This is a genomic window from Pseudomonas sp. Marseille-Q5117 (genome assembly GCF_946901175.1).
Taxonomy (GTDB): Bacteria; Pseudomonadota; Gammaproteobacteria; order Pseudomonadales; family Pseudomonadaceae; genus Aquipseudomonas; species Aquipseudomonas iranensis.
In genome coordinates this window covers 1-56,247 of the sequence record NZ_CAMPPP010000019.1, presented here as the reverse complement: position 1 = coordinate 56,247, position 56,247 = coordinate 1, and the positions used below count along the sequence as shown (strand labels likewise).

The 56,247-nt window shown below is 61.0% G+C and carries 53 protein-coding genes (1 of these 53 only partly in view); 28 read left to right on the top strand and 25 right to left on the bottom strand.

All coding sequences use genetic code 11. From position 1 onward, the window contains the following. Positions 1-516, top strand: partial view of a SulP family inorganic anion transporter gene (locus OC605_RS24315; protein ID WP_071173969.1) — the final stretch only. 1,011 nt of this gene lie to the left of the window's left edge; only the last 516 of its 1,527 coding nucleotides appear in the window; its start codon lies off the left edge, out of view; its stop codon occupies positions 514-516. Positions 517-652: 136 nt separating this feature from the next. Here the strand turns inward: OC605_RS24315 and OC605_RS24310 are convergent, their stop codons facing one another. Then, on the bottom strand, positions 653-1,303 hold the full coding sequence (locus tag OC605_RS24310) for a hypothetical protein (protein ID WP_024015006.1): 651 nt from the start codon (positions 1,301-1,303) through the stop codon (positions 653-655). 370 nt (positions 1,304-1,673) lie between these two features. Here OC605_RS24310 and coxB point away from each other — a divergent pair, with 370 nt between their 5' ends. The 4 genes from coxB (at position 1,674) to OC605_RS24290 (ending at position 6,061) form a co-directional block, all read left to right on the top strand. After that, positions 1,674-2,801, top strand: coding sequence for a cytochrome c oxidase subunit II (gene coxB, locus OC605_RS24305; protein ID WP_016772326.1), 1,128 nt, complete (start codon positions 1,674-1,676; stop codon positions 2,799-2,801). 82 nt (positions 2,802-2,883) lie between these two features. Then, on the top strand, positions 2,884-4,470 hold the full coding sequence (gene ctaD, locus OC605_RS24300) for a cytochrome c oxidase subunit I (RefSeq protein WP_016772327.1): 1,587 nt from the start codon (positions 2,884-2,886) through the stop codon (positions 4,468-4,470). Between the two features lie 126 nt (positions 4,471-4,596). Further along, positions 4,597-5,148: a cytochrome c oxidase assembly protein gene (locus OC605_RS24295; RefSeq protein WP_133335402.1), complete on the top strand. Its 552-nt coding sequence runs from the start codon at positions 4,597-4,599 to the stop codon at positions 5,146-5,148. A 25-nt stretch (positions 5,149-5,173) separates the two neighbouring features. Then, positions 5,174-6,061: a cytochrome c oxidase subunit 3 gene (locus OC605_RS24290; protein WP_133335404.1), complete on the top strand. Its 888-nt coding sequence runs from the start codon at positions 5,174-5,176 to the stop codon at positions 6,059-6,061. 9 nt (positions 6,062-6,070) lie between these two features. On the opposite strand, the gene OC605_RS24285 is transcribed toward OC605_RS24290, so the two are convergent. Then, positions 6,071-6,274 carry a twin transmembrane helix small protein gene (locus tag OC605_RS24285; RefSeq protein WP_016772330.1) on the bottom strand — a complete coding sequence of 68 codons (204 nt, stop codon included), beginning with the start codon at positions 6,272-6,274 and terminating at the stop codon, positions 6,071-6,073. Between the two features lie 70 nt (positions 6,275-6,344). Here OC605_RS24285 and OC605_RS24280 point away from each other — a divergent pair, with 70 nt between their 5' ends. The 5 genes from OC605_RS24280 to OC605_RS24260 are packed head-to-tail and all read left to right on the top strand — an operon-like array spanning position 6,345 to position 10,253. After that, positions 6,345-7,085: an SURF1 family protein gene (locus OC605_RS24280; RefSeq protein ID WP_262139995.1), complete on the top strand. Its 741-nt coding sequence runs from the start codon at positions 6,345-6,347 to the stop codon at positions 7,083-7,085. After that, entirely contained in the window at positions 7,051-7,644 is a 594-nt protein-coding gene (locus OC605_RS24275; protein WP_262139993.1) for a hypothetical protein, read from the top strand. The genes OC605_RS24280 and OC605_RS24275 overlap by 35 nt, the downstream gene beginning before the upstream one ends. A 10-nt stretch (positions 7,645-7,654) precedes the next feature. Continuing rightward, positions 7,655-8,734, top strand: coding sequence for a COX15/CtaA family protein (locus tag OC605_RS24270; RefSeq protein WP_262139991.1), 1,080 nt, complete (start codon positions 7,655-7,657; stop codon positions 8,732-8,734). Then, positions 8,722-9,621 carry a heme o synthase gene (gene cyoE, locus OC605_RS24265; protein WP_262139990.1) on the top strand — a complete coding sequence of 300 codons (900 nt, stop codon included), beginning with the start codon at positions 8,722-8,724 and terminating at the stop codon, positions 9,619-9,621. Before OC605_RS24270 ends, cyoE begins: the two co-directional genes overlap by 13 nt. After that, the gene (locus OC605_RS24260) at positions 9,618-10,253 is read left to right on the top strand and encodes an SCO family protein (RefSeq protein WP_130928310.1); all 636 of its coding nucleotides are present in this window, start codon (positions 9,618-9,620) and stop codon (positions 10,251-10,253) included. The genes cyoE and OC605_RS24260 overlap by 4 nt, the downstream gene beginning before the upstream one ends. A 174-nt stretch (positions 10,254-10,427) precedes the next feature. On the opposite strand, the gene OC605_RS24255 is transcribed toward OC605_RS24260, so the two are convergent. From OC605_RS24255 to OC605_RS24245, 3 genes are all read right to left on the bottom strand, one after another. Next, entirely contained in the window at positions 10,428-11,198 is a 771-nt protein-coding gene (locus OC605_RS24255) for a MetQ/NlpA family ABC transporter substrate-binding protein (RefSeq protein ID WP_262139987.1), read from the bottom strand. A 64-nt stretch (positions 11,199-11,262) separates the two neighbouring features. Next, positions 11,263-11,937, bottom strand: a complete 675-nt coding sequence (locus OC605_RS24250) for a methionine ABC transporter permease (protein WP_016772337.1) — start codon at positions 11,935-11,937, stop codon at positions 11,263-11,265. After that, entirely contained in the window at positions 11,937-12,944 is a 1,008-nt protein-coding gene (locus tag OC605_RS24245; protein WP_262139985.1) for a methionine ABC transporter ATP-binding protein, read from the bottom strand. Before OC605_RS24245 ends, OC605_RS24250 begins: the two co-directional genes overlap by 1 nt. 262 nt (positions 12,945-13,206) lie before the next feature. Between OC605_RS24245 and katE the strand changes: the two genes are divergently transcribed. Then, positions 13,207-15,348 carry a catalase HPII gene (gene katE / locus OC605_RS24240; RefSeq protein WP_262139983.1) on the top strand — a complete coding sequence of 714 codons (2,142 nt, stop codon included), beginning with the start codon at positions 13,207-13,209 and terminating at the stop codon, positions 15,346-15,348. A gap of 108 nt (positions 15,349-15,456) precedes the next feature. On the opposite strand, the gene OC605_RS24235 is transcribed toward katE, so the two are convergent. From OC605_RS24235 to OC605_RS24220, 4 genes are read right to left on the bottom strand one after another with little or no spacing between them, the layout of a single operon-like run. Next, positions 15,457-16,170 (bottom strand): PA5502 family lipoprotein, encoded by a 714-nt coding sequence (locus OC605_RS24235; RefSeq protein ID WP_262139981.1) that lies wholly within the window; start codon positions 16,168-16,170, stop codon positions 15,457-15,459. A gap of 37 nt (positions 16,171-16,207) precedes the next feature. Continuing rightward, positions 16,208-16,996 carry a zinc ABC transporter permease subunit ZnuB gene (gene znuB, locus OC605_RS24230; protein WP_016772340.1) on the bottom strand — a complete coding sequence of 263 codons (789 nt, stop codon included), beginning with the start codon at positions 16,994-16,996 and terminating at the stop codon, positions 16,208-16,210. Beyond that, complete coding sequence (gene znuC / locus OC605_RS24225; protein WP_262139979.1) at positions 16,989-17,774, bottom strand: zinc ABC transporter ATP-binding protein ZnuC; 786 nt, start codon at positions 17,772-17,774, stop codon at positions 16,989-16,991. Before znuC ends, znuB begins: the two co-directional genes overlap by 8 nt. Then, positions 17,774-18,256, bottom strand: coding sequence for a Fur family transcriptional regulator (locus OC605_RS24220; RefSeq protein WP_024014990.1), 483 nt, complete (start codon positions 18,254-18,256; stop codon positions 17,774-17,776). The genes znuC and OC605_RS24220 overlap by 1 nt, the downstream gene beginning before the upstream one ends. 66 nt (positions 18,257-18,322) lie before the next feature. Between OC605_RS24220 and OC605_RS24215 the strand changes: the two genes are divergently transcribed. Further along, complete coding sequence (locus OC605_RS24215; RefSeq protein ID WP_262139976.1) at positions 18,323-19,243, top strand: zinc ABC transporter substrate-binding protein; 921 nt, start codon at positions 18,323-18,325, stop codon at positions 19,241-19,243. Between the two features lie 128 nt (positions 19,244-19,371). Here the strand turns inward: OC605_RS24215 and OC605_RS24210 are convergent, their stop codons facing one another. Both OC605_RS24210 and OC605_RS24205 read right to left on the bottom strand, forming a co-directional pair. Further along, positions 19,372-20,325, bottom strand: a complete 954-nt coding sequence (locus tag OC605_RS24210; RefSeq protein WP_262139975.1) for a homoserine kinase — start codon at positions 20,323-20,325, stop codon at positions 19,372-19,374. Between the two features lie 53 nt (positions 20,326-20,378). Then, positions 20,379-20,669, bottom strand: coding sequence for a DUF2782 domain-containing protein (locus tag OC605_RS24205; RefSeq protein ID WP_262139974.1), 291 nt, complete (start codon positions 20,667-20,669; stop codon positions 20,379-20,381). A gap of 74 nt (positions 20,670-20,743) precedes the next feature. Here OC605_RS24205 and polA point away from each other — a divergent pair, with 74 nt between their 5' ends. Beyond that, the gene (polA, locus tag OC605_RS24200; protein WP_262139972.1) at positions 20,744-23,548 is read left to right on the top strand and encodes a DNA polymerase I; all 2,805 of its coding nucleotides are present in this window, start codon (positions 20,744-20,746) and stop codon (positions 23,546-23,548) included. A gap of 422 nt (positions 23,549-23,970) precedes the next feature. Here the strand turns inward: polA and yihA are convergent, their stop codons facing one another. Next, complete coding sequence (gene yihA, locus OC605_RS24195; RefSeq protein WP_150637305.1) at positions 23,971-24,615, bottom strand: ribosome biogenesis GTP-binding protein YihA/YsxC; 645 nt, start codon at positions 24,613-24,615, stop codon at positions 23,971-23,973. A 191-nt stretch (positions 24,616-24,806) separates the two neighbouring features. Here yihA and OC605_RS24190 point away from each other — a divergent pair, with 191 nt between their 5' ends. The 7 genes from OC605_RS24190 to OC605_RS24160 all read left to right on the top strand — a co-directional run bounded on the left by OC605_RS24190 (position 24,807) and on the right by OC605_RS24160 (position 32,073). Then, positions 24,807-25,112: a c-type cytochrome gene (locus OC605_RS24190; protein WP_016772347.1), complete on the top strand. Its 306-nt coding sequence runs from the start codon at positions 24,807-24,809 to the stop codon at positions 25,110-25,112. A gap of 30 nt (positions 25,113-25,142) precedes the next feature. Then, positions 25,143-25,754: a c-type cytochrome gene (locus OC605_RS24185; RefSeq protein WP_186568659.1), complete on the top strand. Its 612-nt coding sequence runs from the start codon at positions 25,143-25,145 to the stop codon at positions 25,752-25,754. A 199-nt stretch (positions 25,755-25,953) separates the two neighbouring features. Further along, positions 25,954-26,595: a thiol:disulfide interchange protein DsbA/DsbL gene (locus OC605_RS24180; RefSeq protein ID WP_262139967.1), complete on the top strand. Its 642-nt coding sequence runs from the start codon at positions 25,954-25,956 to the stop codon at positions 26,593-26,595. A 14-nt stretch (positions 26,596-26,609) separates the two neighbouring features. Further along, positions 26,610-27,488 (top strand): endonuclease/exonuclease/phosphatase family protein, encoded by an 879-nt coding sequence (locus tag OC605_RS24175; RefSeq protein WP_024014985.1) that lies wholly within the window; start codon positions 26,610-26,612, stop codon positions 27,486-27,488. Continuing rightward, entirely contained in the window at positions 27,485-29,500 is a 2,016-nt protein-coding gene (locus OC605_RS24170; RefSeq protein WP_262139965.1) for a GGDEF domain-containing protein, read from the top strand. Before OC605_RS24175 ends, OC605_RS24170 begins: the two co-directional genes overlap by 4 nt. 101 nt (positions 29,501-29,601) lie before the next feature. Continuing rightward, on the top strand, positions 29,602-30,384 hold the full coding sequence (locus tag OC605_RS24165) for an N-acetylmuramoyl-L-alanine amidase (RefSeq protein WP_262139963.1): 783 nt from the start codon (positions 29,602-29,604) through the stop codon (positions 30,382-30,384). A gap of 75 nt (positions 30,385-30,459) precedes the next feature. Then, positions 30,460-32,073: an EAL domain-containing protein gene (locus OC605_RS24160; protein ID WP_076564816.1), complete on the top strand. Its 1,614-nt coding sequence runs from the start codon at positions 30,460-30,462 to the stop codon at positions 32,071-32,073. Here OC605_RS24160 and OC605_RS24155 read toward each other — a convergent pair. Both OC605_RS24155 and algB read right to left on the bottom strand, forming a co-directional pair. Then, complete coding sequence (locus OC605_RS24155) at positions 32,070-33,860, bottom strand: ATP-binding protein (RefSeq protein ID WP_262139960.1); 1,791 nt, start codon at positions 33,858-33,860, stop codon at positions 32,070-32,072. The genes OC605_RS24160 and OC605_RS24155 overlap by 4 nt on opposite strands. Positions 33,861-33,870: 10 nt before the next feature. After that, positions 33,871-35,217: a sigma-54-dependent response regulator transcription factor AlgB gene (algB, locus tag OC605_RS24150; RefSeq protein WP_024014980.1), complete on the bottom strand. Its 1,347-nt coding sequence runs from the start codon at positions 35,215-35,217 to the stop codon at positions 33,871-33,873. Between the two features lie 428 nt (positions 35,218-35,645). Here algB and OC605_RS24145 point away from each other — a divergent pair, with 428 nt between their 5' ends. The 5 genes from OC605_RS24145 (at position 35,646) to OC605_RS24125 (ending at position 40,131) form a co-directional block, all read left to right on the top strand. After that, on the top strand, positions 35,646-35,930 hold the full coding sequence (locus OC605_RS24145; protein ID WP_024014979.1) for a hypothetical protein: 285 nt from the start codon (positions 35,646-35,648) through the stop codon (positions 35,928-35,930). A 74-nt stretch (positions 35,931-36,004) separates the two neighbouring features. Next, a complete protein-coding gene (locus OC605_RS24140; protein WP_003177151.1) occupies positions 36,005-36,169 on the top strand; it encodes a DUF1328 domain-containing protein in 165 nt (54 codons plus the stop codon). A gap of 2 nt (positions 36,170-36,171) precedes the next feature. Beyond that, on the top strand, positions 36,172-36,636 hold the full coding sequence (locus OC605_RS24135) for an inhibitor of vertebrate lysozyme family protein (protein ID WP_016772356.1): 465 nt from the start codon (positions 36,172-36,174) through the stop codon (positions 36,634-36,636). A gap of 716 nt (positions 36,637-37,352) precedes the next feature. Continuing rightward, positions 37,353-38,684 (top strand): glutamate/aspartate:proton symporter GltP, encoded by a 1,332-nt coding sequence (gene gltP, locus OC605_RS24130; protein ID WP_024014978.1) that lies wholly within the window; start codon positions 37,353-37,355, stop codon positions 38,682-38,684. A 217-nt stretch (positions 38,685-38,901) separates the two neighbouring features. Further along, positions 38,902-40,131: a nucleoside recognition domain-containing protein gene (locus OC605_RS24125; protein ID WP_262139956.1), complete on the top strand. Its 1,230-nt coding sequence runs from the start codon at positions 38,902-38,904 to the stop codon at positions 40,129-40,131. Positions 40,132-40,247: 116 nt separating this feature from the next. On the opposite strand, the gene OC605_RS24120 is transcribed toward OC605_RS24125, so the two are convergent. From OC605_RS24120 to OC605_RS24075, 10 genes are all read right to left on the bottom strand, one after another. Further along, complete coding sequence (locus OC605_RS24120; protein WP_262139954.1) at positions 40,248-40,874, bottom strand: ABC-type transport auxiliary lipoprotein family protein; 627 nt, start codon at positions 40,872-40,874, stop codon at positions 40,248-40,250. Next, positions 40,871-41,809, bottom strand: a complete 939-nt coding sequence (locus OC605_RS24115) for an MlaD family protein (RefSeq protein WP_016772359.1) — start codon at positions 41,807-41,809, stop codon at positions 40,871-40,873. Before OC605_RS24115 ends, OC605_RS24120 begins: the two co-directional genes overlap by 4 nt. Position 41,810: 1 nt before the next feature. Further along, positions 41,811-42,614: an ABC transporter ATP-binding protein gene (locus tag OC605_RS24110; protein WP_262139952.1), complete on the bottom strand. Its 804-nt coding sequence runs from the start codon at positions 42,612-42,614 to the stop codon at positions 41,811-41,813. After that, positions 42,611-43,759 carry an ABC transporter permease gene (locus tag OC605_RS24105; RefSeq protein WP_071173944.1) on the bottom strand — a complete coding sequence of 383 codons (1,149 nt, stop codon included), beginning with the start codon at positions 43,757-43,759 and terminating at the stop codon, positions 42,611-42,613. Before OC605_RS24105 ends, OC605_RS24110 begins: the two co-directional genes overlap by 4 nt. Before the next feature lie 54 nt (positions 43,760-43,813). Next, the gene (locus tag OC605_RS24100) at positions 43,814-44,842 is read right to left on the bottom strand and encodes a DUF2914 domain-containing protein (protein WP_262139950.1); all 1,029 of its coding nucleotides are present in this window, start codon (positions 44,840-44,842) and stop codon (positions 43,814-43,816) included. Between the two features lie 211 nt (positions 44,843-45,053). Then, entirely contained in the window at positions 45,054-46,448 is a 1,395-nt protein-coding gene (locus OC605_RS24095) for a M16 family metallopeptidase (protein WP_262139948.1), read from the bottom strand. 176 nt (positions 46,449-46,624) lie between these two features. Then, positions 46,625-48,283, bottom strand: a complete 1,659-nt coding sequence (locus OC605_RS24090; RefSeq protein WP_133335438.1) for a Na/Pi cotransporter family protein — start codon at positions 48,281-48,283, stop codon at positions 46,625-46,627. A 369-nt stretch (positions 48,284-48,652) separates the two neighbouring features. Next, on the bottom strand, positions 48,653-49,420 hold the full coding sequence (locus OC605_RS24085) for a TerC family protein (protein ID WP_122698793.1): 768 nt from the start codon (positions 49,418-49,420) through the stop codon (positions 48,653-48,655). Positions 49,421-49,504: 84 nt separating this feature from the next. Then, positions 49,505-50,812, bottom strand: a complete 1,308-nt coding sequence (locus tag OC605_RS24080; RefSeq protein ID WP_016772365.1) for a CitMHS family transporter — start codon at positions 50,810-50,812, stop codon at positions 49,505-49,507. Positions 50,813-51,215: 403 nt separating this feature from the next. Next, positions 51,216-51,542 (bottom strand): DOPA 4,5-dioxygenase family protein, encoded by a 327-nt coding sequence (locus OC605_RS24075; protein WP_217879091.1) that lies wholly within the window; start codon positions 51,540-51,542, stop codon positions 51,216-51,218. A gap of 81 nt (positions 51,543-51,623) precedes the next feature. On the opposite strand from OC605_RS24075, the gene OC605_RS24070 reads away from it, so the two are divergent. Continuing rightward, positions 51,624-52,289, top strand: coding sequence for an NAD(P)-dependent oxidoreductase (locus OC605_RS24070; RefSeq protein ID WP_041476500.1), 666 nt, complete (start codon positions 51,624-51,626; stop codon positions 52,287-52,289). 45 nt (positions 52,290-52,334) lie between these two features. Here OC605_RS24070 and OC605_RS24065 read toward each other — a convergent pair whose 3' ends face one another. Continuing rightward, positions 52,335-53,285, bottom strand: coding sequence for a choline sulfate utilization transcriptional regulator (locus OC605_RS24065; RefSeq protein ID WP_016772368.1), 951 nt, complete (start codon positions 53,283-53,285; stop codon positions 52,335-52,337). A 114-nt stretch (positions 53,286-53,399) separates the two neighbouring features. Between OC605_RS24065 and betC the strand changes: the two genes are divergently transcribed. After that, positions 53,400-54,914: a choline-sulfatase gene (betC, locus tag OC605_RS24060; protein ID WP_262139942.1), complete on the top strand. Its 1,515-nt coding sequence runs from the start codon at positions 53,400-53,402 to the stop codon at positions 54,912-54,914. 16 nt (positions 54,915-54,930) lie between these two features. Continuing rightward, positions 54,931-55,851 (top strand): choline ABC transporter substrate-binding protein, encoded by a 921-nt coding sequence (choX, locus tag OC605_RS24055; protein WP_262139940.1) that lies wholly within the window; start codon positions 54,931-54,933, stop codon positions 55,849-55,851. Positions 55,852-56,247 lie beyond the last annotated feature (396 nt).

Below are 56,247 nucleotides of genomic sequence, written 5' to 3'. Positions count from 1 at the left end.
AGCATCCCGGTGGCAAGCCTGGCGGGAGTGCTGGTGTACACCGGTTTCAAACTGGTCGACCTGAAAGCTTTCCGTGGTCTGGGTCGGTACGGGCGGATGCCGATGTTCACCTACGCCGCGACGGCGCTGGCGATCATCTTCACTGACCTGCTCACCGGTGTGCTGATCGGTTTCGGCCTGACCATGTTGAAACTGGCATTCAAGGCTTCGCGCCTGAAAATCAGCCTGATCGACCTGCCGCAGGACGGCGAAATGGAATTGCGTCTGGTCGGCGCGGCGACGTTCCTCAAAGTGCCGGCGCTGACCCAGGTGCTGGGCAGCATTCCCCACGGCACGACGGTGCATGTGCCGCTGAACAACCTGAGCTACATCGACCATTCGTGTCTCGAGTTGCTTGAGGAATGGGGCCGGGCGAATGCGGCGAAGGGGTCGAAGCTGTTGATCGAATCGCGCGGGTTGAAGCGACGGCTTGAGGGGCGGGTGCGGACCAATACCGGGATTGGTGCGGCGGGTTAGAAGTCGACCTCAAAACGCAAACCCTGTGGGAGCGAGCCTGCTCGCGAAAGCGGTGTATCAGCCAACAGAGATGTTGAATGATCGACCGCATTCGCGAGCAGGCTCGCTCCCACACTGGATTTATGACACAAGAAAATCAGGCAGCAGGCTGATCGAGCTCAAGCCCCACACCCAACCGGCGGCTCATGCACGGCCAGCGTTTCCACGCCGCGCCAGTGTCCGGACTGCTGAGTTTTTCGCGATAGGCTTCGACCGACTCCAAAGCAAAACTCTCTTCGTTGAGCATCTCGTCGATCGCGTGATGCACCGCTTCATCCAGTTGGTTGGCGAATTCCTCACCGATCAATTGGTGAGCAATCAGGTTGGCGACCGTCATGTCCAAGGGGATCAATGGCTGGCCGAAATGCTTGATGTACAGGTCGTTGACCTCTTCGACAAAGCGGTGTGCCAGATAGGCTTCGTCGAGCAGGCTGTCCAGGCCGACGTGTCCGGCCATGATCGCCGGCGGCTGGAGGAAATACTGCTCGGCGATTTTCAGCACAGGTTTGATCTGCGATTCGATTCCCGCTTCCCTGGCGACTTCATTGGCTGCATCCAGCAGGTCCGGTACTTCATCGATGTAGGCGGCGACGAAACGCGTCAGCACGCCCTGGGCGTCGGCTTCCGGCAACTGGATCGCCGGGTGCAGGTGAGGCAGCTTGCTTTCCAGCTGACGGGTCAGCAGGCCGGTGTCTTTTTCGTGCTGTTGGGCTTTTTGGATCTGCTCGCGCAATGCGGCGGTGTTCATGAAAACTCCAGGAAACAAGGCAATGAAATAGGGAAGACATAACTTAGCTGGCTTACGAAAAACGCTAAGACGCATTTGTCATAATTATTTCATCCTTGATGCAGCTGCGTTATATCCATTCGCCACCACTCGTCTGCATCCTTCTCCATTCGGGCACTTGAACGCAAGCGCCGGGTGTTTCAGCTCATTTACGTGCCCGGGTTGCAATTCCCGGGCGCTGTCTATACTCGCCAATGAATGGAGTTAGCTGATGACGCCCGACTGCACCCGCAGCAAGGCCCGGCGATTCAAGTTCGTAGTCTGATGCAGCCGCTCCCTTGCCGCAGGCGATACGCCGGCGGGATAACAAGAACGATAAGGGGAACCCGCAATGATGCGACATCCACATGTCTGGATGGGCCTCCTGTTGTGGTCGATTTTCAGCCCGGCCAACGCGGCATGGACTGTGAATATGGCGCCTGGAGCGACTGAAATCAGTCACGCAGTATTCGACCTGCACATGACCATTTTCTGGATCTGTGTGGTGATCGGGATCATCGTCTTCGGCGCCATGTTCTGGTCGATGATGGTGCACCGCCGCTCTACCGGCCAGGTCGCGGCCAAATTCCACGAAAGCACCGGCGTCGAGATCATGTGGACCATCGTGCCGCTGCTGATCCTGGTAGCCATGGCCGTCCCCGCCACCGCGACGCTGATAAAGATGTACGACACCAGCGAGCCGGACATCGATATCCAGATCACCGGCTATCAGTGGAAGTGGCACTACAAATACCTGGGCCAGGACGTCGAGTTCTTCAGCAACCTGGCCACCCCCGCCGAGCAGATCCACAACAAGGAAGCCAAGGGCGAGCACTACCTGCTCGAAGTCGACAAGCCACTGGTGCTGCCGATCGGCGCCAAGGTGCGCTTTCTGGTGACCTCGGCTGACGTCATTCACTCATGGTGGGTGCCGGCGTTTGCGGTCAAGCGCGATGCGATTCCCGGGTTCGTCAATGAGGCCTGGACACGCATCGACAAGCCTGGCCTCTACCGTGGCCAGTGCGCCGAATTGTGCGGCAAGGATCACGGCTTCATGCCGATCGTGGTCGAGGTCAAGGAACAGGCCGACTACGAAAAATGGCTCGCCGAGCGCAAGGCCGAGGCCGCGCAGCTCAAAGAACTGACCAGCAAGGAATGGACCCTCGACGAGCTCAAGGAGCGCGGCGACAAGGTTTACCACACCACTTGCGTGGCCTGTCACCAGGCCGAAGGCCAGGGCCTGCCGCCGATGTTCCCGGCACTCAAGGGCTCGAAAATAGCCACCGGGCCGATCAAGGATCACCTGAGCATCGTCTACCACGGCAAACCCGGCACCGCCATGGCGGCGTTCGGCAAACAGCTGTCGGAAGTCGATATCGCAGCGGTCGTGACTTACGAACGTAACGCCTGGGGCAACAACAAGGGCGACATGGTCACGCCAAAAGAAGTGCTGGAGCTGAAACAGGCGGAAAGCAAATGAGCCGGTCAATTGCGTATTCAGTGAACCGGTCGGGGCAGCGCGCCCCGGCCTGCCCCGTCCACTTTCGTGAAGGAGACCGGCCATGAGCGCTGTCATCGATGACCACGGTCACGCCGACCACGCCCACGGCCCCGCCAAAGGCCTGATGCGCTGGGTGCTGACCACCAACCACAAGGACATCGGCACGCTGTACCTGTGGTTTGCCTTCTGCATGTTCCTGCTCGGCGGCTCGTTCGCCATGGTCATTCGCGCCGAGCTGTTCCAGCCCGGCCTGCAGATCGTCCAGCCGGAATTCTTCAACCAGATGACCACCATGCACGGTCTGGTCATGGTGTTCGGCGCGGTGATGCCGGCCTTCGTCGGCCTCGCCAACTGGATGATTCCGCTGATGGTCGGGGCGCCGGACATGGCGCTGCCACGGATGAACAACTTCAGCTTCTGGCTGTTGCCGGCGGCGTTTTTGCTGTTGGTGTCGACACTGTTCACCCCGGGTGGCGGACCGAATTTCGGCTGGACCTTTTATGCGCCGCTATCGACGACCTACGCGCCGGAAAGCGTGACGTTCTTCATCTTCGCCATCCACTTGATGGGCATCAGTTCGATCATGGGCGCGATCAACGTGGTCGCGACCATCCTCAACCTGCGCGCGCCCGGCATGACCCTGATGAAAATGCCGCTGTTCGTCTGGACCTGGCTGATCACCGCGTTTCTGCTGATCGCAGTAATGCCGGTGCTGGCCGGCTGCGTGACGATGATGCTCATGGATATTCACTTCGGCACCAGTTTCTTCAGCGCTGCCGGCGGTGGTGACCCGGTGCTGTTCCAGCATGTGTTCTGGTTCTTCGGCCACCCCGAGGTGTACATCATGATCCTGCCGGCGTTCGGCGCGGTCAGCCAGATCATCCCGACCTTCGCGCGCAAGCCGCTGTTCGGCTACACCTCGATGGTCTACGCCACGGCGAGCATCGCGTTCCTGTCGTTCATTGTCTGGGCGCACCACATGTTTGTGGTCGGCATTCCGCTGGTAGGCGAGTTGTTCTTCATGTACGCGACCATGCTGATCGCCGTGCCGACGGGTGTGAAAGTGTTCAACTGGGCGAGCACCATGTGGCAAGGCTCGATGACCTTCGAGACGCCAATGCTGTTTGCCGTGGCGTTCGTCATCCTGTTCTCGATCGGTGGTTTTTCCGGGCTGATGCTGGCGATCGCCCCGGCGGACTTCCAGTATCAGGACACCTACTTTGTGGTTGCGCATTTTCACTACGTGCTGGTACCGGGGGCGATCTTCGGCATCTTCGCCTCGGCCTATTACTGGCTGCCGAAGTGGACCGGGCACATGTACGACGAGACCCTCGGCAAGCTGCATTTCTGGCTGTCGTTCGTCGGCATGAACCTGACCTTCTTCCCGATGCACTTCGTCGGTCTTGCGGGGATGCCGCGACGGATCCCGGACTACAACCTGCAGTTCGCCGATTTCAACATGGTCTCGTCGATCGGCGCATTCATGTTCGGCGCCACGCAGATCTTCTTCCTGTTCATCGTCATCAAGACCATTCGAGGCGGCGCACCGGCCCCGGCCAAACCATGGGACGGCGCCGAAGGGCTGGAGTGGAGCGTGCCGTCGCCAGCGCCGTACCACACCTTCACCACGCCGCCGGAAGTGAAATGAACATGGAGTCCTTTGTGGGAGCGAGCCTGCTCGCGAAGAACGCTGACGCGGTGTGTCTGAAGCACCGCGGCGTCTGCTTCGCGAGCAGGCTCGCTCCCACAGGGGTTCATGTCGAGGCTGAAAATCATGGCTGACTCGATCTCGCTGAAGAAACTCGTCACTCGTCTGCTGCTGGTGGTGGTGGCGATGTTCGTCTTCGGTTTTGCCCTGGTGCCGATCTATGACGTGATGTGCAAAGCCTTCGGCATCAACGGCAAGACCGGCGGCCAGTATGCGGGCGAGCAAGTGGTCGACACCTCGCGCCAAGTGCGCGTGCAGTTTCTCTCGACCAACACCGCGGACATGCCATGGGACTTTTATCCCAAGCACGACGAGCTGACTGCCAACCCCGGCGCGGTCAACGAGATGGTCTTCATCGCGCGCAATCCCACCGACAAGCCGATGAGTGCGCAAGCGGTGCCGAGCATCGCGCCGAGCAACGCCGCAGCGTTTTTCCACAAGACCGAATGCTTTTGTTTTACCCAGCAGGTGCTGCAACCCGGTCAGCAGATCGAAATGCCGGTGCGTTTCATCGTTGACCGCGACATGCCCAAGGAAGTGAAGCATCTGACGCTGTCCTACACGCTGTTCGATATCACCGCCCGACATCCGCCGGTGGCTGTTAACACTGGCGGCTGAGCGTGGCCGATAAGGAGAACAATAAATGGCAACTCATGAGCACTATTACGTCCCGGCCCAGAGCAAATGGCCGATCATCGCCACGCTCGGGATGCTCGTCACCGTGTATGGCCTCGCCACCTGGTTCAACGATCTGAAGGCGGCACGCCCGGATTCCCACGGCCCGCTGATCTTTTTCGTCGGCGGCCTGCTGCTGGCGTACATGCTGTTCGGCTGGTTCGGTGCGGTGATCAAGGAGAGTCGCGCGGGGCTGTACAGCCCGCAGCTGGACCGCTCGTTCCGCTGGGGCATGAGCTGGTTCATCTTTTCCGAGGTGATGTTCTTCGTCGCCTTCTTCGGCGCGCTGTTCTATATCCGCGTCGTGTCGGCACCGGGGCTGGCCGGCGAAGGCAGCAAGGGCTTGTCGGAAATGCTCTGGCCGAACTTCGAATATGTCTGGCCGTTGCTGAACAACCCCGACCCGAAACTGTTCCCACCGCCCAAGGATGTCATCAGCCCTTGGGGCCTGCCGCTGCTCAACACGATCCTGCTGGTCAGCTCCAGCGTGACCATCACCATCGCCCACCATGCGCTGAAGAAAGGCCATCGCGGCGCGCTGAAACTGTGGCTGGCGATCACCGTACTGCTGGGCATCGCGTTCCTCGGTTTCCAGGCCGAAGAGTATATCCACGCCTACCAAGAGCTGGGCCTGACCCTCGGTTCGGGCATCTACGGCGCGACGTTCTTCATGCTCACCGGGTTCCACGGCGCCCACGTGACCATCGGCACCATCATTCTGTTCGTGATGCTGATGCGCATCATGAAAGGCCACTTCGACAACGAGCACCAGTTCGGTTTCGAAGCGGCGAGCTGGTACTGGCACTTCGTCGACGTGGTGTGGATCGGCTTGTTCTTCTTCGTTTACGTCCTCTGACTGCTGGCGCTACCAGGGCGCATGGGACACCAACTGGCCGCTGTAGAAACCCCAGGCCATCAGGCCGACGGTGACCACGGCCAGTGCCACCCGAACACTCAAGGCGATGACCAGCCGATTGGAGCTGCTGTCGTCCTTGACCAGGAAAAACAGGCCGCTGAACAGGCTGACGACCGTGGCAATCAGCATCAGGACGATCGCTGCTTTGAACATGGCAAGACTCCGGGGGACAGGCGATGCACTTGAGTATAGCGATCGCGATGACTGACTTTATGGCGCGCCCATGAAGTGCTTTCGCCCGGGCGTGATTCCCACTGTCGTGGTGGCGCTGTTGCTGCCGCTGATGGTTGCACTGGGCTTCTGGCAACTGGGCCGGGGTGCGGAGAAAACCGCGCTGCTGGCCAGTTATGGCGAACGTCGCGTGGCCGAACCGCTGGCCAGCAGTGAACTGCTCGCCAGCGCCGACCCGGCTTACCGCCGCGTGCGCGTGCACGGCCAGTTCGACCCCGCCCACACCCTGTTGCTGGACAACCGCCAACGTGGCGGCAAGGTCGGCGTCGAATTGCTGCAACCGTTCCAGGACCAACGCAGCGGCCTCTGGCTGCTGGTCAATCGCGGCTGGCTGCCATGGCCCGATCGGCGCGTGCCGCCGCAATTCACGACACCGGCCGAGGCGCTGACGCTCGACGCCTGGGTCTATGTCGCCCCCGGCGCAACGTTCCAGTTGCACGCCGATCCGGTCAACCATGTCTGGCCGCAAACCATTACCGCCGTCGAGCCGGGCAAATTGTGGCAAACCCTGGAGCGCGACGGCTTCGCCTATGAATTACGCGCCGAACCCGGGCCGGCGAGCTACCAGACCGATTGGCCGGTAGTCGCGATGGGCCCGGAAAAACACCTCGGCTACGCCGTGCAATGGTTCGCCATGGCCACGGCCCTGCTCGGTCTTTACCTCTATTTCGGCTGGCACCACGCAAAGGAGAAACGCCATGGGAAGCGCCATGAATCCGCCCAGCATGTCTGAGGCCAAACCCGTTCCCAGCCGCCGGCGCGGGCGCATTCAGTTGTTGCTGATTGTCCTTGGCGTGGTCGGGCCGATGCTGCTCGCCACTGGCATGTACAAATTGCAGTTCTGGGTGCCGGAAGGACGCAGCTATCACGGCGAGCTGATCGGCAACGGCCAGACCCGCGCCGACCTCGGCGTGCAGGCCGACGAGCAGCGCTGGCAGATTCTGGTCACGGCGCCAAAGGACTGCGCAGTCGATTGCCAGCAACTGGTTTATCTGGCGCGGCAGATCCAGATCAGCCTCGGCCGCGAAGCCGGGCGCGCCAGCCACGCCCTCGCCGCCGCGCAACCACTGAGCGCTGATTACGCCGCCAAACTCGACCGCGAATATCCGCAGTTGCAGCGCTATCGGCTGGATCCCGGGGTGTTCGCCAGGACCACCGGCGATAAAGCCGTGCCGCAGCTGTGGATCGTCGACCCGCACGGCAATCTGGTGCTGCGTTACGAGCCGAATGTGAAGGGCAAGGATCTGCTTAACGACCTGCGGCATCTGCTGAAACTGTCGAACATCGGATGAGGGCATCGTCATGGCCAAACCTGGATTTCGCCTCGCGCTGTTTGCCACCCTGCTGGCACTGATTGTCGTGCTGCTCGGCGCCTATACGCGCCTGACCCACGCCGGCCTCGGCTGCCCGGACTGGCCAGGCTGCTACGGCTTTATCAGCGTGCCAAAAAGCGAGGCGCAACTGGCCCATGCCGAACTGCATTTCCCTGACGCGCCAGTGGAGGCGCACAAGGGCTGGAACGAGATGATTCACCGCTACTTCGCCGGCACCCTCGGCTTGCTGATTTCAGTGCTGGCGGGGCGCGCCTGGGCCAACCGGCGCCATCCGGGCCAGCCGGTGAAACTGCCGCTGTTTCTGCTGGCGGTGGTCATCGCCCAAGCGGCGTTCGGTATGTGGACGGTGACGCTCAAGCTCTGGCCGCAAGTGGTCACCGGGCATTTGCTCGGCGGCTTTGCCACGTTGAGTCTGCTGTTCCTGCTGACGCTGAGGTTGTCCGGCGTGCTGCCGGCGCTAACCGTACCCAAGCGCCTGCAATACTGGGCGACGGCGGGCCTGCTGCTGGTGATCGGCCAGATCGCCTTGGGCGGCTGGGTCAGTTCCAACTACGCAGCGGTGGCCTGCATCGACTTCCCCACCTGCCACGGCCAATGGCTGCCGCCGGCGGACTTCGCCAACGGTTTCCACCTGACCCAGCACATCGGCCCGAATTATCTCGGCGGACAACTCGATAGCGACGCGCGCACGGCGATTCACCTGACTCACCGCATCGGCGCTTTGCTGGTGACGGTCGTACTGCTCGGTCTGGCCTGGCAGTTGAAAGCGGTAGGCATGACCCGATTGGCCGGATTGCTGCTGATCGCCCTCGCCGCGCAGATCACCCTCGGCATCAGCAACGTGCTGTTTCATCTGCCGCTGCCGGTGGCCGTCGCCCATAACGCTGGCGGTGCGGCGCTGTTGCTGACTCTGGTGCTGGTCAATTATCACGCGCGCACCAGCCTGCTGCGGGTGAGCCAACCGGTGCTGGCGCGCTGGCGCTTGAGTGCGCACAAACCTGTCGTCGCGCCCATTGCATTGAAAGGAGAGACGCCATGGCGAGTCTGATCGGCGAGCGTGCGGCGCAAGCGCTGTGGCGCGATTACCTGGAGCTGACCAAACCGAAAGTCGTGGTGCTGATGCTGATCACCTCGCTGGTCGGCATGTTCCTCGCTACCCGCGCGGGCGTGCCGTGGACAGTGCTGGTGTTTGGCAATCTGGGCATTGCCTTGTGCGCCGGCGGTGCGGCGGCGGTCAATCATGTGGTCGATCGGCGCATCGATGCGGTGATGGCGCGCACGCACAAAAGGCCTCTGGCCGAAGGCCGGGTTTCACCTGCGGCGGCGCTGACCTTCGCCCTCGTGCTGGCATTGCTCGGCCAGACGCTGCTGCTGACCTTCACCAATCAGCTGACCGCGTGGCTGACTCTCGCCTCGCTGCTCGGTTACGCGGTGGTCTACACCGGCTTTCTCAAGCGTGCGACGCCGCAGAACATCGTCATCGGTGGCCTCGCCGGTGCCGCGCCACCGCTGCTGGGCTGGACCGCCGCCACCGACCATGTCAGCGCCGAACCGCTGTTGCTGGTGCTGATCATCTTCGCCTGGACCCCGCCGCACTTCTGGGCGCTGGCGATTCATCGCAAGGAGGAATACGCCAAGGCCGACATTCCGATGCTGCCGGTGACGCATGGCGAGCACTACACCAAAGTGCACATTCTGCTGTACACCTTCGCGCTGCTGGCGGTGAGTCTGTTGCCGTACGTGATTCACATGAGCGGCATGCTTTACCTTATCTGCGCCCTCGGCCTCGGCGCGAGGTTTCTGCAATGGGCCGTGGTGCTGTACCGTGGCAGTCGGCCGCACGCGGCGATCAGCACCTTCAAGTACTCTATTTATTACTTGTTCCTGTTGTTCATTGCCCTGCTCGTAGACCACTACTTACTGTTGAACCTATGACCCGAACCCAGAAAACCGTCTTCATCCTTGTCGCCGTGATCGCGCTGATCCTTGGGCTTACCGTGAATAAAGTGCTGAACGGCAAAGGCCAGGGCGATCCGACTGCGCTGATCGACGCCGGGATCATCCTGCTTCCGCAGAGCCGCAACCTGCCGGACGTGACCATGACCGATCAGGACGGCAAACCAGTTGCCATCGACGAGTTGAAAGGCAAGTGGAGTCTGTTGTTCTTCGGCTATACCTTCTGCCCGGACATCTGCCCGACTACCCTGGCGCAACTGCGGCAGATCAAGAGTGAATTGCCGAAAGAGGCTGTGGACAAGTTGCAGATCGTACTGGTCAGCGTTGACCCCAACCGCGACACGCCGAAGCAGTTGAAGCAGTACCTGGGCTACTTCGATCCGCAGTTCATTGGCCTGACGCCGACATCGATCGAGGAGCTGCAAAAGGTCGCGAACGCGGTGAGCATTCCGTTCATTCCCGCTGATACCAGCAAGCCGAATTACACCGTGGATCACAGCGGCAATCTGGCCGTGATCGGCCCGGACGGCACACAGCGTGGGTTTATTCGCGCGCCGTTGAACAATGCCAAGCTGGTGGCGCAGTTGCCGGCGATGCTTGAGCGAAAATAGGATCAACACCATTCCAATGTGGGAGCGAGCCTGCTCGCGAAGAGGCCAGCACATTCAACATCTGTTTTGACTGACACACCGTATTCGCGAGCAGGCTCGCTCCCACACAGATCATATTCCAGGCAAAAAAAGGGGCGCATCAGATGCGCCCCTTTTTCATTGCAGCAACCTGAATCAGAACGCCGGCAACACCGCGCCTTTGTACTTCTCGGTAATGAACTGCTTCACTTCCGGGCTGTGCAGCGCAGCCGCCAGTTTCTTCATCGCATCGCTGTCCTTGTTGTCCGGGCGGGACACGAGGATGTTCACGTACGGCGAGTCGTTGCCTTCGATCACCAGCGCATCCTTGGACGGATCAAGCTTGGCTTCCAGCGCGTAGTTGGTGTTGATCAGCGCCAGATCGACCTGGGTCAGCACGCGCGGGATGGTCGCGGCTTCCAGTTCACGGAATTTCAGGTCTTTCGGGTTTTGCTCGATGTCTTTGAGGGTCGACAGAATGTTGCTCGGATCCTTCAAAGTGATCACGCCAGCCTTGTCCAGCAGCAACAGCGCACGGCCGCCGTTGGTGGCGTCGTTCGGGATCACCACGTTGGCACCACCGGGCAGGTCTTTCAGATCCTTGAGCTTGCTCGAATAAGCGCCCAGTGGCTCCAGATGCACACCGGTCACGGCTACAAGATCAGTGCCCTTGGCCTTGTTGAATTCATCAAGATACGGCTGGTGCTGGAAGAAATTCGCGTCCAGACGCTTTTCCGCGACCTGTACGTTCGGCTGAATGTAGTCGGTGAAGACCTTGACCTTCAGATCCACGCCTTCCTTGGCCAGGGCCGGTTTGACGAACTCGAGGATTTCCGCGTGCGGCACCGGGGTGGCGGCAACGGTCAGGGTCTCGGCGTGGGCCGAAAACGCCGCAACAGCGGCGAAAGCAGCGATCAGTTTTTTCATTCAGCTAACTCCTTGTGAGGGCGCCCGCCAGCGAATGGCCCGCGCCTCTTGATTAAAAAACCGCTTATTTGCGCGAGAAATGCACGACCAGGCGATCGCCAACCATTTGCAGCACTTGCACCAGAATCAACAGCAGCACCACGGTGACGATCATCACGTCGGTCTGGAAACGCTGGTAGCCGAAACGGATCGCCAGGTCGCCCAGACCACCGGCGCCGACCACACCGGCCATCGCCGTGTAGGACACCAGTGTAATCGCTGTCACCGTAATCGCTGCGAAGATGCCCGGACGGGCTTCCGGCAGCAAGGCGTTCATGATGATCTGCCGCGTGGTCGCGCCCATCGACTGGGTCGCTTCGATGATGCCGCGATCGACTTCGCGCAGCGCGGTTTCCACCAGACGCGCGAAGAACGGCGTGGCGCCCACCACCAGCGGCGGGATCGCCCCGGCCACGCCCAGCGAGGTGCCGGTGATCAGCACGGTGAACGGGATCATCACGATCAGCAGAATGATGAACGGCAGCGAACGCAAGATGTTCACCACCAGCGACAGCACCGCGTAGAGGCCACGGTTTTCCAGCAATTGGCGCGGGCTGCAGAGAAACAGCAGCACGCCTAGCGGCAGGCCGAGCAGCACGGTGAACAACAGCGAACCGCCAAGCATCAGCATGGTGTCGCCAGTCGCCAGCCAGATTTCGTACCAGTCGATATTGGCGAAGAAACTCATCAGGTCAGCCATTAGCGCAACACCTCCATGTGAACGTCAGCGGCGGTGAAGCGGGCGAACGCCGCCTCCATGTCGCCACCGGTGACAGCGAGGGTCAGTTGCCCGTACGGAATGTCTTTGATGCGGTCGATGCGACCGGCGAGGATGCTGTAGTCGACGCCGGTTTCCCGGGCGACGGTACCGAGCAACGGCGCGTAGGTCGCTTCGCCCTGGAAGGTCAGACGCACGATACGCCCCGGCACGTGGGCGAAGTCGTCACGCTGCTCGCTCTCGTCGATCTGCTCGCTTTCCTGCACGAAACGCTTGGTGGTCGGATGCTGGGGATGCAGAAACACATCGGCCACCGGACCCTGCTCGACGATCACGCCGGCGTCCATCACCGCGACCTGATCGCAGACGCGACGGATCACGTCCATCTCGTGGGTGATCAGGACAATGGTCAGTTTCAGCTCGCGATTGATTTCTGCCAGCAGTTGCAGGACCGATGCCGTGGTCTGCGGGTCGAGGGCGCTGGTAGCCTCGTCGCACAGCAGAATCTTCGGCTTGGTCGCCAGCGCACGGGCGATGCCGACGCGCTGCTTCTGGCCGCCGGACAATTGCGCCGGGTACTTTTTCGCGTGGTCGGACAAACCGACCCGCGCCAGCAACTCGGCTACCCGTTGGTTGATTTCACTGCTCGACAGCTCACCGGCCAGGGTCAGTGGCAAGGCCACGTTATCGGCGACAGTCTTGGAGGCGAGCAGGTTGAAGTGCTGGAAGATCATCCCGACCTGCTGGCGGAAACGGCGCAGGCCGTTGGCGTCCAGTGCGGGGACTTCTTCGCCGTCGACGATGATCTTGCCGCCACTGGAATCTTCCAGGCGATTGATCAGCCGCAGCAGGGTACTTTTGCCCGCACCGGAATGGCCAATCAGGCCGAACACCTGGCCGTTCTCGATGGCGAGACTGGTCGGGTGCAGCGCGGGAATATCCTTACCGGCGACGCGGTAAGTCTTGTGGACGTTTTGAAACTCGATCACGTAGCGAACCTTGTGGGGCGCGTTGGAAAAGGATCAGCGGTTAGCCGGGCGCGCATTTTAGCCTGTCCGTATAGAGGTTCTTAGCATTTATTTCGCAATTAACCTTCAATTTGGCAATAACGCGATCAAAGGTCAGATAAACGGAACGGCTGAAACGCTCATCAGTCACTAAGTAAGCGACTTGAAACCCTGGGTGCCGTGCCCGGGAATCACTCAAGGGTCTGCGGAAGGCATCCGGGGCCAAACGAGGAGTTTACGTCTGATGAGCATCAAAAAGCCTGCACCCGATAAAAGCGAGATGGCCGGAACCGACACCCCGGATCGCGCCAACACCAACGCCAAGCTCGACAGCCTGGAAGAATTCCGTTCGGACGCCACCGGTCAGGCACTGCGCACCAATCAGGGCGTGAAGATCGCCGACAACCAGAACACCCTCAAAGCCGGGCCGCGCGGGCCGTCGCTCCTGGAAGACTTCATCATGCGTGAAAAGATCACGCACTTTGACCATGAGCGCATTCCGGAGCGCATCGTCCATGCGCGCGGTACCGGCGCCCACGGGTTCTTTCAGACTTACGAGAACCATGCAGCGCTGACCAAGGCCGGTTTCCTGCAGGATCCGGGCAAGAAAACCCCAGTGTTCGTGCGCTTTTCCACGGTGCAGGGGCCACGGGGTTCCGGCGATACCGTGCGTGACGTGCGCGGCTTTGCGGTGAAATTTTTTACCGATGAAGGCAACTTCGACCTGGTCGGCAACAACATGCCGGTGTTCTTCATTCAGGACGCGATCAAGTTCCCGGACTTCGTCCACGCGGTGAAACCCGAGCCGCACAACGAAATCCCGACCGGCGGCTCGGCTCACGATACGTTCTGGGACTTCGTCTCACTGGTGCCGGAATCGGCGCACATGGTGATCTGGGCGATGTCCGACCGGGCCATCCCGAAAAGCCTGCGCAGCATGCAGGGCTTCGGCGTGCATACCTTCCGCCTGATCAACGCCGAGGGCAAATCGCGCTTCGTCAAATTCCACTGGCGCCCTACCGCCGGCACCTGCTCGCTGGTGTGGGACGAGGCGCAGAAGCTCGCCGGTAAAGACACCGACTACCATCGTCGCGACCTGTGGGAAGCGATCGAAATGGGCGACTACCCGGAATGGGAGCTGGGCGTGCAGATCGTCGAAGAAGAGAACGAACACGACTTCGACTTCGACATCCTCGACCCGACCAAGATCATCCCCGAAGAAATCGTTCCGATTACGCCGCTGGGCAAAATGACCCTGAACCGCAACCCGGACAACTTCTTCGCCGAAACCGAGCAGGTCGCTTTCTGCCCTGGCCACATCGTGCCAGGCATCGACTTCTCCAATGACCCGCTGCTGCAAGGTCGGCTGTTTTCCTACACCGACACGCAGATCAGCCGACTCGGCGGGCCGAACTTCCATGAGCTGCCGATCAACCGTCCGGTGGCGCCGTTCCACACCGGCCAGCGTGACGCGCAGCACCGCACCACAATCGATAAGGGTCGTGCCTCGTACGAGCCAAACTCGATCGACGGCGGCTGGCCGAAAGAAACCCCGCCGGCGGCACAGGACGGTGGTTTCGAGAGCTACCCGGAGCGCATCGACGCAGCGAAGATCCGTCAACGCAGCGAGTCGTTCAGCGATCACTTCTCCCAGGCCCGCTTGTTCTTCAACAGCATGAGCGACCACGAGAAAGAGCACATCATCGCTGCCTACAGCTTTGAGCTGGGCAAGGTCGAGCGTGAGTTCATTCGTGCCCGTGAGGTGAACGAGATCCTCGCCAATATCGACCTGACCCTGGCCAAACGCGTAGCGGAAAACCTCGGTTTGCCGGCACCAGCCAAAGGTACGGTCGAAGTGCGCAAGACCTCGCTGGAGCAATCGCCAGCGCTGAGCCAGGCCAACCTGCTGCCGGGCAATATCAAGACGCGCAAAGTGGCAATCCTTGCCGCCAACGGCGTTGATGCTGCGGCCATCGATGCGATGAAGAAAGCCCTTGAAGCCGAAGGTGCCCACGCGAAACTGCTCGGCCCGACCTCGGCGCCAGTGAAAACCGCTGACGGCAAAGCGTTGCCGGTGGATGCGTCGATGGAAGGCATGCCATCGATCGCCTTCGACGCAGTATTCGTACCGGGTGGCGCTGCGTCGATTACCGCGCTGAGCGGCGACGGCGTGGCGCTGCATTATCTGCTGGAGGCCTACAAGCACCTGAAGGCGATCGCGCTGCACGGCGAGGCCAAGCAATTGCAGGACTTGCTGAAGCTCGACGCGGATGCGGGGCTGTTGCAGGGCGCGGATGTGGGTGCGTTGACCAAGCCGTTCTTCGCCGCGATTGGCGAGCATCGGGTCTGGGTGCGGGAGCCTAAGGCCAAGGCGATTCCGGCTTAAGATCTTTATTGGCTGAGAGGACGCTTTCGCGAGCAGGCTCGCTCCCACAGGTACGCTGTTGCACCTGTGGGAGCGAGCCTGCTCCGGGCGGCGTTCCGACGAAGCTAGTTATGGCTTGCGCGGGCTTAAAACCATCTGCGCCGGCACTGTGCGCAAGATCTGCTTCTCGATCTGCAAATCAAAGTCAGGATCGAGCTTCTTGACTCGCTTGCTCAGCAACGTCGCCAGCCACGGGTAATCCGCAGTGCGCGGGGCCTGGATGCTGACGGCGCAGTCGTAATTCACCACATCGGCGGCGATTGCATCGAGCTGTCGTTGCAGCTTGTGAATATCGCCGATGTTCAGCGCAACCGTGGTGCTTTCGGCGGTCGGGTCGATGACCTTGGCTTTCGGCCGTGCTTCAGCAGCCAGCAGCGCCGCTTCAGCCTTTTCCAGCTCGGCCTTGCGCGCTTCGGTGATCGCGCCGTTGACGCCGCCGGTCAGCGCCGGCGCCTTGGGCATCAGAGCACGGGCGCGGCTGAGCGCGGTGGCAGCGGCGTTGACATCGCCTTTCTGCAGGACGATCTGGCTGCGGCGCAGATACGCCTCGGCCAGCTGCCGCTGATATTGTTCAAGGGACTGATCGTTGGGGGTGTCGGCCTGCAACGCGGCCAACTGGTCTTCGGCGGTGGCCAGTTCGCTGCTGGCCAGGCTTTGCTCCAGCTGTGCGATGGCCGTAGCCCGCGCATCCGGGACTTCAGCCACCGGCGGCGTGCTTTGGCAGGCGCCCAGCAGCACTGAAAATGCGACAAGGAGCAGATAACGGGAGGCGAACGGCTTCATTCCTGCGACTCTCTAATTGCGCAAAAAGCGGCCAAGTCTACACCCCACGACGGGGCAGAACAAAACTCAACAGAAACAGCGCGGCTGCCGTCACCACGATCGACGGCCCCGCCGGGGTGTCCTTGAACCACGACAATGCCAGCCCGCCGCACACCGCGAGCATGCCCAGCAGGCTCGCGCCCAGCGCCATCTGTTCCGGCGAACGGGCGTGACGCTGTGCCGCAGCCGCCGGAATGATCAGCAGCGAAGTGATCAGCAGCACACCGACGATTTTCATCGCCACGGCGATCACCACCGCGATCAACAGCATCAGCGCCAAGCGCAACCCCGCAACCGGCAAGCCTTCGACCCGCGCCAGCTCTTCGTGCACGGTGACCGCCAGCAGCGGCCGCCACAGCGTCACCAGCAACACCAGCACCGCCGCGGTGCCGCCGAGAATCCAGGCCAAGTCGCTCGGACTGATCGCCAGCAAGTCGCCGAACAGATAGGCCATCAGGTCGATCCGCACTTCATGCATGAAGCTTAGTACCACCAGGCCGAGAGAGAGCGTGCTCGGTGCAAGAATTCCCAGCAGTGTGTCGGATGCCAATGGCTGACGCTGTTGCAGCGTCACCAAGAGCACCGCCAGCAGCAGGCAACCGACCGTCACCGCCACGGTCGGGCTGACGTCCAGCAAAAAGCCCAGCGCCACGCCGAGCAGTGCGGCGTGGGACAGCGTATCGCCGAAATAGGCCATGCGCCGCCACACTACAAACGAGCCGAGCGGTCCGGCCACCAGCGCCAGGGCCAGACCTGCAAGCAGGGCATACAAAAGAAAATCAGCCATGCTTGCAGCCGTCTCCATGAACATGAGGTTGCCCGCCGAGCGGGCCTTTGACCACCGAACCGTGCAGGTCGTGGGCGTGGTCGTGATGGTGGTGATAGATCGCCAGACTCGGCGCGTTCTTGCCGAACAGTTCGACGAATGCCGGATCGCCGCTGACCTGCTCGGGATGGCCGGAGCAGCAGACGTGGCGGTTGAGGCAGACCACCTGATCGGTGGTGCTCATCACCAGATGCAAATCGTGCGACACCATCAGCACGCCGCAACCGTGGCGGTCGCGCAGGCGGGTGATCAAGCTGTACAACTCGGCCTGCCCGGCCACGTCGACGCCCTGCACCGGCTCATCGAGCACCAGCAGCTCAGGCTCACGCAGCAGTGCCCGAGCCAGCAGCACGCGCTGCATTTCGCCGCCGGAAACGCTCTGCACCGGGCTGTCGATCACTTGTTCGGCGCCGACTTCCTTCAACGCGGCCAATGCGCGCGAACGATCGACGCCAGGCACCAGGCGCAGGAAGCGCAGCACTGATAACGGCAAGGTGGGATCGACATGCAGTTTCTGCGGCATGTAACCAACGCGCAGCTTCGGCTTGCGCCAGACGCTGCCGCTATTCGGCTTCAACAGCCCGAGCACGGCGCGCACCAGCGTGGTCTTGCCGGCGCCGTTGGGGCCGATCAGGGTGACGATCTGCCCCGGCTCGACGCTCAGCTCGATGTTGTCCAGCACGGTCTGCCCGGCAAACGTGACGGCGACCTGTTCCAGACGGATCAGCGCGTTGCTCATCAGGCCCCCTGGCAACCGGCGCACAGGCCGACCACTTCGACCGTCTGCGCTTCGACGATGAAACCGACGTCTTTGGCGCTGCTGATGATCGCGTCACTGATCACTTTTTGCTCAAGTTCGATGGCGGCGTGGCACTCGCGGCAGATCAGGAACTGGCCCTGATGCGCGTGTTCCGGGTGCACACAGCCGACGAAGGCGTTCAGCGAAGAGATGCGATGGACCAGGCCGTTTTCCAGCAGGAAATCCAGTGCGCGGTACACGGTAGGCGGCGCGGCGCGGCGGCCGTCCTGCTCGCTGAGCACCGCGAGAATGTCATAGGCACCCAGCGGCTTGTGGCTCTGCCAGACCAGTTCCAGCACACGGCGGCGCAGGGCGGTCAGACGCAAACCTTTCTGCGCGCACAAGGTATCGGCCTCGGACAAAGCGCTGTGCACGCAATGGGAGTGGTCGTGGGGACGGCTGGCAATCGGGGTAATAGGCATGAGCGGCGACGAGATTTGCTGGAGACGTTATTATGTTACCCGTTCTCGCTTCCTTGAGTGGTCATCGTGTCCCGACTTTTTTCTGTTTTTGTGGCTTTTGTTGCCAGTTTTCTGCTGATCGGTACGGCTCAGGCCGAGGTCAAAGTGCTCACCAGCATTAAACCGTTGCAGTTGATTGCCGCTGCCGTGCAGGACGGGGTGGCGATTCCCGAGGTGCTGCTGCCGCCGGGTGCCTCGCCGCACAATTACGCCCTGCGCCCGTCCGACGTACGGAAGGTGCAGTCGGTCGATCTGCTCTACTGGATCGGCCCGGACATGGAAGGTTTCCTGCCGCGCGTACTCGGCGGTCGCAGCCTGCCGAGCGTCGCCGTGCAGGATCTGCCGGGCCTGAAGCTGAGGCATTTCGGCGCGGACAACCATTCCCATGCCGAAGAAGCCGACGAGCATGATCACGACCATCGCCCCGGCTCGCTGGACGCACACCTGTGGTTGTCACCGGCCAACGCGCGGGTGATCGCCGACAAAATGGCCGCCGACCTCAGCGCCGCCGACCCGGCCAATGCCCAGCGTTATCAGAGCAATGCCAAAGCCTTCGATGCACGTCTGGATGCGCTGGATCAGCGCTTGAAGACACGTCTGGCCAATGTCGAAGGCAAGCCGTACTTCGTCTTTCACGAGGCCTTTGATTATTTCGAAGACGCTTATGGCCTGAAGCACGCCGGGGTGTTCGCCGTCGCTACTGAAGTCCAGCCCGGCGCCCAGCATGTCGCGGCGATGCGCAAGCGCTTGCAGGAAGTGGGCAAGACCTGTGTGTTCAGCGAGCCGCCATTGCGTCCGCGCTTGGCGGAAACCCTGGTGGCCGGTTTGCCGGTGAAACTCGCCGAGCTGGATGCGCTGGGTGGTTATACGCCGGCGACCGCTCAGGGATATGAGCAGGTGCTGGAAAAACTCGGCAATGATCTGGCCGGGTGTCTGGAATCGTTGTAATCCGCAAAACCCTGTGGGAGCGAGCTTGCTCGCGAAAGCGGTGGGCCAGTCAACGGATATGCTGAATGTGCCGACGCATTCGCGAGCAAGCTCGCTCCCACAGGTTCGGGTTGTCTTTCAGAATCGATTCACAGGGCGAAGGGCAATGGTGTATTGACCTTCTGCCGCTGCGCCAGGCGCTGCTCGAATTCCTGCGGATCGTGAATCAGCACATCCTGCCCGGCGAACTGCTCGGCGGCGATCAAGCGTGACAGCCAGAACCGCACACAGGCGACACGCAGCATCGTTGGCCACAATTCGGCTTCCGCCGCCGTGAACGGCCGCAGCGCCGCATAGGCACCGAGGAATGCTCGGGCGCGCGGGCCATCGATCACGCCCTCCTCGTCCGAACACCAGTCATTCAAGGCAATTGCCACGTCGTACAGCATCGGCCCCGAGCAGGCGTTGTAGAAGTCGATCAGGCCGGTCAGGTGGGTGCCTTCGAACATGGCGTTGTCGCGGAACAGGTCGGCGTGAATGTTCGCCCGAGGCAGCGCGAGAATCTTGTCTTTGCGCTCGGTGATCTCATCCAGCGCCTTTTGCAGCAACGCACGCGGCTCATCGCTCAGGTGCGAGAGAAATTCAGTGCCCTCCTCCAGCATCCAGTCCAGACCGCGATCGGTCTTGCGCTTGATCATGCGTTCGCCCTGAGTCGCCAGGTGCAGATGCGCCTGCAACTCGCCGACCTGGGCGCAATGCTGGGCGTTGGCGACCTTGATGTGCTTGCCGGACAGGCGCGGTTGCAGCAATGCCGGCTTGCCTTTGAGTTCACGCAGTGCCACACCGTCGGTGGTGCGCAGGGCGTAAGGCACCGGCAGATCGGCTTCGTGCAGCACGTCGAGCAGGTCGATGAAGAACGGCATCTCTTGCACCGGGCCGCGCTCAACCAGGGTCAGGACAAACTCGCCCTGCTCCAGACTGATGAAGAAATTGGTGTTTTCGCTGCCGGCGGCGATCCCCTGGAAATCAAGCAGGCGGCCGAGCCCGTAAGGGGCGAGAAAGGTTTCCAGCTCGGGCCGAGCCAGGGGAGTGAACACAGACATGTCTTAACTGCCAGTACGGGCGCCGCAAGGGCGGCGCCGGGTGAATTAAAAACCTACTTCCATTCGAAGATCTTCCACGACGGGATCAGCATATCCGGCTGATCCGAACGGATGAAATTGGCATCCGTCCCGTCGGCGCGCACCAGAAAGTACGGCGGCGCGCCCTTTGGCGTGACTTTGATCGCATAGAGGAAACCGTTCTGGCGGTACTCCTCAATGGTCTTGTCGCCCTCCGTGCGGATAGTGACCTCGGGGTCGCCGCCCGGCGCATCACCCGCCGCCATCGCGGCCAGTGGTGAGACAGCGATCAACCCGACCAGCAGCAAGCGATTTAACGTACGCATGATAACCTTGTCCCTTTGTCGTCAACGGTCCCGCTATTCTAGCCCCGGACCCGCCGAAAAGGTTGATCCTGCTCATGAGCCAAGCCCCCCTCGTCCTGGTGGACGGTTCGTCTTACCTGTACCGCGCCTTTCATGCACTGCCGCCACTGACCACGTCCAAAGGCCTGCCGACCGGTGCGGTCAAAGGCGTGCTGAACATGCTCAAGAGTCTGCGCAAGCAGTACCCGGACAGCCCCTTCGCCGTAGTGTTCGACGCCAAGGGCGGGACATTTCGCGATGAGATGTACGCCGAATACAAGGCCAACCGGCCAAGCATGCCCGATGACATGCGCGTGCAGATCGAGCCGCTGCACCAGAGCGTGATCGCCCTCGGCTTCCCGCTGCTGTGCGTCGACGGCGTCGAGGCCGACGACGTGATCGGCACCCTCGCCCGCAGCAGCGCGGCCGCCGATCGCCCGGTGATCATCTCCACCGGTGACAAGGACATGGCGCAACTGGTCGATGGCCACATTACCTTGGTCAACACCATGTCCGGTAGCTCGATGGATGTGGAGGGCGTTAAGGAGAAATTTGGCGTCGCACCGGAGCAGATCATCGATTATCTGGCGCTGATGGGCGATTCGTCCGACAACATTCCGGGCGTGCCGGGCATCGGCCCGAAGACGGCGTCCGGCCTGCTGGTCGGCGTCAACGGCGGTCTGACCGAGCTGTACGCCAACCTCGACATCGTTCCGACCCTGCCGATCCGAGGCGCAAAAACCTTGCCGGCCAAGCTCGAAGAGCACCGGGAGATGGCTTTCCTGTCCTATCAACTGGCGACCATCAAGGTCGACGTGCCACTGGATATCGGCCTCGATGATCTGCAGATGGGCCAGGAGGATCCGGCCAAACTCTACGAGCTGTACACCCTGCTGGAATTCAAGAGCTGGCTCAATGATCTGGGTCGCGATGCCAAGCGTCTGGAACTGAGCGCGGCGGCCGAACCTGCGCCGGCGGGCGATCTGTTCAGCGCCCCGCAAGCCGAGGCACCTGTTGCTCCTGTCGAGGCAGCATACGAAACCATCCTCGATCAGGCCCGCTTCGACGTCTGGCTGGAAAAACTGCGCAACGCCAGGCTGATCGCCTTCGACACCGAAACCACCGGCATCGACGCGCAGCAGGCGCAACTGGTTGGCCTGTCGTTCGCCGTACAGGCCAACGAAGCCGCGTACATACCGCTGACCCATTCCTACATCGGCGTGCCGGAGCAGCTGGATCGCGACACCGTGCTGCGCGCGCTCAAGCCGATTCTGGAAGACCCGAACAAACTCAAGGTCGGCCAGCACGCCAAGTTCGACATGAACATTCTGGCCAACTGCGCCATTGGCGGCGATCAGAGTGAAGGTATCAGCGTGCGCGGCATCGCCTTCGATACCATGCTCGAGTCCTACGTACTCAATTCCACCGCGACCCGTCACGACATGGACAGCCTCGCGCAGAAGTACCTCGACCACACCACGGTGAGCTTCCAGGACATCGCCGGCAAAGGTGCCAAGCAGCTGACCTTCGACCAGATCGCCCTGGAACAGGCCGGGCCGTACGCCGCCGAAGACGCCGACATCACCCTGCGCCTGCATCAGACCCTGTTCGACAAGCTCAGCGCGATTCCGAGTCTGGCCAGCGTGCTGACCGACATTGAGATCCCGCTGGTGCCAGTGCTGGCGCGCATCGAACGCCAGGGTGCGTTCGTCGATGCCGAGTTGCTGGGCATTCAGAGCATCGAGTTGGGCAACAAAATGGTCGCGCTGGAGCGTGAAGCCTTCGAAATCGCCGGGGAAGAATTCAACCTCGGCTCGCCGAAGCAGCTGGGCGTGATTCTTTATGAAAAGCTCGGCCTGCCGGTGCTGAAGAAAACCGCCAAAGGCCAGCCGTCCACCGCCGAAGAAGTGCTGGCGAAACTCGCCGAAGACGATCACCGCTTGCCGAAGGTGCTGATGGAGCACCGCTCGATGAGCAAGTTGAAAAGCACCTACACCGATCGCCTGCCGGAGCAGATCAACCCGCGCACCGGGCGCATCCACACCTCGTATCATCAGGCCGTGGCTTCGACCGGGCGCCTGTCCTCCAGTGATCCGAACCTGCAGAACATCCCGGTACGTACTGCCGAAGGCCGGCGCATTCGTCAGGCGTTCGTCGCGCCGAAGGGCTACAAACTGCTGGCGGCGGACTACTCACAGATCGAACTGCGGATCATGGCGCACCTGTCCCGCGACGAAGGCCTGATGAACGCCTTCCGCAACAATCTCGACGTGCACACTGCAACCGCTGCCGAAGTATTCAAGGTCGAGCTTGATCAAGTGACATCCGACCAGCGCCGCAGCGCCAAGGCGATCAACTTCGGCCTGATCTACGGCATGGGCGCGCAGAAGCTCGGCAAGGACATCGGCGTCGACACCAAGACCGCCAAGGCTTACATCGACACCTACTTCGCCCGTTATCCAGGCGTTCGCGAATACATGGAGCGCACCCGTGCGCAGGCGGCGGATCAGGGTTACGTCGAAACTTTCTTCGGCCGTCGCCTCTACCTACCGGAGATCAACTCGAACAAGCCGCAGGAACGCGCCGCCGCTGAACGCACGGCGATCAACGCGCCGATGCAGGGCACGGCAGCGGACATCATCAAGAAAGCCATGGTGGCTGTGGATAACTGGCTGACCACGTCGGGTCTGGATGCCCGAGTCATCCTGCAAGTGCACGACGAACTGGTGCTGGAGGTTCGCGAAGATCTGGTCGAGCAGGTCAGCGCCGAGATTCGTACGCACATGAGCGAAGCGGCGCAACTGGATGTGCCGCTGCTGGTGGAAGTTGGCGTGGGCAACAACTGGGATGAAGCGCACTGAGTATTGGCAGAGTTGCCGCGACGCGCCGTCGCGGCAAGCCCCGGAAACCGGGCTTAGACCGATAAATGCTTGAAGCTATTCCAAAGCTTTTTGAAAAAAATCTGAACTAATCTGTCGATCGAACACTCAGAGGTACTGAATGGCTGGTGAAGCCCTTCGATGCTCCTATGTTGTGTTAAGTGTTGGCAGATATCTGAACCCCGCCCTAGCGGTTCGGAACTTGAACCCCGGAATTTCTCCCTCCCCAATGAAATCCGGGGCTTTTTTTGCCAAAAAATCGGCTGTAGCGCGGCCATGCTGCGTTAAAAGCATCGCTAAAAATGCTCATTTAGGTACCCTAAAGTCGAGCGCGACCCCGGCCGTTTTAGCGCTACTTTTGCCTTGCCTGGCCACATCACAACCAATTTTTCCCCATTCTGAATTTACTCGGCAGCGGCCTCGGTGTTTTTGTCTGCCAGTTCCATCCAGTCGGCCAGTACAGTGTAGGCCTCTTCCAGGCCCATGCGTTTTGGTGCGGAGAACAACTGGATGGTGATCGAGTCGCCCCAGCCTTTGCGGATTTCCGACTGTACTTTCAACAAGGTGTTCTTGGCTGCGCCGTAGGTGAGCTTGTCGGCCTTGGTCAGCAGGATGTGCATCGGCATGCCGGCGGCGACGGCCCAGTCGAGCATCAGCAGGTCGAAGTCGGTCATCGGATGGCGGATGTCCATCATCAGGATCAGACCTTTCAAACTCTCCCGACCACCGAGGTAAGCCTCGAGGTGGCGCTGCCAGTGTTGCTTGAGCGGGATCGGTACTTTTGCATAACCGTACCCCGGCAGGTCGACCAGACGGCGATCTTCGTCTAGCTTGAAGAAGTTCAACAGCTGTGTGCGACCCGGAGTTTTCGAGGTGCGCGCCAGGCTGGCGTGGGTCAGGGTGTTCAGCGCGCTGGATTTGCCAGCGTTGGAACGACCGGCAAACGCCACTTCGAAGCCTTCGTCGTCTGGGCATTGATCGACTTTGGCGGCACTGAGCATGAACGTGGACTGTTGGCACAGGCCGAGGATGGGATTCTTGAGTTGCATGGGATTTCCGATGTGGGCGGCGCCGGGATTGGGCGCGGAACGCGGTGTCGCTTCCGTTTCAGTGACGCCAGTATATAATGCCGCAGATTTTGTGTGTGCTTTGTCCCAGCGAAGGATGAAGTTCACGAGAGCGACAGACTTTGATTGCGCATTAGAACGCAGAACGCTCTCAACCCTGAAAAGGTCGTTTTATGACGAAATGGCTGCTGGCTGCCGGAGTCTTGATGCCGCTTTACAGCGCACAGGCTACACAGGATCCGGAAGCTGTGTACAACCGTGTTTGTGGTGCCTGTCATTCCGGCCAACTACCCATGGCGCCCGCAAGAGGCGATCAGGAAGCTTGGACGCCGAGGTTGGCGAAAGGTATGGGGACGCTGGTGCAACACGTGACCCAGGGTTTCAAGGCGATGCCGCCGCGTGGTTTGTGCATGGACTGCAGTGCCGAGGATTACCAGGCCATCATCCTTTGGATGAGCGAGAGTAAGCCCGGTCCATAACTTAACCCTTAGCCGTAGTTGGATTAGCTGATGAACAAATTGATCGTGAGTCTGCTGTTGACCGTGGGAATTTCAGGTCTCGCCCATGCTGCCGGCGATGCCGCAGCAGGCCAGGCCAAAGCTGCCGTGTGCGGAGCCTGCCATGGCCCGGACGGCAACAGCATGGCGCCAAACTTTCCGAAACTGGCAGGTCAAGGTGAACGCTACCTCGACAAGCAATTGCACGACATCAAGTCGGGCAAGCGCGTGGTGCTGGAAATGACCGGGCTGCTGACCAACCTGAATGATCAGGATCTGGCCGACATCGCCGCGTACTTCGCCAGCCAGAAAGGCAGCGTCGGCGCCGCCGATCCGAAGATCGTCGCTCGCGGTGAAGCGCTGTTCCGTGGCGGCAACCTGGAAAAAGGTCTGCCAGCCTGCACCGGCTGCCACTCGCCGAACGGCTCCGGCAATGCTGCAGCAGGCTTCCCCCATCTGGGTGGCCAGCATGCGCAATACATCGCCAAGCAGCTGACCGATTTCCGCAAGGAAGACGGCGGTCGCGCCAACGACGGCGACGCGATGACCATGCGCACCATCGCACGCAAGCTGAGCGACGAAGACATCGCTGCGGTTTCCAGCTACATCCAGGGCCTGCACTGAGGCCCTGAATCGAGGGCTGAACGAGGCGCGCAGCGCCGGCCACGTTAACGCTCGATTAATCCTTCGCAGCAAGTATAAAAAGGGTGGCTTTGGCCGCCCTTTTTTGTGGCCGCTGCCGTTACACTACAGCACTCATGCCCGCCAGGATCTGTGTCGCAACAGGTCGAGCGAGGCGACCCAAATTGTTCAGGAGTAAAGCATGCGTAATCTGATCATCAGCGCCGCCCTCGTCGCTGCCAGCCTGTTCGGCGTCACCGCCCAGGCCGCTGAAGCCCCTGCCGCCCCTTACGTCGAACTGGCCAACCCGGTCCCGGTGGCAGAGCCTGGCAAAATCGAAGTGGTCGAGCTGTTCTGGTATGGCTGCCCGCATTGCTACGCTTTTGAGCCGGTGATCAATCCATGGGTTGAAAAACTGCCGTCCGACGTCAACTTCGTGCGCATTCCTGCCATGTTCGGCGGCCCATGGGACGCTCACGGCCAGATGTTCCTGACCCTGGAAGCCATGGGTGTCGAGCACCAGGTGCACAACGCCGTGTTCAACGCGATCCAGAAAGAACACAAGAAGCTCACCGACAAGAACGACATGGCTGACTTCCTCGCCACTCAAGGCGTGGACAAGGACAAGTTCCTCGCCACCTTCGACTCGTTCGCTATCAAAGGCCAGATCATCAAGGCCCGTGAGCTGGCGAAGAAGTACGAAATCACTGGCGTGCCAACCATGATCGTCAATGGTAAATACCGCTTCGACATCGGCTCTGCCGGTGGTGCCGAGCAAGCCCTGAAACTGGCTGACGATCTGGTCGCCAAAGAGCGAGCGGCGAACAAGGCTGCTGCCAACTAAGCGCGGCATTCGCCATGCGCCGCTGGAAGTCCGAACGCATCGTTGGCCTGCATGATCCGCAGGTCAACGAGCATCATCTGGCGTCTACGGGCCTGCCCGCAGACCAGCGTCTGCGCTTGCTCAGTTTCAACATTCAGGTCGGCATCAGCACCGAGCGCTATCGGCATTACCTGACCCGCAGCTGGCAGCATCTGCTGCCGCACACCGGGCGTTCCGGCAATCTGCAGAAGATCGGTGACCTGCTCGGCGACTTCGATCTGGTCGCGCTGCAGGAAGCCGATGGTGGCAGCCTGCGTTCGGGCTACGTCAATCAGGTCGAACATCTGGCCCACCTCGGCGCCTTTCCCTACTGGTATCAACAACTCAATCGCAACCTCGGTCGACTGGCCCAGCACAGCAATGGCGTGCTCAGTCGCCTGAAGCCGTGGGCGATCGAGGATCACCCGCTGCCCGGCCCGAAAGGTCGCGGCGCGATCCTGCTGCGCTTCGGCGAAGGTCCGGAAGCGCTGGTGGTGGTGATGATGCACCTGGCCCTCGGCGCGCGGACGCGCAGCCTGCAACTGGCCTACATTCGTGATTTGATCAGCGGTTACAAGCATCAGGTGCTGATGGGCGACATGAATACCCATGCCAGCGACCTGCTCGAACACTCGCCGTTACGCGATCTCGGCCTGCTGGCCCCGCAGGTGGAAGCGACCTTCCCCAGCTGGCGCCCCCAGCGTTGCCTTGATCATATTCTGCTCAGCCCGACCCTGACCCTGGAAAAGGTCGAGGTGCTGGCCCAGCCCATTTCCGATCACCTGCCGGTCGCGGTGGAAATTCGTCTGCCGGGTTCGCTCACGGCTGACGCATTGCCCGCGTTGAGCCCTGCCCCTCGCGGAACCTGTGAATGAGCGACGACGCCCAGCGCTGGAAAGAGAAGTACCTCAAGAGCATCGAACAGCAGGACAAGCTCGAGCGCCGCTGGGCCGCGCGGCTCGACCTGCTGCGGCGCGGTCTGGTGCGCAGCACGCTGGCGGCCGAGGGCACCGACAAGGTCGTCGATCAGTGCATGAAAGAAATGCGCGAAGTCGTGCGTACCGATGACATGGACGCCGGCCTCGCCGCCCTGCTGCCGCGTCTGGAAAAAGCCGTGCTCGACTCCGAGCAGCGCCGTGAGACCCGCATTGATCAGGTCAGCACCGCGCTGACCGCGCTGGTCACCCAGTTGCAGGCCCTGCCACTGCCGCGCGAAGTCGCGCAACCGCTGAAGAAATTCGCCAAACAACTGGACAGCCGCGTCGGTCAGGCACGGGAAATGCCGCTGCTGCTGAGCGAACTCAGTGGCTTGCAGGGCAAGGCCTTGAGTCAGTTGGAAACGCCTGCCGAGCCTGGCCGGCCGGGGCTGTTGCAGCGTTTGTTTGGCAGCCGTGACGGTGAGGAAGCCGCTGCACCGGCGGCCGACATACCAGCAACACCAGTGCCGCAACCGGTCGAAGCCCGGCAACCTGAACCGGAGCCTGCGCAATCGGCACCGGTGGCCAACGTGGAGCCAGCGATCGCAGCGCCCGAGACCGTCATCGAGGCGCCTGTCCAGACGCCGCCTGATGAGCCGCAAGTCGTTGCGTTCGCTGCGCCTGTGGTCGCCGTTGAAGCCGAGCCAGCGCAGGTTGAACCAGCCGCTGACACCGAGATGACCGTCGCTGCGCCAGCAACCGAGGCGTTCAACCCCGACGAACTGAGCCACCCCGGCGATCCTTTCCCGCTGACTCTCGACAGCCTGCCCTTGCCCGAGCCGATTGCTCAGGCCTTGGCCGCCATCGACCCGGAGCAATCGGAGCACGACATCCTCTTCGCGCTGCCGGATTCTCCGGAGCCGTCCTACAGCTCCGTGGCCCGACATATCGAAGACACGCTGATCGGCCTGCTCGACGACCTGACCCTGCCCGAGCGCCACCGGCCGCAAGCCGAGGCCATGCGCGAACGGCTCAAACACGGGCTCAACTGGTACGAACTGCTACCGATCCTCGACGATCTCGCAACCTTGATGCTGGCGATTACCGACAGCGGTCAGCACGAATTCGAAGCCTATCTGCAGCAACTCAACGAACGCCTCGAAGCGTTTCAGAGCAACCTGCAAGCGGCCAGCGAAGGGCATGCCGACAATAGCTCGGCGGCGCGGGCCATGGACACGCAGATTCGCGAGCAGGTCGACGGCTTGCAGAGCAGCGTCCAGCAAGCAGCCGACCTCGATGACCTCAAGCATGTGCTGGAGAATCATCTGGAAGGCCTGCTGGGAACGATGGACCAGCACCAGAAGCAGCGCGACGCCCGCGAGCAGGAAGTCGCCGCCAGGTTGAAGAGCCTGTCGGAGCGCGTGGCGCATATGGAGCAGGAAGCCATGGGCTTCCGTGAACACCTAGAAGAGCAGCGGCAGAAAGCCCTGATTGATCCGCTCACCGGCCTGCCCAACCGCGCGGCGTGGAGCGAGCGCCTCGAGCATGAAATCCAGCAATGGCAGCAGCACGGCAACACCCTCAGCCTGGCCATGCTCGACCTCGATCACTTCAAGCGGATCAACGACAGCTACGGCCATCTGGCCGGCGACAAAGTGCTGAAGATCATCGCCACGGTATTGCGCAAACGCCTGCGCGGCTCGGATTTCATCGCCCGTTTTGGTGGTGAAGAGTTCGTGCTGTTGCTGCCCGCGACGCCACCAGCGGTGGGCGCGAAACTGCTGGAAACCCTGCGCGCGGCGATCGAAGCATGCCCGTTTCATTTCAAGGGCGAGCGAGTGACTATCACCATTTCCATGGGACTCGCGTCATTCCGGGTGGGAGAACACAGCGATCTGGTGCTGAAAAGAGCCGATCAGGCGCTGTACCGAGCAAAAAACGCCGGGCGCAACCGAGTCGAGCTCGGCTAAGGCAATTGTTCCATTTTGTTTAAATCCGCCCGCTGGCGGACTCTGAGCAAATCCGTACGTTACACTGTTGCATTATCGTTTTCAGCGTATCGTCCTCTGCCATGAAATTCCTTGCCCTTGTTGCCTCGCTGCTCGTCCTCGCCGGTTGCGCCAGCGGTCCGCGCTATGACACCACCCACCCTTCGGCCAATTACGACAGCCGCATCCAGTTCGTTGTGGTGCATTACACCTCGGCGTCGCTGGAGCGTTCGCTGCAATTGCTGACCCATGGCGACGTCAGCAGCCATTACCTGATCGGCGATGACAAGAGCGCCACCGTGTACAAGCTGATGGACGAAAACCAGCGCGCCTGGCACGCCGGCGAAAGTCAGTGGCAGGGCCGTACCTGGCTGAACTCCAGTTCCATCGGCATCGAAATCGTCAATCCCGGCTACAAGGACACCCCGACCGGGCGCCTGTGGTATCCGTACAGCGAAGCGCAGATCCAGTCGTTGATCACCCTGCTCAAGGACATCAGCAAACGCAACGGCATCAGCCCGCGGCACATCATCGGTCACAGTGACATCGCGCCGTTGCGCAAGCTTGATCCGGGGCCACTGTTCCCCTGGAAACGTCTCGCCGCCGAAGGTCTCGGCCTGTGGCCGAACGAGCAAGCAGTGGCGCGTCAGCAGGCGGTGTTCAACAGCAACCCGTTGCCGGAGATCGGCTGGTTCCAGGCGCAACTCGCGCGTCTGGGTTACGACACGCCGCAGACTGGCGAACTGGACGTCGCCACGCGCCATGTCCTCGCCGCGTTCCAGATGCATTACCGCCCTGCCCGCTTCGACGGCACCCCGGATGCACAAACCGCGGCACTTCTTTTGGTCCTCAATCAGACAAAATAATGACGCCCGCCCGACGGTAAGGGCGAAATCGCAATCAGCAGCTATAACTCATGGTAATTCTTCGGAAAATCCCTGATGGCTGCGACCCGAGAGACGCTGCGTAGCTGGTTTTATCGCCCTGTTTTTTTGGCGATGATCGCGGCTGTCCTCAGCGCCAGCCTGCTGATCGCCGGCGGTATGTTCGCGGCGATGCGCCAGATGGAAATGCGCGAGAGCCAGGAAATGAACGCCCAAGGCGAGCGTTTCCTCGCGCGCCTCGAACAATTGTTCGGCCAGTTGCGCGAAAGTCTCGACGACCTTGAAGCCCAGCCCTTGCGCGGCTGCGACGAAGAAATGATCGCGACCTTGCAGCAAGTCACCTTCAACTACCGCTTCGTCTACGAAGCCGCGTACATGGACGCCTCGCGGTTCTGCTCCAACCGTCCACGCCAGGAAGGACTGTCGTTGGTGCGCGCGCCGGACATTCAGGGCCCAACCTACAGCTATTGGCTGAATACCACCACCGAACCCGATGAAAACCGCGCGGCGCTGATGCTCGGTCGCGGCAACTTTCGTGTCGCTACCTCGCGCGGGCATTTGACCGACATGGTCGATCTGTCGTCCGGCAGCAGCCTGCTGGTGGTACTCGATCACGGCACTCGCGCGATTCCGGTGCTCGGCACCGCACAGACCTGGCCACCGACCGAACCCTGGCCACCGAAGAGCCCTGATGCGCTGCAAGTCACGCAAACGCGGCTGATCTATCGCATGCCCACCGACAACCCGGAATATCAATTGGTGCTGATTACGCCGCGCACGGGCATGCACGTCCCGGCGGTGTGGTGGTGGCTGTTGCCGGTGTGCCTGATCGCCGGGGCCGTTGTCGGCTTTCTGACCTTGCTGCTGGTGCGTCAGCGCCAGTCGCTGGATGCCGAGCTGCACGGGGCGATCCGCCGGGGTGAGTTGCAGGTGCTGTATCAGCCGATCTTCGATCTCGACAGCCGCAACTGCGTCGGCGCCGAAGCGCTGCTGCGCTGGCGGCGCCCGGACGGCACGCTGACCAGCCCCGACCTGTTCATTCCCATGGCGGAGAACACCGGGCAGATCCGGCAGATGACCGACTTCGTCTTGCAGCGTCTGCTCGAACAGCTGGGTCAGTTACTGCGCGCCAATCCGCAGCTGTATATCTCGGTGAACCTCGCGGCCTGCGATGTCATGGTGCCGCGCATCGGCCAGGTCATGGCGCGGCTGCTCGCGCTGCACCGTGTCGCCGCGCGGCAGATAGCCTTCGAAGTCACCGAGCGGGGTCTGATCGATGTGGTGGTGGCGCGGGAAAACCTGCAAGCCTTGCGCGACGTTGGCCATCAGGTGCTGATCGATGATTTCGGCACCGGCTATTGCAGCCTCGCCTATCTGCAGACCTTGCCAGTGGACTGCCTGAAGATCGATAAGGCGTTCATCGATGCGCTGGGCCATGACGCAGCGAGCAGCGGCGTCGCTCCGCACATCATTCACATGGCGCAGGCGCTGGATCTGAAAGTGATTGCCGAAGGTATCGAGCTGGAATCCCAGGCAGCGCTGCTCAGCAGTGAGGGGGTCAAGTTCGGTCAGGGCTGGCTGTTCGCTCACGCACTGAGCGCCGTGCAGTTCATTGAACTGATCACCCGTGGACGACGCCTGGCCGGACGGCGTATGGACGATGAAGCCTAAACCGCCAGCGCCATGTAGAACTGAGTGCCCTGCCCCGGCCGCGAATAAACGCCCATGCGCCCGCCGTGCAGCTGGACGATTTCCTTGCACAGCGCCAGCCCAAGGCCGGCACCACCCTTTTTGCGCCCGACCTGCACGAACGGCTCGAAAATCCGCCCCTGCTGGCCGTAGGCAATGCCTTCGCCATTGTCTTCGACGCTGATGATGACCCGCTCGCCATGGCGGCGTGCCTGCAGACGGATCTGCCCGTCGCGGGCGGTGTGCCGCAGGGCGTTGTCGATCAAGTTGTCGAGGACGCGATCAAGTTGCGCCTGATCAGCCTGCAACCTCGGCAGCGGGCCTTGAATCTCGACGTTCAGCGCAACACCTTTGGCCGCAGCCACGTCGGCAAAGCGCAGCTGCGCCTGCTCCAGCAAGTCTTCAATGGAACATGGCGCCAGAGTGAGTTTCTGTAGGCCGTTCTGGTAGCGCGAGAAGTTGAGCAAGTCGTTGATCAACTGCATCAGACGCTGCATTTCTTCGTTGACCGTATCCAGCAGGTCGGCTTCGCGCGATTCCGCCGGGAACTTGGCCCGCTCGCGAAACAGCCCGAAGGCCATGTGCATGCCCGTCACCGGCGTGCGCAGCTCGTGGGAAGCGCGCAAGACAAACTCACTGCGCACGCGCTCGAACGCGCGTTGCTCGGTGACGTCGTGCAGCACCATCACCGCGCCGAGAATATGCCCCTGGGTATGACTGACCGGCGTCAGGCTGTAGGTCAGCAGGCGCGATTCGCCATCGACTTCGATGCTCAGATCTTCCGGCGCGCGCTCCAGCGTGCCGCCGCGCAGGACCAATTGCAGTTGCGCATCCAGCTCCGGGCGCCCGAGTGCGGTGCCCAAGCCCTGGCCGAGCCGGTCGTCTTCCCAGCCCAACTGGCGCTGAGCCACAGGATTGAGGTGTTCGAGCTGGCCCTGGCGATCAATCATCAACAAACCGTCGTCGATACTGTCGAGCACCGCTTGCAAGCGCTGCTGACCAGCCAACAGTTCGTCGACATTCATCGCCTGGTGTTCGCGCAACGCCTCGGCCATCAGGCCGAAGCGTCGCGACAGCAGGTTGACTTCCATGGCCGTGGAAATCGGCAGGGTCACGTCATAGTTGCCCTGGCCGATGTTGTCGGCAGCCTTGGCCAGCGCTTCGATCGGCGCGCCGAAGCGTCGGGCGATGCCTTGGGCGGTGACGAAACCGATGATCAGTACCGCCAGCCCGACCAGGCCAAGCAGCCCGGCAATCAGCAACGCGCGTTCACGGGCAGCGTGCTGGACCGCGTTAATGGTTTCCAGCGCATGTTTGTGCTCAGCAATCAGGCCATTACGCAGAATGTTGAAGCGCTCGCGGAAATCCGCGGTGGTGCTGGCGTTCTTCGCCGCTTCGGCGGTCACGTCGAATGAGGCGAGGAAGTTCAGGTAGTCGGCTTTGGCCTGGCGGAAACCGTAAGGCTGGTCATAGCCCTCCGGCTGCTGGGCGATGCCTTGGTCGAGCAACTCGAAGTAGTGCTGTTTGGACGCTTCGAACGCAACGGGATCGGGTTTTTCGGCGAGCATGATGATCAATTGATCACCGAGGGTCTGGCGCAGCTTGAGCCCCAGATCCAGGGTGACGAAGTTGCTGCGCACCAGCGCTTCCTGTGACCCGGCCATCTGCATCACGCTGACCAGCCCGAGCAAGAGCCCGAGCAAGGCCACGGTGATCAACGCAGAAATGCTCAGGAACAGGCGCGTGCGCAGCTTGATCGCCAGTTTCATCGCGCAGTGCTCACAGGTTGTACTGCTTGCGTTTGCGATACAGGGTCGAGGCGTCGATGCCGAGGGTTTTCGCCGCTTGATCCAGAGTGCCGGCGGTGGCCAGCACCGCGCCGATGTGCGCTTTCTCCAGCTCGTCCAGGCTCAGCGCCGCGCCGACCCGTGGCGCGTTGTTGGCCGGTTGTTCGGCCATGCCCAGGTGGCTGATTTCCACGCGTTCCTGCGGGCAGATGATGCTGGCTCGCTCGACGACGTTGCGCAGTTCGCGAATGTTGCCCGGCCAGCGATAACCGAGCAGTGCTTCCCGGGCCTCATCGCTGAAGCCGCGCGCTGGGCGTGCGTACTCTTTGACGAAACGCGCAAGGAAACGATCGGCGAGGGTCAGGATGTCTTCGGCGCGCTCGCGCAGGGGCGGCAGATGCAGGGTGATGACGTTGAGGCGATAGAGCAGGTCTTCACGGAAACGTCCGTCGCGGACCATGTCTTCGAGATTGAGGTTGGTCGCAGCGAGGATGCGCACATCGGCGCGGCGAGTGACCGGATCGCCGACCCGCTCGTATTCCTTGTCCTGAATGAAGCGCAGCAACTTGGGCTGCAACGTCAGCGGAAAGTCGCCGATCTCGTCGAGAAACAGCGTGCCGCCGTCCGCCTGGTTGACTCGACCCAGCGTGCTTTCGCTGGCGCCGGTAAACGCGCCACGGCTATGGCCAAACAGCTCGCTTTCCATCAGCTCGGCAGTCAGCGACGGGCAGTTGATAGTGACGCAGGATTTCTTCTCGCGCTTGCTCCAGCCGTGGATCGCACGGGCCAGTTCACCTTTACCCGTGCCGGACTCGCCAAGGATAAGAATGTTGGCGTCGGTGCTTGCGACCTGCCGGGCCGTTTCCAGCACGACTTTCATCGCCGGGCTGTGGGAATCGAGACCGTCTTTCGGTTTGCGGATCTCGCCTTCCAGCGCTTCGAGGCGCGCGGAGAGCTGGCGCACTTCCAGCTGCTTGGCGGTGGCCAGGCGCAGTTGATCAGGGCTGCACGGCTTGACCAGATAATCGGCGGCGCCGGCCTGGATGGCATCAACGGCGGTGTCGACCGCCGAATGGGCGGTGACGATCACTACGCGCATCCACGGCGCCTGAATGCGCATCTGCGCGAGGACGTCGAGACCGTTGTCCTCGCCCAGGCGCAAATCAAGGAAGCACAGATCGAAGACCTGACGTTGCAGCAAAGCATCGGCCTGGGCCGCGCTATTGGCGGTGGCTACCGTATAGCCTTCGTCTTCGAGGCAATAACGAAACGTACGCAGGATGGCGGATTCATCGTCCACCAGCAGAATGCGGCCTTGTTGCTCAGTGGCAGATTCCATTTTTCCTACGCTCCATAGTGATTAGTCTTGGGTTAGTCCCGGAAAAATCGGGCAAGTTGCATGGTTGATTCTGAACGATACCAGCCATAGGAGGGTAGCTCTCTACTGCCATAACGGCCAATTCATTGATTTCGTTGAGTTTTAAAGCATTCTGCGTTTTGCAGGGCAGATCCTGCGTCCTCTTCTGACATCTGCGTACCGGTAGCAATTCCATATCATCGAAATTTCCCACGAAATAATCGTGCATTGCGCACGACCGCAGAAGAGCCATCGTGCAGGATGCGTCTTAGGAAATTTCTCAATCACGTATAACTTATTGTTTTTATTGGTTTTTTCACAGATTAAAAAACTGGCATGCAGGCTGCAATACCTTACTCAGCCCGGGCAGAACAGCACTGCCCCAACCGAACAAGCGTGAGGAACACAGGATGACTCGCCCAATCGCCGCCCAAGTACGTATTTCGCCACTGCAGATCCAGCAAGGTCTGTTCGGTGTACTGGCGTTGCTGATCACCCTGATCGTCTGCCAGCAGTACATGAGCTGGGAAAACAGCCGCAAACCCGAGCCACTGATTTCGATGCAGCACAGCACTCAAACGCACTTCAGTGCCGTGAGCAGCAGCCAGGCCGAGAACGCTTCGATGCACATGATCGATGTCGACCAGGCGCAACCGCTGGATCAATTGCCACGGGAAGAGCGCTGGGTTTTCTAAGCCTTTGAACACATTCGGGCGCGTAGCGCCGGAAACCGGAAACACCCCTAAATAGAGAAGTAAGGAGAATCACCATGTTGAGCTGGGCAATTACATTCTTGATCATTGCCATCATCGCCGCCGTTCTGGGCTTCGGTGGTATCGCGGGCACCGCCACGGGTATCGCCAAGATTCTCTTTGTCGTGTTCCTGGTGATGTTCATCGCTTCCTTCTTCTTTGGCCGTCGCGGCCGAGGTTAACGATGATCGGTCTCAAGACATTGGCCGCCGCCCTGCTTCTGGGCGGCAGTGCCATGGCCATGGCGGCCAATGACGGCCAGACCCGGGTCAACGAACTGCTCGCCTCCGACGCGCAGTACCGTGAAACCTGGGAAGGCGTGATCAAAAAGGAAGAGCGCGTACCGGAATGGGTGATCAACCTGTCCGGCACCTCCGAACAACAGATGCATGCCGTTACGGAAGATGGCGATCAGTATCTGGTCGGCCCGCTCTGCGAGAGTCAGGACAAGTGTCTGAATCACCGTTTGATCGTGGCCTTCAGCTTCGACAAGGATGACGCCTACGCCATGCTGGTCGATGTGCCGGAAGGTCTGCCGCAGGACAAGTCGCCGACGCGACACGCGACTTATCGCTTCTTCGGCAAACCTGATCAGGGCATGCAGGATCTGCTGATGGAAACCCTGAAGAAAGATCCTAAGTGGTACTGACGCAGGACGCGCAACGATTTCGAACACGAAAGCAGCGCCCCGCTGCTTTCCATTGCATCGCCCGATGAGGGTCGGTGCATGACCAGGGGGCCGGGATGTTCTGACTGATACAGGGTCGGAGTGACCTACGGGTACAGGGAGTACCTGCGCAAGGGCCGGGTCAGGGTAAAAGCTGCGCCGCAGGTTCGTCGACCCGGTGGTCTGACGAATCTGCGCTGGGCTTTGAATCCGCTAAAACATTGATCCAGCACGCCAAATTCCTTTTTTCAATCGTCGACACTGCGAGGAAAACATTTCGCGGTGTTTCCTGGCGACCGTATATCGACAAAGATCGCGCTCGTTCCGTGTGACTTCTAGTCTTGCGATTCAGACTTTTTCCGGAAATTTCCGCCGGTTTTGCCTGTGCAAAAATTTAACCAGGCCACGCTGTAACGGCCGGTTCACGGCACTTATGCCGGCACAAATGTCACAATCGAACCGCTTGGGACGCCAGTTTCAAATGAAAAAGCTCATGCCGATTAGGCATAGGGTAGGCGTTTACGGCATTAGACGGCGCCACCTTGCATCGGAATAGTTGCGCCTTTTTTCGCCCGCCGAAGAGCCGTAAACACTCGCTTCGGGGCACCTTATACGGAGGCAGATGCACAGACTTTTCCGCTGATGAGCGTTCCAGTTCCTGCATGTGCCTGAGTCAAACGCAAGTAAGGGTAAAGATAATGAAGAAGGCAAAAATCAGCCTCGCCTGGCAGATCCTCATCGGTCTGATTCTGGGGATTGCAATTGGTGCGTTGCTCAACCACTTCAGTGCCGAAAAGGCCTGGTGGATCAGCAACGTCCTGCAACCGGCAGGCGATATCTTTATCCGTCTGATCAAGATGATCGTGATCCCGATCGTCATTTCCTCGCTGATCGTCGGCATCGCTGGCGTCGGCGACGCCAAGAAGCTCGGGCGTATCGGCCTGAAGACGATCATCTATTTCGAGATCGTCACCACCATCGCCATCGTCGTCGGCCTGGTGCTGGCCAACGTGTTCCATCCGGGCACCGGCATCGACATGAGCACCCTGGGCACGGTGGATATCTCCAAGTATCAGGCGACCGCCGCCGAAGTGCAGCATGAACATGCATTCATCGAAACCATCCTCAACCTGATCCCGTCGAACATCTTCGCGGCCATGGCTCGCGGCGAAATGCTGCCGATCATCTTCTTCTCCGTGCTGTTCGGTCTCGGCCTGTCGAGCCTGCAGTCGGACCTGCGCGAGCCGCTGGTGAAGATGTTCCAGGGCGTTTCGGAAAGCATGTTCAAGGTCACCCACATGATCATGAACTACGCCCCGATCGGCGTGTTCGCACTGATCGCGGTGACCGTGGCCAACTTCGGCTTCGCCTCGCTGCTGCCGCTGGCGAAACTGGTGATCCTGGTTTACGTCGCCATCGCCTTCTTCGCCTTCGTCGTGCTGGGCCTGATCGCCAAGCTGTTCGGCTTCTCGGTGCTCAAGCTGATGCGCATCTTCAAGGATGAGCTGGTACTGGCCTACTCCACCGCCTCCTCGGAAACCGTGCTGCCACGTGTCATCGAGAAAATGGAAGCCTACGGCGCGCCGAAAGCCATCTGCAGCTTCGTGGTACCGACCGGTTACTCGTTCAACCTCGACGGCTCGACCCTGTACCAGTCGATCGCGGCGATCTTCATTGCCCAGCTGTATGGCATCGACCTGTCGATCAGCCAGCAACTGCTGCTGGTGTTGACGCTGATGGTCACCTCCAAAGGTATCGCCGGCGTACCGGGCGTGTCTTTCGTGGTGCTGCTGGCAACCTTGGGCAGCGTTGGCATCCCGCTGGAAGGCCTGGCATTCATCGCCGGTGTCGACCGCATCATGGACATGGCGCGTACCGCACTGAACGTGATCGGTAATGCTCTGGCGGTGCTGGTTATCGCGCGCTGGGAAGGCATGTACGACGACGCCAAGGGCGAGCGCTACTGGAACTCCCTGCCGCACTGGCGCAGCAAGGAAAAACTGCCGGCTGGCGAGATTTCCAAGAACTAAAGCGAAATCCTGTAGGAGCTGCCGGAGGCTGCGATCTATTGATCTTGCTTTTAAAAAACAAAATCAAAAGATCGCAGCCTTCGGCAGCTCCTACAGTAGATTGGCGTCACCCGGTGAATCGGTGGCAGCAGATCCAGACAAACCCCGGAGCAATCCGGGGTTTGTCGTTTCTGACGACCCCGCTATCATTCGCCGCATTCTTCGGGGGATTTGACTGATGCTTAATGGCCTGTGGCTTGGCTTCTTCATCGTGGCAGCCGTGTCGGCGCTGGCGCAGTGGCTGATCGGCGGCAACGCCGGGATCTTCGCGGCGATGGTGGAAAGCATTTTCGCCATGGCCAAGCTGTCGGTCGAAGTCATGGTGCTGCTGTTCGGCACCCTCACCCTGTGGCTGGGCTTTCTGCGCATCGCCGAAAAGGCCGGGATCGTCGAGTGGCTGGCCAAGGTCCTCGGCCCGCTGTTTCTGCGGCTGATGCCGGAAGTCCCGCCCGGCCACCCTGCCCTTGGCCTGATCACGCTGAATTTCGCCGCCAACGGTCTGGGCCTGGACAACGCCGCCACGCCGATCGGCCTGAAAGCCATGAAAGCGCTGCAGGAGCTGAACCCCAGCGCCACCATCGCCAGCAACGCGCAGATTCTGTTTCTGGTGCTCAATGCCTCGTCGCTGACCCTGCTGCCCGTGACCATCTTCATGTACCGCGCCCAGCAAGGCGCGCCGGATCCGACGCTGGTGTTCCTGCCGATTCTGCTGGCGACCAGTTGCTCGACCATTGTCGGTTTCCTTTCCGTAGCCTTCATGCAACGCCTGCGCATCTGGGACCCGGTGGTGCTCGCCTATCTGCTGCCCGGCGCGCTGATCCTTGGCGGCTTCATGGCCCTGCTCGGCACGCTTTCCGCGACAGCGCTGGCGGGATTGTCGTCGATCCTCGGCAATCTCACGCTGTTCGGCTTGATCATGCTGTTTTTGCTGATCGGCGCGCTGCGTAAGGTCAAGGTGTACGAAGCGTTCGTCGAAGGCGCGAAAGAAGGCTTCGATGTGGCGAAAAACCTGCTGCCGTATCTGGTGGCGATGCTCTGTGCGGTTGGCGTATTGCGCGCGTCTGGTGCGCTGGATTTCGGCCTGGACGGTATTCGCTATCTGGTCGAGTGGGCCGGCTGGGACACGCGCTTCGTCGATGCGCTGCCGACGGCGATGGTCAAACCGTTCTCCGGCAGCGCCGCACGGGCGATGCTGATCGAGACCATGCAGACTTCCGGCGTCGACAGCTTCCCGGCGCTGGTCGCGGCGACGGTGCAGGGCAGTACCGAAACTACGTTCTATGTGCTGGCGGTGTACTTCGGCGCGGTGGGCATTCAGCGCGCACGGCACGCGGTGGGGTGTGCGTTGCTGGCGGAGTTTGCCGGAGTGGTGGGCGCTATCGGGGTCTGCTACTGGTTCTTCGGCTGAGCAAAATTCCCATGTGGGAGCGAGCCTGCTCGCGAAGACGGAGTGTCAGTCAACGCTTAAGTGACTGATACACCGCTTTCGCGAGCAGGCTCGCTCCCACAGGGATTGTGTTGGGCTTAAGGCCTTTGGGGGGCCAGTTTCTGGCCTTGCTCCACAGCCCAGGCGACGACCTTGGCCGTAAGGCGATCACTGGCCTGGCCAAACCCGGCCACCACCGCTGGCACCTGCACTTCATTTAACGGTTGACGCTCTTCGAAGCGGCGGCTGGCGAGAATTCGCTGGTCATAACCACGTACCAACAGCGCATCGATCCGCACCACAACGCCGGCCTGGGTGCCCTGATATTCCGTCTGAAACGCCTGCAAACTGCCGCCCAGTTCCAGATCCGCCTGGAAGTTGCTGTCGTCGGTGCTCAGCAACGTCACTCTGCCGTCACGCTGAAATCCATCGAGCAGGCGATTGCGCAGCAGCACCGGCGCCGGATCACTCCAGCGCGAGCCCTTGTAGCTGCTGATCACATCGCCCTGCGGGATAACGGCAATGCTCGGCCGGTTCAGTGCTTCGCTGGCCTGCAATTTATTCAAGCGCAGCGACCACGATTGCGTCGCCGCCGGGCTGGCCGAGGCGGGCGCTTGGGCGGCGGGCAGGCGGTAGACATCCGAAGGTTCCGACTTGGGCAAGATCGAGCACGCGCCGATGAGGGTCAGGCCAGCGCCGAGCAGGGCGATTCGAGTCAGCTTCATGGGGTGAATTCCTTGTTCTTGTCGCTGCCCAGCAGGTAGCCGCTGGGGTTGGCCTCGAGGCGTTGGGAAATGGCGCGCAGCGAGGTCAGCGTCTCGCGCAGTTCGCGAATCGCCGGGGCCAGGCCGTTGAGGCCCTGCATGCCGTTATCCAGCGAATTCTGGTTTTTGCTGAGCAAGCCGTTGATGGTCACGCTGCTTTGCTCCAGCGACTTCATCGCCTGTTCGGCACTGCCCAAGGCCTGCTTGCCCTGATCGTTAAGCAGGCCGTTGGCGTTGCGCATCAGCAGTGAGGTCTGCTCGAGCATGCTGCCGGCCTGTTTGCCGACGGTCGCCAGTTGCTGCATGGCTTGTTTGATGTCGCCGCGCTGGTCGTTGATGGTGCCGGTGGTCTGTTCCAGATGGGCGAGGGTCTTGCTCACGCGCTCGACGTTTTCCGCGGAGAACATGTGGTTGGCGTTTTGCAGCAGGGCGCTGATGCCGGTCATCAAGTCGCTGCTGTCGTTGAGCAGACGCGAGATAGGCGAGGGCGAGGCGACCAGAGTTGGCAGCTTGCCGTCATGCCCGCGCAGTTTCGGGCTCTCGGGTGTGCCGCCGCTGAGCTGAATGATCGACGTGCCAGTAATGCCGGTCAGTGCCAGTTTGGCCTGGGTGTCTTCCTTGACCGGCGTGTCGCCCGCCAGACGAATCCGCGCCAGCACCCGGCGCGGGTCCTGCGGGTCGAGGCGCAGGCTGACCACGTCACCGACCTTGATCCCGCTGTACTGCACCGAGCTGCCCTTGGACAGACCGCTGACCGCCTCGTTGAACACCACTTCGTAATCCTTGAACTCGGTGTCGACGCTGGATTTGGCCAAAAACAGGCCGAAGAGCAGGGCGCCGGCCACGACGATCACCGTGAACAGGCCGATCAACACATGATGGGCTCGGGTTTCCATATCAGACCTCGTTGAGCAATTTGGCGGCGTCCAGCGCCGAGCGGCCGCGCGGGCCGTGGAAGTATTCGTGAATCCACGCGTCGGCGGTTTCCGAGACGTCGTCGATAGGGCCGGCAACCAGCACTTTCTTCTGCGCCAGCACCGCCACGCGATCGGTGATGGTGTACAACGTGTCGAGGTCGTGGGTGACCAGAAACACACTCAGACCCAACGCATCACGCAGGGTCAGGATCAATTGATCGAACTGCGCCGCGCCAATCGGATCGAGGCCGGCGGTGGGTTCGTCGAGAAACAGAATGTCCGGATCCAGCGCCAGGGCCCGCGCCAGCGCCGCACGCTTGATCATGCCGCCGGACAGCGACGCCGGGTATTTGTCCGCCGCCGACAACGGCAGCCCGGCCAGCGCCAGTTTCACCGCCGCCAGATGCTCGGCGTCGTGACGGCTGAGGCCGGCGTGCTCGATAAGGGGCAGGGCGACGTTCTCGGTCACGGTCAGCGAGGAAAACAGCGCGCCTTTCTGGAACAACACACCGAAGCGCCTTTCGATCAGCGAGCGTTCATGCTCGGGCAGATTCGGCAGGTTCTGGCCGAAGACCTTGACCATGCCCTCGCTGGGCCGATTCAGCCCGACAATGCTGCGCAGCAGCACCGATTTACCGGTACCGGAGCCACCGACCACGGCGAGGATTTCGCCTTTGTACACGTCCAGATCAAGCCTTTCGTGCACGCTCTGCGGGCCGAAGCGATTGCACAGGCCACGGACTTCGATCACCGCCTCCGAGGGCGCGCGGGGTAGACGACTCACCAGCCCATCTCCATGAAAAACAGCGCAGCCACCGCATCGAGCACGATCACCACGAAAATCGACTGCACCACGCTGGAGGTGGTGTGCGCGCCGACCGATTCGGCGCTGCCGCTGACCTTGAAACCTTCCAGGCAACCAATTGCCGCGATCAGGAAGGCGAAGATCGGCGCCTTCACCAGCCCGACCAGAAAATGCTGAATGCCGATGTCCGATTGCAGCAGCGACAGGAACATTGCCGGCGAGATGTCCAGCGACACCGCGCAGACCACACCGCCGCCGACGATCCCCGAGAGCATCGCCAGAAACGTCAGCATCGGCAGCGCCACCAGCAGCGCCAGCACGCGCGGCACCACCAGCAATTCGATCGGGTCGAGGCCGAGAGTACGGATCGCGTCGATTTCTTCGTTGGCCTTCATCGAGCCGATCTGTGCGGTAAAAGCACTGGCGGTGCGCCCGGCCATCAGGATCGCCGTGAGCAGCACGCCGAATTCGCGCAGGAACGAGAAGCCGACCAGATCCACGGTAAAAATCGTCGCGCCGAAACTGGCCAGCACTGTGGCGCCAAGAAACGCCACCACCGCGCCGACTAGAAACGTCAGCAAGGCCACGATCGGCGCGGCATCGAGGCCGGTCTGCTCGATGTGCGCGATCATCGGTGTGATGCGCCAGCGCTTGGGCCGCAACAGACCACGGGCGATGACTTCAAGGATCAGGCCGACGAAGCCGAGCAGTTGCAGCGTGTCGGTCCAGACCTTGTCCACCGCGCGGCCAATGCGCGTCAGCAGTTGCACGCTGACGCTGATTTCCGGCTCCTTGATCGGCACGCAGAAATCGCTCAGCGAGCAGTACACGGTTTGCAGCAAGGCGCGGTCGGCAGTTGAAAGGGTGCAATCGGGGTGTTCGGCGGTTTTGCCCAAGCGCTCGGAACCGAGCAGCTCGACCAGCAACGAGGCGCCGGCGGTGTCGAGGGCACCGAGGCCGTTCAGATCGATGGAAGTGTTGGCGTCGTACTGGCCGCGGAGCTTTTCGCTCAGATGCTTGAGCGCGGTGTAGTGGGCGAGCGTCCAGTCGCCGCTGACCCGCAGGCGGGCAGGGCTGAACGCGGTGTCCAGGTGGGCACTGCCGGGGGTTGGGCTGCTGGTCATAAGCTCCGTGCTTGTACGGCCGTTACGAGATCCTACGTAATAGCACGAACCGGATTACTTTTCTTTGGCCGGTGTGCTGTCGGTAATTGCGAAACGCAGCACGCCGATCAACTGCCCGTCCTCGGTCAGCACCCGCACCTGCCACTTGCCCGCCGGGTTGCCGGGGAAATTCTGCTTGTGCGTCCACGCCCGGTAGCCTTCCTTGCGCCCGCCATGGATGTCGAGGGCGATGCGGTCGACCTCTTTGCCGTTGAAGGTCCACACGTGATAAATCCGCTCGTCGAGACCGCGCGGCGCGTTGATCGCAGTGTAGGCGTAGAGCCCGCCGCTGCGGATCTGCTCGGCGCTGACGGTTTCGAGGCTGGCGCCGGGGGTGCGATCCTGCAGCTGCGTGCTGATCGCTACGTCGGTCATCCACAGCGTTGCCGGTGGCACCCACGAACGCAGCGCCCAACCGACGCCGCCGATGCCGACTGTGATGAACAGAATCGCCAGGGCGTTGCGCAGGGTGCGAATCGGGAAGATCGACGCCAGGCTCGGGAACGAAAGCAGCACGGCAATCCCCAGCGCCCATTTGAAACTCTGCGCGGTGGTCAGGTGCATGATCACCGGCAGCGCAGTGAGCAGGGCGGCGAACAGGGTCAGGGTGTGCAGCGCGAGAAACGCCCAGCGCCGTGGCGCCAGCCATTTGTAGTACAGCGGATCGACGATAGAGATCAGTGCAGCAACGCTGAGCAGGCCGGTGAAGACAAACTGGCCGCTGTTCCACGTGGTGGTGATGAAGAAGAACGGCAGAACGAAAAACAGGCTTTCCTGATGGATCATCTGCGTCGCGTAGCGCAGCAGCGGCTGGGGAATCTCGCGTTTAAAGATTCTCGTGAACAGGCCGGTGAGGGTGTTTTCCAGCATCAGCCAGATCCAGCTGAGCAGCATGATCACCGTGATCCAGCTGGCCAGCCCCTGTTGGCGATCGACGAGGATGAAACTGCCGACCCCGGAAATGAAACCACCCGCCGCGATCAACCCGGGGTAGCGCTTCATCAGCTCGAGAAGGCGCTGGATAAGGAGGGTCAGTTTTGGCATTTTGGCGGTTCACGACGATAGGGGGAAAATCCCGGAAAGGTTAACGCTGCATGCCCCCTGTGGCGAGGGGATTTATCCCCGAACGGCGGCGCCGCCGTCGCAGAGCCTGCAAGCGAATTTTGTCTGGCTATACAGAGCTGCCCTTATTGGGGCTGCTGCGCAGCCCATCGGGGATAAATCCCCTCGCCACAGGTGCTCACTCACCACAGGATTAATGGCTTCCGGCAATTTTGTGGCGACGATGCAGGCGCCAGCCGATCACGATCAGCAGCAACAATCCGATTCCACCAGCGACCAGCCACAACACCTGATCATCACTGATCAACGGCTTCTCGATCCGGATATACCCCGGCTGCAACAGCAGCTCGCGCATCGCCTTGTTCGCCGCTTCCAGCGTCACCCCTTGCAACTCCCGCGCGGGATTGGCAAAGCGGCCATCCTGATAGTCGGCCAACGCGCTCCAGTAATAGTCGGCCAGTGCGCTGTTGCCCTGCACGGCCCAGGCCTGGTGAGCAATGGCGGCTTGTTTGATCCGGGCAAAGGTGCTCGGGTCGAGGCCGTTTTTCAGCAGGTCGGCCTTGAGGTCTTCAAGCACTTGAATGGCTTCGTCGACGTCATCGCGATCCAGGTCAGCGTTGAGGCTCATGAAACCGACACCGCCGAACACTTCACGCTCGGCCCACGGCCCGTACGACAAGCCATGGTTGAGACGAATCTGCCGGTACAGCGCCCAGTCGAGGTAATCCTTGAGAATGTCGAACGTCTGATCGTACTGATCGTCGAGCACCGGTTCCGGCACCAGCCAGTGCAGCTTGGCGCTGTCGCCGACAAAGCCACGGGTGAGGGTGCGCTCATGGGCGGCGCTGGTGCGGATGTTCGGCAGCGCGCGGTGTTCGGTAGGCTCGACCGGCTCCAGCTCACCCCAGGTACGCTCGAGATAGGCTGGCAGCAGTTTGTCGAGTTCGCCGACGACGATCAGGGTCATGTTGTTCGGCGCGTACCAGGCTTTGCGCACCTTCTCCAATTGCTCCTGGGTCAGATGGCCGACTTCGGCACGCTGCGGGCATTTCAGTCCCAGCTCGACAGCCAGTTGATTGCTCGCGGTATGACCGAGGTCCTGACGGTCGAGGAAACGTTGCAGCCTTGTGTAATGCCCGCCGTCCTCACGCTCGACCACCCGTTTCGCCGCGTTGATTGCGTTGTCGTCGATGCGTGTCTGGGTCAGCAGCGCGAGCAGCAGGTCGAGCACCTTGCGCTGGTTTTTCGCCGGGGCTTCGATGACGAACGTGGTGTCGGCATTGCTGGTGAACGCATTCCAGTCCCCGCCCAGCGCCTGCATGCGTTCTTCCAGACCGCCTTCGCCGGTGGCGTCGATACCGCTGAACAGCAGGTGTTCGAGCAAATGCGGCAGCTCTTTTTCGTCGCAGCCAAAATCATCGAGGCCGACGCCGACCACCAGCCGGATCGCCACATGCCCGCGTTCGGTGCCGGGTTTGAGCATCAGTTGCAAACCGTTGGGCAGCGCATAGCCTTCGACCTGAAACCGATCCAGGGCAAAGGCGGGCAGGGAACCGAGCAACAGACAGGCGAACAACAGGCAACGCATAACAGGCTTCCATACGGCTGATTTGGAGATCCGTGTCGTCAGTCAGGCCCCATCGCTGGCAAGCCAGCTCCCACAAGGATCTGCGGCGCTCACAAAACCCTGTGGGAGCTGGCTTTGCCAGCGATGACGGTCTCAAGGCTGAACCACTTTAACTGACTGGCCCCAGCCCCAGACGTTCAAGGCGAATGCGTAATGTCGGCCATGTCATCCACCGCCAGCGCGCCGGTGTCCGCCGTTTCCAGCACGACATAAGCGCTGCTGCAGAACAGCGAATTGAGCCGTTTCATGTCGGCGATCAACTCCAGATGCAGCGAGCTGGTCTCCAGGCTCTGCACGATCTTGCGTTGCAAACGGCTGACATGTGCGTGGGCCAGACGCCGTTCCTGCGCACGAAAGCGGCGTTTCTCCCGCAGCAGCTGCCGCGCGCTCTCGCGGTCGCCACTGAGAAACACCGACAGGCCCAGGCGCAGGTTGGCGATCAGTTGCTGTTGCAGCCCGGCAAGATCTTCCAGGCCTTCTTCGGAAAACGAACGACGCTGCGAAGTCTTCTGCTGCTGGATCTTGCGCAGCATTCGCTCGATCAGGTCGGCGGCGAGCTTCAGGTTGATCGCCAGTTCGATGATCTCGGCCCAGCGCCGACTGTCCTGCTCGCCGAGATCCTCGCGGGGCATCTGCGCCAGATAAAGCTTGATCGCGCTGTACAGCGCTTCGACGTCATCGGTCAGGCGGCGCATCTCCTGGGTGACGGCGGTCTGCTTGCCGCGCAGCACGTCGAGGGAGGCGTCGAGCATGTTGTCGAGCAGATCGCCCATGCGCAGGGTTTCCCGCGCGGCATTGGCCAGCGCCAGGCTCGGCGTGACCAGCGCGGTCGGGTCGAGATGGCGCGGCTTGGCGGTGCCGTTGACCTCCGGCCGCTCTGGCAGCAGCCACGCACAAAGCCGCGCCATCGGCCCGACGCTGGGCAGCAGGATCAGGCAGCGCGCGGTGTTGTAGAGCAGGTGGAAGCCGATGACCATTTCCTGCGGGCTGAAATCAAGGCTGTCGATCCAGTGCACCAGCGGGTCGAGCACCGGGATGATCAGCAGCAGGCCGATCAGTTTGTACAACAGACTGCCCAGCGCAACCTGGCGGCCGGCGGCGTTCTGCATGCTGGTGCTCATGAAGGCAAGGATGCCGCTGCCGATGTTGGCGCCGATCACCAGACCGATCGCCACCGGCAAGCTGATCACCGCAGCCCCGGCCAGCGTGGCGGTGAGCAGCACGGCGGCGAGGCTGGAGTAGGAAATCATCGCAAACAGTGCGCCGACCAGGGCATCGAGGAGGATGTCGCCGGTCAGCGAGGCAAAAATCACCTTCACCCCTTGAGCGTGCGTAATCGGCGCGGCGGCCTCGACGATCAATTGCAGGGCGAGAATGATCAGCCCGAGACCAATCGACACCCGGCCCATCTGCCCGAGCCGCGTCTGTTTGCGCGACAGAAAGAAAATCACCCCGAGGAAAATCAGCAGCGGCGACAGCCACGACAGATCGAGGGTCAGCACCCGCGCCATCAACGCGGTACCGACATCGGCGCCCAGCATGGTCGCCAGCGCCGGGGTCAGCGCCATCAGACCTTGCCCGACAAACGAAGTGACCAGCATCGCCGTAGCGTTGCTGCTCTGCACCATGGCGGTGACGAGAATACCGGCGATGAACGCCAGCCATTTCTTCGACATGTTCTGGCCGATGACATGTCGCAGATTGGTGCCATAAACCCGCAGGATGCCGGTTCGGACGATGTGCGTGCCCCAGATCAACAGGGCGACGGCGGACAACAGATTGAGCAGGGTGAGCATGCAGACCCCCTGTAGTAGCAGCGCCCCAGAGGGGCAAGTGGACGGCACCGCGCGGTTTCTACGTTCTTGATACTTAAGCTGTAGTTGGCGAACGGCCTCGGCGCCAGCATTGCACAGCTAAAGAGTGGATTGAAACAAAAGTGTCATGAGAAGCGCTTCATACACTCCCACTTAAATCGACGCCGCCCCTGTGGGAGCTGGCTTGCCAGCTCCCACAGGGTCCGCGGTGCCTGAATGCTGCACAAACAAATGTGGGAGCGAGCCTGCTCGCGAAAGCGGGGGATCAGCCAACATGGTTGTCGACTGACACTCCGTTTTCGCGAGCAGGCTCGCTCCCACAGGGGTATTGCCTGCGTCTGGATTACCCGGTTACTGGCCCGGAACATCCTTGCGCAGTTTCACCGGATCCTGCTGCTGTCTCTTCTTGGCCATCGCGCCGCGCAGTTTGATGTTGATCGCTTCCACCGCCAGCGAGAACGCCATGGCGAAGTAGACGTAGCCTTTTGGCACGTGCACGTCGAACGATTCGGCGATCAGCACGGTACCGACCACCAGCAGGAAGGACAGGGCGAGCATTTTCAGCGACGGGTGCTTGTCGATGAATTCGCTGATCTTGCCCGAGGCCAGCATCATCACCAGCACTGCCACGACGATCGCCGCGACCATGACCGGAACGTGGGAGACCATGCCGACGGCGGTGATCACCGAGTCCAGCGAGAAGACGATATCGATGATCGCGATCTGGATGATGGTGTACAGGAAGTTGCCGCCCTTGCCCGACGGCGCGTCGTCGCTTTCGTCTTCGCCTTCCAGCGCGTGGTACATCTCCTGCGAACTCTTCCACAACAGGAACAGGCCACCGAAGAACAGGATCAGGTCGCGCCCGGAGATGCCCTGGCCGAACACTTCGAAAAGATCGGCAGTGAGGCGCATGACCCAGGTGATCGACAGCAGCAACAGGATCCGCGTGACCATGGCCAGGCCAAGACCGAAGATCCGCGTGCGCTGCTGCATGTGTTTGGGCATGCGGCTGACCAGGATCGAAATCATGATGATGTTATCGATACCGAGGACGATTTCCAGGGCGGTCAGGGTAAAGAAGGCAACCCAGATTTCGGGGTTGGTCAGCCAATCCATGTGTATTCCTTTGAGCAATTGTTGAACCGAAAAAGGTCCGGGCTTCAAACCGCGAAGCCGGACCCGTAACGGTGAGTCTTGGGCTTATAGAGTGCTGAACATCGGGAAAGTCCCCAACAGCAGTGCAGCAATCAGAATGCAGATGCACACCAGGATCGCCCATTTCAGGGTGAAACGCTGGTGATCACCGAAATCGATGCCGGCCAGCGCCACCAACAGATAGGTCGACGGCACCAACGGGCTCAGCAAGTGGACGGGCTGGCCGACGATCGAGGCACGGGCCATTTCCACCGCAGTGATCCCATAGTGGCTGGCCGCTTCGGTCAGCACCGGCAATACACCGTAATAGAACGCATCGTTGGACATGAAGAAGGTGAACGGCATGCTCACCAGTGCCGTGATCACCGCCAGGTACGGGCCGAGGAAATCCGGAATCACCGCCAACAGGCTCTTCGACATCGCATCGACCATGCCGGTGCCCGACAGGATACCGGTGAAGATACCCGCCGCAAAGATCAGCCCGACCACTGCCAGCACGCTGCCGGAATGCGCCGCGACACGATCTTTCTGCATTTGCAGGCATGGGTAGTTGACGATCATGGCGATACTGAACGCCACCATGAACAGCACCGGCAGCGGCAACAGGCCACCGATCAGCGTGCACATCAGGCCGAAAGTCAGTGCGGCGTTGAACCAGATCAGCTTCGGACGGCGTGCGTCAGGGAATTGCGAGACGCTGATTTCACTGTGATCGATCTCGTCGCCGACCAGATGCAGCTCGCCGAGACGGGCACGCTCACGCTTGCCGTAGAAGTAGGCAATCACCAGGATCGCCAAGACACCGGCGGCCATGGCCGGGATCATCGGTACGAAAATGTCCGACGGATCGACATGCAGGGCACTCGCCGCGCGGGCGGTCGGGCCGCCCCACGGGGTCATGTTCATCACGCCACCGGCGAGGATGATCAGACCGGCCATGATCCGCGGGCTCATGCCGATGCGGCTGTACAGCGGCAGCATGGCGGCCACACAGATCATGTAAGTGGTCGCGCCGTCACCATCGAGGGAAACGACGAGCGCCAGAACGGCGGTGCCGACCGAAACTTTCAACGGGTCGCCCTTGACCAGTTTGAGGATCTTGCGCACGGCCGGGTCGAACAGGCCGGAGTCGATCATCAGGGCGAAATACAGAATGGCGAACATCAACATCACGCCGGTCGGCGCCAGTTTGGTGATGCCTTCAAGCATCATCGGGCCGATCTTCGGCGCGAAACCACCGAACAGCGCGAACAGGATCGGGATGATGATCAGGGCGATCAGCGCGGACAGGCGCTTGGTCATGATCAGGAACATGAACGTGATGACCATGGCGAAGCCAAGGAAAGTCAGCATGGGAATACTCCAGGCGTAGCGCGGCTAATGGAATGAGCGGATCGGGCGGGATCAGCGCAGAACGGCAGGCGCGAGGCGTACGGGCGGAGTGACCAGCAGGAAGCGGGAGAAACGGCGGGTTGCAGAAGACATCAAAATCACCATTGTTGTTGTTAATTGGGCCGGGCCTGTGGAACAAACACAGGGCTTGGGCCAACCGGTCTGTTGCCGGGAGTGGGGCGATCCTAATCGGGGAAGCTTTCAGCTACCTTTCGCGAGCGAAAGCGATCAATGAATGATCAACCGGCGGTCGGATGCAACGACAGCCAATGAATACGGGGTTGGTAGCGATGCGGATAAACGGACAGTCAGCGCTGGCTGGCAGTCTGGACATATCCGTTATCAGTTCAGCGTCAGCATCTGGTTAAAAAATCGACAGATTCAGCGGCCGCACCGCGCCCATCCAGATCGCGTGTTCGGTGTGGTCAAGCAAGTCATCGCCAGTCTCCGGATGCAGGAATACCACCAGGCCCTTGCGGTTGAGCGCCAGCCATGGCAGCACTTCGCCGATCAGCTCGGGACCGAAAGCCAGTTGGCAGCTCCAGTCGGGATGGGGCCCCACCGGGCGTTCGTGCACGCGGCCCATTTTCAGCGCAAACAACTGCGCGGCCTGTTCGCACAAGGCCCGCGCCTGGTCGATGGTTTGCGCGTCGAAATAGACATGGGCGTGATAGCCCTTGATCCCTTGCATCGTGTCGCCTCTCAATCGGTTCGAACCCTTGGCTGTTTCCACCGTCACAGGTCATATAGGACAACTATAAGGAAAACAGCCATGAAAAATGCCGAGACCCCAGTGGTCAAAGTGGTGCTTTATGGTGCCATGGCCAGCTTGGGCGGTGCATTGATGGCTGAATTGCTGCGTCGCCAACACGAAGTCATCGCCATTCTCGACGATCTCACCGCACTTGCGCCGCGTCCGGGGTTGCGCACCAAGACCGGCGATCTGTTCGATGCCGAGCGGGTCAATCAAAGCGTCGCCGGAAGCTCGGCGGTGATCTGCCTGCTGGACGCTCCGGGGTTGCCGTTCAGCAGCGACCACGTTGAGCGCTCGGTGACGCTGGGGCCGGTGGAACAAGTGCTGGCAGTCGACGCCTTGGTCGAAGGTTTGCAACTGGCCAGCGTGCCGCGCCTGTTTCTGGTCGGCAACTTCGGTGTGCTCGACGAGCCTGACAATGACGAGCGTCTGCAACGTCACGCTGCCGAAGAAATCCTCGAGGCGGTACAAAGCAGCTCACTGCGCTGGACCTTGGTCAATGCGCCCCATGGCGTGGCCGGATTGACCATCGAGCACTTCAGTCAGGTCGGCGGCAATCTCGAACCGGGGCTGGCCGAACCGCTGGAACGCTTGAACCGTGTCGCGGTGGGCATCGCCGACGAGCTGCGGTTGAACCTGCATGTGGGGCAGCATGTGAATTTTGTGGCGGCTTCTGATTCGTAAAAGATCGTCCGGAGGCTCGGGCCGCGATCGACGACCTTTTGCTCTTCACACCGCAATCGAGGGCAGGGCCAGACCGTTGAGCGATTCGGCACTGCTGGCCTGTTCCGCCATTAACCAATCAACAAATTCCTGAATCAACGCCCCCCTACGTTTGCGTTGCGGCAACACCACGTAATACCCCAGCCGCGACAGCGTGGTTTCCGCCAGCGGCCGGCACAGCAAACCCTGCACCAGCAAGTTATCCACAAGGTGCCGCCAGCCAATCGCCACGCCTTGTCCGCCAATCGCCGCTTGAATCAGCAAGGTGTAATTGTCGAAGCGCAATTGCCCCGGCGCTGGCGGCGTAGTCAGGCCCAACTGACGAAACAAGCCACTCCAGTCGAACCAGTTGCTGCTGTTTTCCCCACGCAGATGCAACAGCGGAAATTCCAGCAGTGCCTGCGCGGGCAGCGGCAATGAACGCTCCTTGAGCAGCAGCGGACTGCACACCGGGAACACCTCTTCGCTGAACAGCCAGTGGCTCTCGCCCTGCTTGAATCGACCATCGCCAAACAGGATCGCCACGTCGATGTCGGTGCGCAGCATGTTGTGGTTGCGCTCGCTGGTGACCAGGCTGACATCGATATGCGGATTGGCCTCGTGAAAGCGGTGCAGGCGCGGCATCAGCCAATAAGCGGCGAAAGCGAAATCCGTGGCCACTTGCAGCACTTCATGTTGCTGCTGAGTGCTGATTGCGCTCAATCCTGCGTCGATATTCTGCAAACCGAGGGTAACTTGCTCGAACAACAGGGCGCCAACCTCTGTCAACTCGATACCCCGGTAAATCCGGTCGAACAGGCGCGTACCGAGCTGCTCTTCCAGACGTTTCATTTGCTGGCTGATCGCCGGCTGCGTGGTGCCAAGCTCCACCGCAGCAGCGGTAAAACTGCGATGGCGGGCCGCCGCTTCAAAAGCGCGCAGCAGATCGAGGGAGAGGTCACCGAGGGCGTCATACATAAGCTGTACTTATCCTAGTCATTGTCCGGCGCGGGCTTTACCGGAACAGGCATGAAATCCATGCTCAATCGCAGCACTCTCGCATAAATATTCAACATGGAATGCCGCGATCACATGAAGCGCAAGAACATTCTTTTCATCATGGCCGATCAAATGGCCGCGCCAATGTTGCCGTTCTACGGCCCATCGCCAATCAAACTGCCGAATCTGTCACGCCTCGCCGCCCAAGGCGTGGTGTTCGATGCTGCCTATTGCAACAGCCCGCTGTGCGCGCCGTCGCGTTTCACCCTGGTCAGTGGCCAGTTGCCGAGCAAGATCGGCGCCTACGACAACGCGGCCGATTTCCCCGCCGACATTCCCACTTACGCGCATTACCTGCGGCGTCTCGGCTACCGCACCGCGCTGTCGGGCAAGATGCATTTCTGTGGGCCGGACCAATTGCACGGTTATGAAGAACGCCTGACCAGCGATATCTATCCTGCCGATTACGGTTGGGCGGTGAACTGGGACGAGCCGGACGTAAGGCCGAGCTGGTATCACAACATGTCTTCGGTATTGCAGGCCGGGCCGTGCGTGCGCACCAATCAGCTGGATTTCGACGAAGAGGTGGTGTTCAAGGCGCAGCAATACCTGTTCGATCACATCCGCGAGGACGGCGACCAGCCATTCTGCCTGACTGTGTCGATGACCCACCCGCACGATCCGTACACGATTCCCAAGGCTTTCTGGGATCTGTATGACGATGCTGATATTCCGTTGCCTACAGCTTTGAACCAGGACCAACTCGATCCGCACTCGCAACGTCTGCTCAAGGTTTACGACCTGTGGGACAAGCCGCTGCCTGTGGATAAAATCCGCGATGCCCGTCGCGCCTACTTCGGCGCTTGCAGCTATATCGATGCCAATGTCGGCAAACTTGTGCAAACACTTGAGGAAACCGGGCTGATCGATGACACCATCATCGTCTTCTCCGGTGACCATGGCGACATGCTCGGCGAGAAGGGCCTCTGGTACAAAATGCACTGGTTCGAGATGGCCGCGCGGGTGCCGCTGCTGATCAGCGCACCGGGACAATTCGAGGCGGGCCGGGTCAGCGCCGCCGTATCCACCGCCGACCTGCTGCCGACGTTCGTGGATCTGGCCGGTGGCACGCTTGAGCCGGGCCTGCCATTAGACGGCCGTTCCTTGCTGCCACACCTGCAAGGGCAGGGCGGGCATGACGAGGTGTTCGGCGAATACATGGCCGAAGGCACTGTCAGCCCGCTGATGATGATCCGCCGGGGCGCCTACAAATTTATCTACAGCGAAAGCGACCCGTGCCTACTCTTCGATGTGGATAACGATCCGCGCGAAGAGGAGGAGCTGAGCCAATCGCCGCAACATCGTCAGCTGTTCGACGATTTTCTCTCTGAAGCGCGGGCCAAGTGGGACATTCCGGCGATCCACCGGGACGTACTGGCCAGCCAGCGCCGACGCCGTTTCGTCGCCGATGCGTTAACCATCGGCAAGCTGAAGAGCTGGGATCACCAGCCACTGGTCGATGCCAGTCAGCAGTACATGCGCAACCACATCGACCTTGATGATCTGGAGCGCAAGGCCCGTTATCCACAACCCTGCCAAAACCAATAACGTTAAGGGGAAGTCCATGCGCAAGTTATCCACAGCTGTCACCGTTGGCCTGATCGCATTGAGCAGCGCCTCGGCCTTCGCCGAGCAAAGTTGCGAAACCGTGAAAATGGCCGATCCGGGCTGGAGCGACATCGCCGCGACCAATGCCATCACCGGATTTCTGCTCGACGGCATGGGCTACAAGGCCAAGGTCGACACCCTCGCGGTGCCGATCACCTTTGGCGGCTTGAAGGATGGCCAGGTGGACGTATTCCTCGGCAACTGGATGCCGGCGCAGCAGGGCTTCTATGACAAGTTCGTCGCTACCGGCGATGTGACGCAATTGGCCAAAAACCTCGAAGGCACCGAATTCACCCTCGCCGTCCCCGACTATGTCTGGGAGGCGGGTGTGCATGATTTTGCCGACTTGAACAAATTTGCCGACAAGTTCGACAAGAAAATCTACGGAATCGGATCAGGCGCGCCGGCGAACATTTCGTTGCAGGAAATCATCAAGAAGAACGACTTCAACATGGGCCAGTGGAAGCTGATCGAGTCCAGCGAACAGGCGATGCTCGCCGAAGTGTCGCGGGCGGTGAAGAAACAGAAATTCGTCACCTTCCTCGGCTGGACCCCGCACCCGATGAACGTGCAGCTGAAAATGCGTTACCTCAAGGGCGGCGAAAAATACTTCGGCGACACCGGCAACGTTTTCACCCTGACCCGCAAGGGCTACGCCGAGACCTGCCCGAATGTGGGCAAGTTGCTGACCAATCTGGCGTTCACCCAGGACATGGAGAACAGCATCATGGCCGAGGTGGTGAACAAGAAGATCAGCAATGCCGAAGCGGCGAAGGCATGGATCAAGGCCAACCCGGCGGTGCTGGACAAGTGGCTGGATGGGGTGAAGACCGTGGATGGCAAGGATGCGTTGGTGGCGGTGAAGGCCAAGCTTTGATCTCAGGGTTGCTGGAATAGCGTTCGGCTGGAGATTTTTGCCCCCTCACCCCAGCCCTCTCCCCTAAGGGGGCGAGGGGGAAAGGGAGCCGATCGCTGTTGAATCAAAACTTGCGTTCAACGCCGAAATCGCAGGTCGGTGAATCTTCAACAAACAGCTCGGTCAGTCCCCTCTCCCTCAGGGAGAGGGCTAGGGTGAGGGCTTTTACACCTGACACCCTGATAACCTTGAACAAAACCCCAACCGCGAGGACCCATGGCCCTACCCAGCCGCCATTCACTTTTTCCTTTCCTGAGCTGGTTGCCACGGCAAACCCGCGCCAGCGTCGGGCGGGACCTGATCGTCGGCCTCAGCGGTGCGATTCTCGCCTTACCCCAGTCGATTGCCTACGCACTG

Excerpts from the sequence above, each read along its gene's own strand:
- OC605_RS24190 (WP_016772347.1), top strand. The coding sequence starts at position 24,807 with ATGACGAAATGGCTGCTGGCTGCCGGAGTCTTGATGCCGCTTTACAGC.
- OC605_RS24070 (WP_041476500.1), top strand. The coding sequence starts at position 51,624 with ATGAAAAATGCCGAGACCCCAGTGGTCAAAGTGGTGCTTTATGGTGCC.
- OC605_RS24065 (WP_016772368.1), bottom strand. The coding sequence starts at position 53,285 with ATGTATGACGCCCTCGGTGACCTCTCCCTCGATCTGCTGCGCGCTTTT.
- znuB (WP_016772340.1), bottom strand. The coding sequence starts at position 16,996 with ATGGCTGATTTTCTTTTGTATGCCCTGCTTGCAGGTCTGGCCCTGGCG.
- algB (WP_024014980.1), bottom strand. The coding sequence starts at position 35,217 with ATGGAATCTGCCACTGAGCAACAAGGCCGCATTCTGCTGGTGGACGAT.
- OC605_RS24160 (WP_076564816.1), top strand. The coding sequence starts at position 30,460 with ATGGCTGCGACCCGAGAGACGCTGCGTAGCTGGTTTTATCGCCCTGTT.
- OC605_RS24290 (WP_133335404.1), top strand. The coding sequence starts at position 5,174 with ATGGCAACTCATGAGCACTATTACGTCCCGGCCCAGAGCAAATGGCCG.
- OC605_RS24095 (WP_262139948.1), bottom strand. The coding sequence starts at position 46,448 with ATGCGTTGCCTGTTGTTCGCCTGTCTGTTGCTCGGTTCCCTGCCCGCC.
- OC605_RS24085 (WP_122698793.1), bottom strand. The coding sequence starts at position 49,420 with ATGGATTGGCTGACCAACCCCGAAATCTGGGTTGCCTTCTTTACCCTG.
- OC605_RS24295 (WP_133335402.1), top strand. The coding sequence starts at position 4,597 with ATGGCTGACTCGATCTCGCTGAAGAAACTCGTCACTCGTCTGCTGCTG.
- betC (WP_262139942.1), top strand. The coding sequence starts at position 53,400 with ATGAAGCGCAAGAACATTCTTTTCATCATGGCCGATCAAATGGCCGCG.
- OC605_RS24310 (WP_024015006.1), bottom strand. The coding sequence starts at position 1,303 with ATGAACACCGCCGCATTGCGCGAGCAGATCCAAAAAGCCCAACAGCAC.
- OC605_RS24080 (WP_016772365.1), bottom strand. The coding sequence starts at position 50,812 with ATGCTGACTTTCCTTGGCTTCGCCATGGTCATCACGTTCATGTTCCTG.
- gltP (WP_024014978.1), top strand. The coding sequence starts at position 37,353 with ATGAAGAAGGCAAAAATCAGCCTCGCCTGGCAGATCCTCATCGGTCTG.
- OC605_RS24175 (WP_024014985.1), top strand. The coding sequence starts at position 26,610 with ATGCGCCGCTGGAAGTCCGAACGCATCGTTGGCCTGCATGATCCGCAG.
- katE (WP_262139983.1), top strand. The coding sequence starts at position 13,207 with ATGAGCATCAAAAAGCCTGCACCCGATAAAAGCGAGATGGCCGGAACC.
- OC605_RS24115 (WP_016772359.1), bottom strand. The coding sequence starts at position 41,809 with ATGGAAACCCGAGCCCATCATGTGTTGATCGGCCTGTTCACGGTGATC.
- OC605_RS24145 (WP_024014979.1), top strand. The coding sequence starts at position 35,646 with ATGACTCGCCCAATCGCCGCCCAAGTACGTATTTCGCCACTGCAGATC.
- OC605_RS24120 (WP_262139954.1), bottom strand. The coding sequence starts at position 40,874 with ATGAAGCTGACTCGAATCGCCCTGCTCGGCGCTGGCCTGACCCTCATC.
- OC605_RS24235 (WP_262139981.1), bottom strand. The coding sequence starts at position 16,170 with ATGAAGCCGTTCGCCTCCCGTTATCTGCTCCTTGTCGCATTTTCAGTG.
- yihA (WP_150637305.1), bottom strand. The coding sequence starts at position 24,615 with ATGCAACTCAAGAATCCCATCCTCGGCCTGTGCCAACAGTCCACGTTC.
- OC605_RS24185 (WP_186568659.1), top strand. The coding sequence starts at position 25,143 with ATGAACAAATTGATCGTGAGTCTGCTGTTGACCGTGGGAATTTCAGGT.
- OC605_RS24090 (WP_133335438.1), bottom strand. The coding sequence starts at position 48,283 with ATGCTCACCCTGCTCAATCTGTTGTCCGCCGTCGCCCTGTTGATCTGG.
- polA (WP_262139972.1), top strand. The coding sequence starts at position 20,744 with ATGAGCCAAGCCCCCCTCGTCCTGGTGGACGGTTCGTCTTACCTGTAC.
- OC605_RS24285 (WP_016772330.1), bottom strand. The coding sequence starts at position 6,274 with ATGTTCAAAGCAGCGATCGTCCTGATGCTGATTGCCACGGTCGTCAGC.
- OC605_RS24075 (WP_217879091.1), bottom strand. The coding sequence starts at position 51,542 with ATGCAAGGGATCAAGGGCTATCACGCCCATGTCTATTTCGACGCGCAA.
- OC605_RS24280 (WP_262139995.1), top strand. The coding sequence starts at position 6,345 with ATGAAGTGCTTTCGCCCGGGCGTGATTCCCACTGTCGTGGTGGCGCTG.
- OC605_RS24135 (WP_016772356.1), top strand. The coding sequence starts at position 36,172 with ATGATCGGTCTCAAGACATTGGCCGCCGCCCTGCTTCTGGGCGGCAGT.
- ctaD (WP_016772327.1), top strand. The coding sequence starts at position 2,884 with ATGAGCGCTGTCATCGATGACCACGGTCACGCCGACCACGCCCACGGC.
- OC605_RS24100 (WP_262139950.1), bottom strand. The coding sequence starts at position 44,842 with ATGCCAAAACTGACCCTCCTTATCCAGCGCCTTCTCGAGCTGATGAAG.
- OC605_RS24180 (WP_262139967.1), top strand. The coding sequence starts at position 25,954 with ATGCGTAATCTGATCATCAGCGCCGCCCTCGTCGCTGCCAGCCTGTTC.
- OC605_RS24105 (WP_071173944.1), bottom strand. The coding sequence starts at position 43,759 with ATGACCAGCAGCCCAACCCCCGGCAGTGCCCACCTGGACACCGCGTTC.
- OC605_RS24140 (WP_003177151.1), top strand. The coding sequence starts at position 36,005 with ATGTTGAGCTGGGCAATTACATTCTTGATCATTGCCATCATCGCCGCC.
- znuC (WP_262139979.1), bottom strand. The coding sequence starts at position 17,774 with ATGAGCAACGCGCTGATCCGTCTGGAACAGGTCGCCGTCACGTTTGCC.
- OC605_RS24155 (WP_262139960.1), bottom strand. The coding sequence starts at position 33,860 with ATGAAACTGGCGATCAAGCTGCGCACGCGCCTGTTCCTGAGCATTTCT.
- OC605_RS24205 (WP_262139974.1), bottom strand. The coding sequence starts at position 20,669 with ATGCGTACGTTAAATCGCTTGCTGCTGGTCGGGTTGATCGCTGTCTCA.
- OC605_RS24170 (WP_262139965.1), top strand. The coding sequence starts at position 27,485 with ATGAGCGACGACGCCCAGCGCTGGAAAGAGAAGTACCTCAAGAGCATC.
- OC605_RS24220 (WP_024014990.1), bottom strand. The coding sequence starts at position 18,256 with ATGCCTATTACCCCGATTGCCAGCCGTCCCCACGACCACTCCCATTGC.
- coxB (WP_016772326.1), top strand. The coding sequence starts at position 1,674 with ATGATGCGACATCCACATGTCTGGATGGGCCTCCTGTTGTGGTCGATT.
- OC605_RS24125 (WP_262139956.1), top strand. The coding sequence starts at position 38,902 with ATGCTTAATGGCCTGTGGCTTGGCTTCTTCATCGTGGCAGCCGTGTCG.
- OC605_RS24210 (WP_262139975.1), bottom strand. The coding sequence starts at position 20,325 with ATGTCTGTGTTCACTCCCCTGGCTCGGCCCGAGCTGGAAACCTTTCTC.
- cyoE (WP_262139990.1), top strand. The coding sequence starts at position 8,722 with ATGGCGAGTCTGATCGGCGAGCGTGCGGCGCAAGCGCTGTGGCGCGAT.
- choX (WP_262139940.1), top strand. The coding sequence starts at position 54,931 with ATGCGCAAGTTATCCACAGCTGTCACCGTTGGCCTGATCGCATTGAGC.
- OC605_RS24250 (WP_016772337.1), bottom strand. The coding sequence starts at position 11,937 with ATGGCTGACCTGATGAGTTTCTTCGCCAATATCGACTGGTACGAAATC.
- OC605_RS24255 (WP_262139987.1), bottom strand. The coding sequence starts at position 11,198 with ATGAAAAAACTGATCGCTGCTTTCGCCGCTGTTGCGGCGTTTTCGGCC.
- OC605_RS24260 (WP_130928310.1), top strand. The coding sequence starts at position 9,618 with ATGACCCGAACCCAGAAAACCGTCTTCATCCTTGTCGCCGTGATCGCG.
- OC605_RS24275 (WP_262139993.1), top strand. The coding sequence starts at position 7,051 with ATGGGAAGCGCCATGAATCCGCCCAGCATGTCTGAGGCCAAACCCGTT.
- OC605_RS24165 (WP_262139963.1), top strand. The coding sequence starts at position 29,602 with ATGAAATTCCTTGCCCTTGTTGCCTCGCTGCTCGTCCTCGCCGGTTGC.
- OC605_RS24270 (WP_262139991.1), top strand. The coding sequence starts at position 7,655 with ATGGCCAAACCTGGATTTCGCCTCGCGCTGTTTGCCACCCTGCTGGCA.